Here is a 54642-nt window from a genome sequence, read left to right on the forward strand (position 1 = left end):
AAGCCCGCCTGCACGAACGCCTGGTCGGTCTGAGCACGTCCGGCCGACCCGTACGGGAAGTCGACCGAGGGTTCGTCTACGAGGTCGGCTAGGCGCAGTCGCTTTCGCCCTGCCAGAGGGTGGTCGGGCGGCAGTACGGCGACGAGCCGTTCACGCGCCAGTTCGCGGCTCTGCACACCGGCGGGCTCCTTGGTCCCGGGTAGGCCAAGAAAGGCGACATCGAGGTCACCGGCAACGATGCTGGCAACCAGGTCGTTGCTCGCACCTGTGCGGAGGCCGACGCGAACCTGGGGGTGCCCACGCCGCAGCTCGCGCAATGCCGCCGGCACGTCGACCGCTGCGACTGTGGGGATCACGCCTACGTTGAGGCGCCCCTGGATCCTCCCGATGGTGGCTGACGCCTCCGCAGCCGCACGTTCGGCGGACTCCAGGCACAGGCGAGCAGCCGGCAAGAACGCCTCACCCGCAGGCGTCAGTCGAACCCGTCGACTGGTACGCGCGAACAGCGCGACCCCGAGCTCGTCCTCGAGCCGCTTGACCTGATGGCTCAACGCGGACTGCACCACGTGGCATCGTTCGGCCGCCCGGGTGAAGTTCGAGGTCTCGGCCACCGCCAGGACGTACCTCATCTGCTGCAGCTCCATCGATCAATCGTATCTGTCGATCGATCCTGTGACAACAATGTGTTGGACTCATGGCTGACGGGAGCGAAGAGTGGTCCCCATGAAACCGACTGCCTTTGCCCACGGACGTGGTCGCATCGCGGCCCTCACCCTCCTCACCGCTCTCGCCCCGCTCGTGTGGGGCACCACCTACGCCGTCACCAGCGAGATGCTTCCGGCAGCGCACCCGCTCTTCGCCGGGGCCATGCGCGCCCTGCCTGCGGGCCTGATCGCCATCGCGATCGGCATGGCCCTCCCGCGGGGCTCATGGTGGTGGAAGAGCGCAACCCTCGGCGTGCTCAACATCGGACTCTTCTTCCCCATGCTGTTCATCTCCGCCGAGCGCCTCCCCGGCGGCGTGGCCGGCACCCTCGGCTCCGTCAGCCCTCTCATCGTCGCCCTCATCGCAGTGCCGCTGCTCGGTGACCGGTTGTCCGCCTGGCGTATCGGGTGGGGCGTAGCCGGTGTCGTCGGCGTGGGCCTCGTCGTTCTCGGCCCGGCCGCCCGGCTCGACACCGTCGGCATCGTCGCCGGCCTCATCGGCGCCAGCTCGATGGCCCTCGGCGTCACCCTCACCAAGCGCTGGGGTCGGCCCGCGGGCGTGGGGTCGGTGGCGTTGGTCGGGTGGCAGCTGACCGCCGGCGGACTCTTCCTGGTTCCGACCACCCTGATCATCGAGGGAGCACCTCCGGCGATCGACGCGACGGCCGGCGTCGGCTACCTGTGGCTCGGGCTGTTCGGCGGGCTGATCGCCTACATCGTCTTCTTCAGCGGCATCGGCAAGCTGCCCGTCACCTCGGTCGCGCCGCTGAGCCTGCTCTCTCCCATGATGGCCGCGACGGTCGGCGTGACCGTGCTCGGGGAGTCCCTGAGCCAGCCCCAGATCCTGGGGCTCGCGATCGCACTCGCCTCCGTCGTCGCCGGCCAGTTCACACCTCGCGCTCGCGGCCGTCGGCTGGACCAGGTCGCCGTTCAGATCGCCCCGCGCCCCGCGGCCCACGCCATGACCCCCACCCGATAGAAGGAGAACGCACCATGAAGATTCTGATCATCGGAGCCACCGGCAGTGCCGGCTCCCGCATCGTCACCGAGGCACTCCACCGCGGCCACGAGGTCACCGCCGCATCTCGCCAGCGAATGGATCCGACGGCAACCCTCCCGGACGCGCCGACCCTCTCCCTGAACGCCGCGGACCCACAGCAGGTCGCTCAGGCTGCCCGCGCGCACGACGTGGTCGTCGGCGCGACCCGGCCTGCGGCTGGACGCGAAGGTGACGTCATCGAGACGACCGCCGGGCTTGCCGAAGGGACCCGGCGCGCGGACCGCCGGCTGGTCGTCGTGGGCGGCGCTTCGCCGCTCATCGTTCCCGGGACGGGACAGCGGGCGCTCGATGACCCCCGTTGGGTCCCCGCCTCGATCCGCGATATCGCCACTGCGAGCTGCCGCCAGCTCGAAGCGCTTCAGCAGGCAACCGGTCTCGACTGGACCTACCTCGCTCCTGCTGCGATCTTTCAGCCCGGCCCTCGTATCGGCGAGTACCGCAGCGGGGGTGACCAGATCGTGATCGATGGCTTTGGGCGATCGACGATCTCCATGGAGGACTACGCCATCGCGATGCTTGACGAGATCGAGACGCCCACGACGCATCGCGCCGTCCTGTCCACCGGCTATTGATCTCGTGCCGGGCCGGGCCGACCACTCCAAGCGTCCTGCGAGATGACGAGAAGCATCACCACTCCGGTGACCACGGCCGCAGCGGGGGCCACCGTTCCCGTCCACGCCAGGCCGAGGACGAGCCCGACCACGCCGAGCACGGCCATCAGGAGCCCGAGCCGGGTGAACATGGGGGTGGCGAAGGCACGCGCGAACGGCAGGAAGTGCAGTCCGACGGCCAGGACGATGACGCAGGGAAGGACGTCGACGCGCTCCACCGCATCGAGAGCGAACCGCCCCAGCTGGATCCCGACCAACATGCCGGCGACGCTGAGGAAGTACACCCAGGCCGCACTAAGCGGCAGAGGCTCGAGCGGCGCGAACAGGCGACGCGTGATGAACACCGCCCAAACGAAGACTGCGAGCGCAGCGGCCCAAACGACCAGCGCTCCCATCGACACAGCGGCCGGCAGGTCACCACGGTTCGCGTGGACGAAGACGCTGCCGCCGACCGCACCGATCACGGCGCCCCAAACGCGGGGGTGGCCCAGGTGCTGGAGCCCACGACCGACGTCCCCCGGCGTACCGACCATCTGCGCACCTGCTCCTCTGCTTGCCGCGCGTCGCTCGGATGAGCGAAGCGGAGACGCCCGGATCGTACTGGATGAAACCTCCCGAGGGACCTGGAAGGCACATCTCTCGAGATGTCTCGGAGCCGCCATCACGGCTGGCCCTTGGCCGTGTCCGGGATGAGCTTGTCGGGGTCGGTGTAGTTCAGGTGGTCGAGTCGGCCGGTGACGTCCCAGTCGATACGGCGGGGGCGATGATTTGCGGATCGCCTAAGATCAGAGCCATGCAGGACCTCCGGACGGCGTCGCAGACACGCGGCGCGCACCTTGCGCTTGCAGCGGTTGCCGTGGCGCTGTTCGGACTCCTTTCGATGCACGGCTGGGGGTCCCACGCCGGCGCTCATTCCATGGCAGCAGTGCCCCAAGCCCCCAACGTGACGATGTCCGCGGGACACGGTGGTCCGCACGCACTGGCCGGGATTGCGGGAGACGACTCTGCGCCCGCCGAGTCCGGCGCCACCGCAGCAGACAGCCAGCCCCAGGCTCCCCACGGCGACGGCGGCGGGAGCTTCCTCGGTCTTTGTCTCGCGATCCTCACCGGCTTGATCTTGGGCTTCGCCCTGTTGCAGGCCAGGCGCAACATTCGGTTTCTCAGGCGCCTGAGCCCGATCTGGCCGACCCCGCTTCTCCACGGGCGAGACCGTGACCCGCCCGATCTGCTTCAACTCTGCGTGATCCGCTGCTGACAGGCCCGAGCTACGAGGCGCCCATCCCGGGTGACTCGGGCTTTCGCCTGCCCAGACCAGATCACACAGATGGAGCATCTTCATGCGCAAGACCCTGACGGCTGCCATTCTCGCGGCCGCGCTGATCACCCTCGCTTCCTGCGGCGGCAGCGACGACGGCGACACCTCCGCCGGACACAACGATGCTGACGTCATGTTCGCCCAGCAGATGATTCCGCACCACCAGCAGGCCATCGAGATGGCCGAGCTCGCTGAGACCCGAGCCGAGAGCCAGGAGGTCAAGGACCTGGCCGCCGACATCGAGGCGGCGCAAGGCCCGGAGATCGAGACCATGACGGGCTGGCTCGAGAGCTGGGGCGAGGACGTCCCTGACGAAGGCATGTCCGGCATGGATCATGGCGATATGTCGTTGGAGGACATGACCGGGATGATGTCGGAGGAAGACATGACCGCGCTGGGGAACGCATCCGCCGCCGAGTTCGACCAGATGTTTCTCACGATGATGATCGAGCACCACGAAGGCGCGATCGAGATGGCTCAGGCCGAGCAGGCCGACGGCGAGTTCCCGGACGCCACGGCTATGGCCGAGGACATCGAGACCGCCCAGGCTGAGGAGATCCAGACGATGCGGGCACTGCTCGAGTCCTGATCCTCGTCCACGTGTCGGGCAGGCCCCGCGCCTGCCCGACACCTTCCTCAAGACCGGAGCACCTTCATGAACCGAACCTCCCGCATTCCCCTGGCCATCGCGGTCGCAACTGCTCTGCTTTCAACTGCCTGCGCCGCCGATCAGGGGTCCAATCCGCGCGCCGCAACCGAGAGCGCCTCCGACGCCAGCTCAGTCGGCCACATCCACGGGCTCGGGATCGACCCCGCCGATGACAATCTCTACGTCGCCACTCACTTCGGCCTCTTCCACGTCCCCGACACCGGCCAGCCGACCCGCGTCGCCAACCGGTTTCAGGACACCATGGCGTTCACCGTCGTGGGTCCTGGCCACTTCCTCGGCAGCGGACACCCTGACCTGACCGAGGACCTGCCTTCTCACCTGGGCCTGATCGAGTCCACCGACGCCGGCGAGACCTGGGAACCGCTCGCGCTTCAGGGTGAGGCCGATTTCCACATCCTCGAGCCGGCCGGCGATGTCCTCTACGCCTACGACTCCACCACCAGCCGCCTGCTGCGCACCGAAGACCGGAAGCGGTTCGAGGAGATTCTCACGGGTGATCTCATCAGTGTCGCGGCCACCAAGGATCCTGGTCGGCTGTTCGCGACCACGGGCAAGGGACAGGTGATCAGTATCGATGCCTCCACCGGGCAGACACGCGAGCTCGGCGGACCGGTCACCGCCTATCTCGACACCACGGCGGAGGGCGGTCTCGCCGGCATCAGCCCGGATGGTGTTGTCCGGGCCAGTGGCGATGGGGGCAAGACTTGGCAGGAGACCGGCTCGATCGGCGGTCAGCCGGCGGCGTTCACGATCACCGCGCAGGGCTGGTACGCCGCCACCTCGGACGAAGCCTTCCACTCAACTGACCGTGGCGACACCTGGCAACAGGTCCTGTAGGAAGGCGAGACGATGAGCAAGCACCGAGCTGCATCTCACCGAAGCCAGAGACCTCATCGCGCCGGACCGGGGCGCGGCGCAGGGGGTCTCGCCGGCCTTGCCGGTCTCGCCGTTCTCGTCACGGGAACTGCGGTCACGCTTCCGCTCGTCTCGATGGCGCGCGACAGCGATGCCACCAAGGAGACTGAGCGCGCCCTTGTTGCATCGGCTACCGTCTCGCCCTCGGCTTCGCCGACCTCAGAGGCAGAGACTCCTGATGGTGAGGTCGCCGTAGCCGAGGAAGGCGTCTCCCGGCCCAGCAGGCCGCCCGCGGTGTCAAGATCGATACCCGAACGCGGACCCGGCAGGTTCAAGGTCGCAGCCGCTCCGCCCGGCCTGACCGAGGAGGCGACGACCTACCGGGTCGAGGTGGAAAAGGGACTGCCCTACTCGGCCAAAGAGGTCGCTCGCTTCATCGAGACGACCCTCGCCGACGACCGCGGTTGGGCGGCTGAGCACGAGCTCGCGCGCGTCGACGGCCACGCCGACCTGCGGATCGTCTTGGCCACACCCGAGACCGTCGACCAGCTGTGTGCTCCCCTGGACACCGATGGCAGGCTGTCGTGCCGCAACGGCAGCGATGTCGTTCTCAATGCCTGGCGGTGGAACTTCGGCGCCGACAGCTTTGGAAACGACCTGGTTGCCTACCGTCGCTACCTGGTGAACCACGAGACCGGCCATGCGCTCGGCTACCCCCACGCGGAATGTCCGGGCGAGGGTGCGACTGCTCCGGTGATGCTGCAACAGACCAAGGGGCTGGACGGCTGCACCGCCAACCCGTGGCCCGCACCGGTGGATCTGGTCGGCCACTGACCTGAGCACCGGGCTGGACGCATCCGGTCAGGCATCGGCCTCCAGTTCGGTCGGCCGCCTCGTCGACCTCGTCGCGGAAGCTCTCCACCTCCAGGTGGAGACCGCCGGGCCCCTCACCATCAGGACCCGACGGTCGACACCGTCCTGCACTGTCCGACTCAGGCGCAGGCGTGCACCGGCCAGCGACACAGTCGACTCACACGGCGTGCACGCATGAGCACTGGCATGCAGCGAGGGTCCCTTCAGCCGTATCGGCTGCCGTACGGACGAGCACGTCGGCTCCGCGGCCACGATCCGCAATCCCAGCGGTGACCCCGATGGAGGTCCCGAAGGACGTCCCGGCTGTCTCGCCGACCGGTACGGCCTCGGATGCCTTCTCTTCGCGCGTCCACAGCGCCGGTGCGGCGGTGGCGCCGATCGCGGCAAGCACGGCGAGGATGGTCCAGGTGGTGGTGAACCCGGCGTTGGTGGCAACCCATCCTGCGATCGGATAGGTGATCAGCCAGGCGAGGTGAGAGAGGGAGAACTGGGCAGCGAAGACTTCCGGGATGGCGTCGGGTTCGACCGAGCCCCGGAGCACTTGCCCGGTCGGGGTGACGATGAGCGCCATCCCGGCTCCGATCGTGAGCCAGGTGACCGCGGTGAGCGGCGGCATGACAAGACTCGCCGCGGCTGTCGCGAGAGCGACGAGGACCCCGACGACCAGAACGACAGCTCCGGTGAGCATGACCGCACGTTCGGCGACGCGGTCCAGGATTCTGGGGAGGACGAGCGCCGCGAGAAGGGTGCCGGATCCTGAGGCGGCGAGCATCCAGGCCACGTCGGACTGGGTTCCGCCGAGGACGTCGCGGACGTAGTTGACGGTGTTGACCACGACGATGGATCCGGCGGCCGCGACCACTAGATTCAGTGCCATCACGGCGCGCAGACTGGGCGTGGCAGTGAAGGTCCGGATCCCCGATACGACCCGATCCAGGGCGCTGGTGTGCTGGCTGGGGCGGGCGTTGGGGATACGGGTCGAGAGCACGAGTATCGCGGATACAGCGAACCCGAGCGAGGTGCCCAGGAACAGCAGGTTGAAGGACATGACCGCGAGAGCGACAGCTGCGAGCACGGGGCTCAGCAGGCTCTCCATGGTGTAGGCGACCTGCGAGGCAGAGAGTGCTCGCGTGTAGTCGGCCTCTTCGCTGACGATGTCAGGGATGACCGCCTGGAACGTGGGGGTGAATGCCGCAGATGCAGTCTGTAGAACACCGATCAGCACATAGATCTGCCAGACCTCGGTGACGAACGGCAGGGCAAGCACGACCAGGGCACGGACGACGTCGAGGACGGTGAGGAACAAGCGCCGAGGCAGCCGATCGACGTACGCCGCGGCCAACGGCGCAACCACCACGTAGGCGACCATCTTGATGGTCAATGCGGTTGCCAGCACCGCGCCGGCGCGAGCGCCGGCCAGGTCGTAGGCGAGCAGACCCAGCGCGACTGTCGCCAGACCGGTTCCGAACAGTGCGATCACCTGCGCGCTGAACAGGCGCCGGTAGTCGCGGATCGCGAACAACCCCATGGCTCTATCCCTTTCTCAGGCCAGGCCGCTTTCCGTGTCCTGGCGTCGTGGTTCGTTCGAAGAGAACTTGCCCCGCGGCGCTGTCCCGGGCCTGTCCGGCCACCGTCGGTTCTCGCGCGATCGGCGCCCAGCAGTGCGTCGAGCGATGCGTCCCGCTGTGTGACGGTGACTGCCAATGGCGCGATGGATCCGATACTCCCGGCCGTTCGCCACGCGAACGCTGACGACGCGGGCCAGGCCGGGGTACCGGAGCCTTGCGGTTGGTGCGGTCTCAGGCGGTAGCGAGCTTGTAGCCGGCCTTTTCGACGGCCTGCTTCACGGACGCATCGCTGATGTCGCTCTCGCTGGTGAGGGTGATCGCACCGGCTGCGAGGTCGACGTCGACGTCGAGGACGCCGGGGATCTGCTCGACGTGATCGGTGACTTTGCCGGCGCAGCCGCCGCAGGTCATGCCGGAGACGGTGTAGGTGGCGTTGGTTGCCATGAAGTGAACCTTTCTGGTGCGTTCCTGCCCGGGTTGGGCCGGTTGTTGTGGGTCCTGCCGACGAGGCAGGTCCTCCGGGAGCCCGATTCGTCTCGGGGAACCCAGAAGTGTGGGGTCAGGCGTTGACAGGCTCGGGCCGGGAAACCTCTGTGGCGGCGCCGGTGCCGCTTCGAGGATCGCTGTTGGTCGCACGGAAGCTGCGCAGCCGCAGGCTGTTGGAGACCACGAACACCGAGGAGAACGCCATGGCGGCACCGGCGAGCATCGGGTTGAGCAGTCCGGCAGCTGCCAGCGGGAGGGCGGCGACGTTGTAGGCGAAGGCCCAGAACAGGTTGCCCTTGATAGTGCCCAGGGTGCGTCGGGAAAGTCGGATCGCGTCAGCGGCTGCGCGGAGGTCTCCGCGGACCAGGGTGAGGTCAGAGGCCTCGATGGCGACGTCGGTGCCGGTGCCCATGGCCAGGCCGAGGTCGGCCTGGGCCAGTGCCGCGGCATCGTTGACACCGTCGCCGACCATGGCAACGGTCTTGCCCTCTTCCTGCAGTCGCTTGATCACATCGACCTTCTCCGACGGCATCACCTCGGCGATGACCGTGTCTGGGCCGGCCTCGATACCCACCGCGGTCGCGACCGCGGTGGCGACAGTGGCGTTGTCACCGGTGAGCAGCACCGGGGTCAGCCCGAGGCCGCGCAGCTGACTGATGGCCTCGGCAGACGTCGGCTTGATCGCGTCGGCCACGACCAGGACCCCGCGGGCTCGGCCGTCCCAACCGACTGCGACCGCGGTCTGGCCCTTCTCAGCGGCTTCAGTCATCGCTGCCTCCAGGGGCGGCGTCAGGTGCTGGGACCACTCGGCAAGCAGTCTCGGTCGTCCGACCAGGACGGCGTGCGAGACCTCCCCGTCGGTGATGATCCCCTGCACACCCAGGCCTTCGATGTTGGCGAAGCCCTCCACCGCCGGGAGGTCACCGACCTGAGCGGCCGCGCCCTTGGCGATGGCCTGGGCGATCGGGTGCTCGGAGGCGTCCTCCAGTGCGCCGGCGAAGCGCAGCAGCTCATCGGCGTCCTCGCCGTCGGCGATGACCGTACGAACCAGTGTCATCTGACCGGTGGTGACGGTGCCGGTCTTGTCCAGGACGATGGTGTCGACCTTTCGCGTGGACTCCAGCACCTCGGGGCCCTTGATCAGGATGCCGAGCTGGGCGCCACGGCCGGTGCCCACCATCAGCGCGGTCGGTGTGGCCAGCCCGAGCGCGCACGGGCAGGCGATGATCAGCACTGCCACGGCGGCGGTGAACGCGGCGGCGATGCCACCACCGGTTCCTGCCCAGAATCCGAAGGTCGCGACAGCCAGGCCGATCACGATCGGGACGAAGATCCCTGAGACTCGATCCGCCAGGCGCTGAGCCTGTGCCTTGCCGTTCTGGGCGTCCTCGACCAGCTTGGCCATCTGCGCCAGCTGCGTGTCGGCGCCGACTCGCGTGGCCTCGATCACGAGTCTGCCGCCCGCATTGACGGTCGCGCCGATCACAGAGTCTCCGGGGCCTACCTCGACCGGCACGGACTCGCCGGTCACCATGGAGGCGTCCACAGCTGAGGATCCTTCGATGATCCGGCCGTCGGTGGCGATCTTCTCCCCGGGCCGGACCACGAACCGGTCACCAGCTGCCAGCTGGTCGACGCTGATCCGTTCCTCGGTGGTTCCTGTGGGGCCGTCGCGGAGGATCGAGACCTCCTTCGCGCCGAGCTCGAGCAGTGCGCGCAGGGCAGCGCCGGCGCTGCGCTTGGAGCGCGCCTCGAAGTAGCGCCCCGCCAAGATGAACGTGGTCACCCCGGCCGCGGCCTCCAGGTAGATGTTTCCGGCCCCGTCGGTGCGGGCGATGGTGAGCTCGAAGGGGTGTGTCATCCCCGGGGCACCGGCCGAGCCGAAGAACAGCGCGTACACGGACCAACCCAGCGCAGCCAGCGTCCCCATGGAGATCAGCGTGTCCATGGTCGAGGCGGCGTGCTTGAGGTTGGTCCAGGCCGCCTTGTGGAACGGCAACGCACCCCACACCACGACCGGCGCAGCGAGCGTCAACGAGAGCCACTGCCAGTAGTCGAACTGCAGCGCCGGGATCATCGCCATCGCGATCACCGGCACGCTCAGGACCGCCGAGACGATCACCCGATTGCGCAGGGCGCGCACAGGGTCGTCCTCGACACCAGCCTCCGATGCCGGCGCCTGAGCCGACGTACCCTTCGACTCGGGGAGGCGCGCAGCGTAGCCGGCCTGCTCGACCGTCTGGACGAGCGCGGTCGGCTCGATGCCCTCCGCGTAGGTGACCTTGGCCTTCTCAGTGGCGTAGTTGACCGTCGCGGTCACGCCCTCGAGCTTGTTCAGCTTGCGCTCGATGCGGTTCGCGCACGAGGCGCAGGTCATGCCCCCGATCGCGAGCTCGATCTGGTTGCCAGGGGCACCGCTCTCGGGCGTGACGTCATTGAGCGCGCTCATCGTCTCTTCCTTCCTCACCGAATGCTTCTCGTACTGAATGGGTGTCGGTTGGTTCGGTCAGTGGCTGTGGCCGCCGTGACTTGCCGGACCGGAACCGCTGGGCTGTGCCGTGGACTCACCTGATCCGGCTTCCCCGGACACGGCCGCGGAGCTGGCCGCCTGGGCGGTGAACTCGGCGGTGCGGACCACGCCGTCGTGCTTGAAGTCCAGATACAGGCGATATGTGCCGGCAGAAGGCGCGGTGGCGAAGAAGGTGATGTCCGGGCCGGGCTTGGTGATGCCATCTCCCGGCTCACCTTCGGGGTGGACGTGCAGGTAGGCAAGGTCTCCCGAGCGCAGCGCCACCAAGTGTCCGTACGCGGCGAGGTAGGGCTCCAGGTCGGTCACCTCCTGCCCATCACGACTCACCGTCAGCGTCAGCTCCGAGGACTCACCGGGAACTAGCTGCCCCTTCAGCGTGACGGTGTATCCGTCGACCTCCGCGGTCTGACTGACCGGCGGGAGCTGCTCCGGCTGGTAGGTCCCCGGGACCGAGATGTCGCTGCCCAGCGTCATGGTCTCGCCGTGGGCCGTGGCCCGGAAGTCGGCGAAGACCCGCCACGCTCCGGGTGTGAGATCGAGCTCGGTCGTCCACGTGCCCGCCTCGGCGCCGGACGTGGCGAGAGTCGGATGCACATGCTGGAACCCGCTCATATCTCGCCGCACGGCAATGAAGTGGAGCTCCTTGTCATGGGTCGGCTCGTAGTCGGTGAGGGGCCGTCCGTCAGGCCCGGTTATCCGAAACTGCACCGGAGTGCGTCCGACCGCCAGGATCGTCGAGTCGAGGCCCAGCGTGTATCCGTGCTCCGAGATCATCAGCCCGCCGGGCTGCTGGCCAGCAGCGCCACCGTGACCGGTGTGACCGCCGTCGTTGCTGTCGTTGTTGTCGTGGCCAGCCTGTCCGTGGGCTGTGTTGGTGGTCATGTCATCTCCTGAGCGGTTGGCGTCCTTTGCGGTTTGGCCGATCGGCCCGGTGGCGTTGCCGACACCGAACGCGACGACGAGGACGGCAGCAAGGGCGGCGGTGAATCCGCCGAGCTTGAGAGAGGTCTTCACGTGGGGCTCCTTGGTCGGGGACCCATTCGGTCCTGGGTCTCACTTCTGGCTGTCGGTGCAGGCGAAGGCGTGGGGTCAGGAGCGGACCAAGCGGGCGATGGCGTCGGAGGCCTCTTTGACCTTCTCGTCGGCTTCCGCGCCACCCGCGGCCGCTGCCTGCGTGAGGCAGTGGTCGAGGTGCTCATCGAGGAGCGCGAGGGACACTGACTCCAGCGCCTTCGTCACGGCAGACACCTGCGTGAGGATGTCGATGCAGTACTTCTCGCCCTCGACCATCCGCTGCAGGCCCCGAACCTGGCCTTCGATACGCCGCAGCCGATTGAGGTAGTCGTCCTGGCGGTGCATATAGCCGCGCTCGCTCTGGTGCTCGTGACTTTCCATGGCCCCTTCTCTGCTGGTCCGGGCATCTGTTCGACGCCCCAAAACCATACCCCGGTATGGTATACCTTCTGACGCCCGAGGAACCATACCCCCCTAAGGTACGTACGTCTACCGCGGCAGACCGATCCGACAACGCAGAGGAGCACCGCATGGCCGACAGCTCGGCACCCGAAACCAGCAGTCAGACCAAGCCCACGACCATCAAGACGGTCGACAACGGACCACTTCAGATCAAGGGAGCAGCACAGCTCGTCGACCACGACGGCAACAGCTACGAGACCGGCAGAACGATGTTCCTGTGCCGCTGCGGCGAATCCAGGAACAAGCCATTCTGCGACGGCGCCCACGCCAAAGTCGGCTTCGTTGCCAGCCAGCGTGCGGCCACCGCTGAACAGGCCCAAGACGCCTAGGCCGGTCCGCGCCCCACCTCTGGACCGACAGGGGACTCCCTGTTGGTCCAGAGGCGCGACACCAGGGCCTTGGTCTACCCATCACCGGCCCACCCGTGCGGTCTACGTGGGGCCGCGTGCCGACCGCTTGGCCGGGCCCGCCAGCGCCTCGGGACAATGGACGCCACCGGCGCCCGAGCCGCGTCGCCGCGGGATGCACGGGCCGTTGCGATGGCCGGTGCCAAGACGAGCAGAGCCGTCGAGGCCACACAGATCCCTGTGATCAGCACGCCGACGGACGGGGTGAGCAGCGCCATCGCGCTTCCGGCCATGAGCGGGCCGAGGAACTGCCCGCCGAGGAGGAAGCTGTTGGCGACGCCGAGATACCCGGCACGCTCGTGTTGGCCGGCCCTCTGCGACGCGTACAACATCAGTGACTGTGCCAGCGCTGCGAAGCAGAAACCCTGAATGAACCGCAGCGGCACCAGGGCCGGCAGCCAGCCCACAGTTGCCTGGATGAGGACGGTCGCGGCGGTGACGCCGCTCGCGATGACCAGCGTGCGCAGCGGGAGACCGGTCTTGTCGTTGACTTTGCCCCACCACAGGGAGCCGACCAGGGTGCCGGCCCACATCACAGCGTGCAGTCCCCCCACCCACGGCCCGGCCTGCAGCGGCTCAGACACCAGTTCGGTGACGAAGTCGGCATAGATCGGGATCAGACCGTAGAGGCCGAAGAACGCGAGGAAGCCCCCGGCCAATGGGATCCAGCCGATCCGGGAGCACACGGATGTGAGAGCTGCCCGTGCCGGTTCTGCACCCGTGGACGGTCGCCGTGCATCGTGGGGGTTCCGCAGCCGGAGCGTGCAGACTGCCCCGAGCAGCAATGCCGTGACGGCGATCCCGATCAGCAGCGGCCGGAGATCGCCGGTGGCCACCAGCGTGCCACCGGCAACCGGACCAGCAAGGGCGCCAGCTGCGGTAGCACTGTAGGAGCGACCCAGTGCACGCCCACGGCTGCCCTCGGAGGCAGCCGATCCCACGTACGCCGCGGCCGCCTCGACCACTCCCCCGAGGGTGCCCTGCACTATCCGTGCGGCCAGCAGACCCAGCGGGCTGCCGGCGGCGGCCATCAGAGCCATCGCCAGACACAAGCCCACCAAGGCGCGGACCACCATCCACTTGGGGCCGATGCGATCACCCAAGCGACCCCACAACGGCGTGGTGATCGCCAGCGGGAGGGCGGGGGCCGCGATCGCGGCCCCCGCCCAGATCCCGACGGTGGCCTCGGAGGCGCCGAGCGATGCCATGTACAGCGGCATGATCGGCACCAGCGCCATCAGCCCGGCGGTGTTGACGAACTGGGAGATCCACAGCAGACCCATGTCCGTCCGCCGCATGGTCACGTACTCATTCATGCCCGAGTGGAGACGTCCAGTCGCTGGTCGGACACGCCGCCAAACGTGGAGACCATCTCGAGCCACTGGTCGTCATAGACCAGGTCGAGGTACCGCTCCCCCCGGTCCGGCAGCACAGTCAGGATGCGACTGCCAGCGGGTGTGGTTGGCAGGAACTGCGTAATGGCTGCGACCACCGCCCCAGAGGAGCCGCCACCGAGGACGCCCTCGGTGGCGACCAAGTGTCGACAGCCCAGCGCAGCTCGAGCATCGTCGATGTGAACCACATGGTCGATCTCCTCGCGGCTGAGTAGTTCGGGCACTCGGCTCGCTCCGTAGCCAGGGATCTCACGCGGACCAGCTGGCGTTCCGAAGATCACCGATCCGACCGCGTCCACGGCCACCACCTGCATCTGCGGGTACCGCTCCCGAAGCCGCCGGGCCACCCCAAGGATCGAACCCGTGGTGGACACGGCCGCCACCAGGTAGTCCACCGGGGCCTGCACCGCGTCGAGGACCTCCCGGCCGGTCGTCTCGTAGTAGGCGCGCCAGTTCAGGTCGTTGGCGTACTGGTTGACCCACACGCTGTCCGCACTGGCCTCGGCCAGTTCCTGAGCCCGGCGAACCCGGGTGTGCAGATAGCCGCCACTCTCGTCCCGCTCGGTCACCAGCTCCACCTCGGCGCCCACCGCCTCGAGGAGCCGAAGGTTGGTTGACGTGGTCTTAGGGTCCACCACCGCAGTGAAGGACAACCCAAAGAGTCCGGCCATCGTCGCCAGGGCGACCCCGAGATTTCCCGAGGTGCTCTCCACCAGCCGCATCCCGGGTCGCAGGTCGCCTGAGGCCAGTCCGGATTCGATGATGAAGCGCGCAGGACGGTCCTTCATGCTGCCAGCGGGGTTGAGCATCTCGAGCTTGGCGATCACTTCCCGATCCGGGTCCGGGAAGCAGCGACTCAACCGCAGCAAGGGGGTTTCGCCGACGCACGTGATCAGGGAATCGTGGATGTTTTCGGGCATGCCAAAGTTCCTTCGTTCATGAAGTCGAAAGGTGCGTTGAGGGCTAGGAAGGTGTCGTCAGACGACGCCGGCTCCTAGACCCGCTGCACACCGAGTTCACGAACGAGATGGGGGGGGGTCGACCGCGGTAGATCAGCGGGACCCTGTGACCGGATCAGCGCCGCGGAGCGAGGGGTCACCCACAAGCACCCCAACGCCGGGGTCAACGTCGAGACAGCGACCCCAAGACGCGACTGAGTGATCTCGCCGCACTCGTACTCGCCATGAGGGTGCTCGACCTCGAGGACGTCCACGTCACCGGCAGCGCCTGCATCACCGACCATCGAGTCCCCGACCATGGAGTCACCGACCATGGAGTCACCGACCATGGAGTCACCGACCATGGAGTCACCGTGATCGTGACGACCCGACTCTTGGTCACCCCCGTCGACACGGACGGACGACTGAGCGGGCGACTCAGCCACGGGCTCAGCGATGTCATGGTCGGCGCCTCCGTGGTGTCCGCTGTGTATGCCCAACAGATGCACCGCAAACACCATTGCGGCAACCAGGGCCACCACTCGGGGCCCGCTGCCAGAGAACAAGAAGCGACGAAAACTGGACGCGAACGCCGCGTCAGCCCGCGAGCCCATACGCCCCCTTGCGTCGTCATCCCCGATGATGGTCCGGCGCAGCCAAACTAACAGCCGACCCTGAAGAAACCCTGACGCCACGACGTGACCTGCGTCGCTGGCCGTTGCCTAGGGCGTAGGTCCTCTGGCCGGGAGCAGGAGATTCAGCGAGTGCAGAGCAGGAGGATGGGCGAACGACAAGCAAGAAACCCAGCCTCACCTGCCGTGTTGCGGCTGGTCAGAACCGGGTTTCCATCGGTGGAGCTGAGGGGATTCGAACCCCTGGCCTTCTCATTGCGAAGGCGTGTCATCCCATGGAATCGATGTTTTCCCCGCGTGAGGTGCCAATGCATGCGTTGCATTCCGACACCCCAATTTCGACGCCGGGGGGCACCTGGGGGGCACAAATCCAATCCACCCACCAAGTCCGTATCGCGGGGGCGGAGCGTCACCCGGTCCGGCATCTGGCCCCCTTGGCGGGGGTCTGGGGGCTCGCCCCCACGCTGCCTAACTACATCGATCCCGAAAGCATCGCGGGGAATGTCCCTGCCGGTAGCGGCGGCCCCCTCCCCCTCGTCGCCAGCGTCTTGCCGTGCCTGGCGGCCGACGTGGCGATGATCGCCGGTGGCACCGGATACGTACGTGACGATGCGGGTTCGGTCGTCGAGCTGCTGAATGTGTCGGCCTGGTCGACGTCAGGGTGCAGGGTCCTGGACGGCTAGCGGGTTGGGTCGATCTGGTCGACCGGTTGGAGAGTGAGCGCTTGGTCTACGGACTGGGCGCTCTTCTTCATTTGCGCGGCACGTAGGGGGACCGGCCGCCAGGCCGCACGCCCCCGGAGGCCGCGCACGCGGCCGAAGGACGCCTTGAGTCAGTAGAGAAAGTTCTCACGAAACCAGACCTGATGACCTTATGACCCGGGTCGCCGTCGGAGAGGCGATACTCAACCCGTGTCGAACATGCGGTCAGACGTGATGCTGTCGATGATGCGCGCCCTCTGGGAGCAGGTCACTGCCGATCTCCGTGGCGTGGCTGTGCAGCACCAAGGCTCGTCGGAGCAAGGCACGATTGAGGGCCGCTTCCTGTATGAGGGCGACGTTGGCGAGGTGCAAGCGGAGTGCGTTTCCCTGGCTGAGACCTACTGCATCGTTGACTTCCCGCCCGAGGTGTCCGTCCGGTTCCAGGCAATCCCTCACGCGACCCGCGATCTGCTGCCTGGCGAGCACTGGGTATTCCTTCGATGGGAGCCGGAACACTGACCGGAGTCTGGATCACACGGTCCGGACGACTCGATCGATCTGGCGCGCTGCCTCATCGGGTGCTATCTCGCTGGTGTCGATCCTGACGTCTGCGGACGCGAGTCCCGGAGTCTCGCGCCAAGCGTCGAGGCGTTCGTCTAGATCGTGGCTGCCGCGCGCTCGAAGTCGCTCCAGGGCGATGGGCTCCGGGCAGCTGAGTTCGACGACGGTCCAGGAGACGGGAGCCTCGATTCCCTGCACGGCATCTACCGCTTCGGGCTGCCCGAGATGGATGATCGGTACGCCTCGCCTGAGGGCGTCGAGCAACCCAGGCTCGTCGACTACGTACGTGGCTCCGTATCGCTGGTTCTCCCAGACGATCGCGCCTCGCTCCCTTAGCGCCTGGAGCGCTCCCGCGTCGGCCAGCCGATAGCCAACCGTCCGCCCTGGCCCAACCTTGAGCCGCTCGAAGTGGGCGTACTCCCTCGACACCTGCCGCAATGCGGCATCGATGGTGTCTTTCCCTGCTGCTGGCGGGCCGTACAGGATGACCCCGCGCCGCATCAGTTGGTCGCTTCCGCCAGTCCAGCTAGCAACTTCTCGGCCTGGTCTCGAAGCGGGTCGGCGCTGATCGAGTTGTCGATCACGTGATGCTCTCCGACCGGGCGGAAGCCGAGGTCGACCCCGGCGAGGTACTCGTCCCAGTGGGCGAGTTTGTGCGCGTCGCGGGCAACTCCCCGACGCCGGAGGTACGTCAACATGCTCCCGGCATCGCATGAAACCCACACCACTGAAACCGGCACACCGTCATCAGCGAACTGTCCACGCTCTCGGCGTAGCCACGCCTCATCCGAGAACTCTCGGATGAACGGCGCTGTGATGATCACACCCGCCCCGCACATGGTGTTCTCGTGGGCGGTGGCCATGAGTGCTTCGTACTCGCGCGGCCGGATCTTCGACAGGTAGGTCTCTGACTCGCGGTCGCTCGGCTGCGCGCCCATGGCCTCTAGCGCTGCCTCGACGACAGGACGGGTCGTCGTGTCCTTGTCGATGATCGGCCACCCTGTGAGGCGGGTAAAGATCCGTCCTAGCTCGGTCTTGCCGCTCCCGGCGTAGCCACCGATGAGGATGACGCGCGGCGCACGGGTCGACTGGGCCACTGCTTGCGGCCGCTCGTAGCGGACCACTCGTCGAGAGCGGGACACGTTCTCGATCAACCCCTCTTCAGCGAGGACCTTCAACGCCTCGCTCACGGTGAAGACGCTCGTCTCCCACTTGGCGGCAAGTTCACGCGTGGACGGCAAAGACTCCCCGTCGCGGAGGACGCCAGCCTCGATCTGCGTACGCACGTCGCGCGTAATGCGCTCCTGCTGCGTGCCTCGCCCGCCGTGGTCGCTCATGTCTGCCTCCGCGCCGATCAGATCGGCCGTTCTCGAATAACAACTGTCATGACAACTGTCCCACGCCACCGCCAGATCCGGCGAAATTGAGCGAGAAAGTCTGAGATAACAGTTGACATGCATGACCTAACAGTTGTTATATGGATGTGAGGCGGAACACAGACCCCGCCCACAACCCAAGGAGTAGAGCAATGGCGATTCAGCGGAGAATGAACCTCACCATCGAGCAGGTCTTCCCGGCAGGCGCGTTCATCGTGGGCGCGGTCGAGCCGGTGCAGGACTGGGACCTGGCCCCGCTCCCGGACGGGACCCGGCCGCAGAAGGTCGACAAGGAGACCGGCCTGCCGACCTGGACCGTCCCGGTCCTCGACGCCGACCCGGAAGCGGGCAAGAACGACAAGACGGTCAACGTCAAGATCCTCGCCAAGCACCAGCCGGTGCCCCCGGCCAACGACACCGGGCTGCCGTTCGTCCCGGTCGAGTTCACCAACCTCATCGGTGTCCCGTGGATCGACGACTCCGGCAACCGCCCCAAGCTGATGTGGTCGCTCACCGCCATGGGGATGGACGCTCCCGGCGCGGCTCGTAAGCCTGCCGGTGGTGCCGCTGCTGCTGCCTCGAAGGCGGCGTGATGACTGCCCCGAAGATCGGCCTGGCGCTGACCAGCCGTCGCTACGCGGTCACCGATGCCCCGGCTGGGGTCGACTCGAAGGGCCGGACCTTCACGGTCACGGTGCTGGAGATCGACTCCCACCCGGACGGTGCGCTGAGCGTCACGATCTCGGGGCGAGTCTTCGACGAGATCGGCCCGACCGGTCTCACCTCCTCGGCCCACTGGCTCCAGGGCGACCGATTCGCCCGGGGCATCGCCAACGGCATCCCCGCCCTGGCGACCGCCCCGGGCTGGGTCCGGGAACTGGTCGAGGCCACCACCAACACCCCTGGGGTAGCGGCATGAGCAGCGTCTACCTGGTCTGGATCGGCGACGGATCCGACCCCGCGCACTACGCCGGACTCAACGCCGACCACACCCTGTGCGGCAAGCCCAACGCCGGGCAGGCCTGGACCTGGGACTACCCCGACCTCTCCACCCCGGTGTGCCCGACCTGCCGCGCCAAAGCAGCCGGTCTGTGAGCACACCCCACATTCGCCCGCCAGTCGTCATGGATGGGAAGCCGTGGCGGCTGGCGGGTCTCGACCTCAACACCTCAACCGAACGAATCGAAGGGAGCATGTGATGAACGAGTCGATCCTCTACAGCCTCGGCGGCCTCGCCGTTGTCGCTGCGGTGGTCGCAGTCCTGGTCGCGATCAAACCGACCCGATCCCGGACACTGGCCGTCCTCGGCTGGCTGGCCTCGATCGGCCGCCGAGTCTGGTGGTGGCTGGTCCTGCGGGTCACCTGGAAGGCCGTCGCCCGAGAGGCAGGTCTCTCCAAGCGCCGCACCAAGCGCGTCAAGCGAATGGGTGTCGGTGAAGAGTCAATCGAGAAGTGGCGCGATCCTCGCCTCAAGAGAGTCAAGACCTCCGCGCACTCGGTGACCCTGCGGGTCAAGACTCGCCGGGGCCAGGCCCTGGCCGACCTCGAAGCCTTCGCCCCCAAACTCGCCGCCACCTACTCAGCGGACGCCTACCGGGTCTACCCGCCCAAGCGCCGCACCGGCTCCACGGTGATCTTCGAGCTCGTCATGCGAGACCTGATCAAGACCCCTTCGGTCGCCGCGATGCCGGAGCCCCGGATGCAGACCGAATCTGTCCGGCTCGGTCGCCGCCAGTCCGGCAGCCCGTTCCACCTGCAGATCGAGCAGCGCCACACCCTGGTGGTGGGTGCCTCCGGCGCGGGCAAGGGCTCCTTCCTGTGGGGCGTGGTCGGCTCCCTCGCTCCCGCTATCGCTGTCGATGCGGTCCGGGCCTATGGGATCGACCTCAAGGGCGGCATGGAGTTGACCATGGGTGCCCCGCTGTTCACCAAGATTGCCGTCAAGGGTGAGCAGGCGGTCGAGATGCTGCGCGAGTTCGTGAGCATCGCTGATGAGCGCACCGAAGACATGCGCGGCCGCTCCCGCAACCACAAGCCCGGCCCCGGTGACCCGCTCTACCTGCTCGTCATCGACGAACTTGCCTCCCTCACGGCGTACGCCGACCGGGACACGAAGCAGGAGGCCGAGCGGCTGTTGAAGCGGCTGCTCTCCATCGGCCGCGCCGTCGGCGTCGTCGTCGTGGCCTTCGTCCAAGACCCCCGTAAGGAGGTCATCGACATGCGCGGCCTCTTCACTCAGACCATCGCGCTACGGCTGCGCTCGGTGATGGAGACCAACATGGTCCTTGGTGACGGCATGGCACCCTTCGCTCCGGCGCACCGGATCTTGAAGGCTGCCCAGGGCACGGCCTGGATCATCGACGAGGACGGCTCCACCGACCGCATCCGCGCTGACTACTGGTCCGATGAACTGATCCGCCGCGTTGCCTCGCTCTACCCCGCCGATCCCACCGCCACACCTGGCGCGGTGGAGCCTCCCGCCCTTGGGGGTGTGGCATGAGTACCCCGGCATGGATGGAACACGCCGCGTGTGCCACTCGTGAGGCTCGCGGGCTGCCCTGGACAACCGACGCAATCGAGACGCCCACGGTCCTGGTCGACCTGATGCAGGAGACCTGCGCCGGTTGCCCGGTCCGCCTGGCCTGCGCTGCCTACGCTCGGACGGCGACGGGTGGCTGGTGGGCCGGGGTCGACCGTGCCCCTGAGCCTGCCGACCTGCTCGACCTGCTCGACGTGATGCCGCTGGATGGTGCGGCGTGACCGTCTCGACCATGGATGCACCGGGCATCCACAGTGACGCATCGTCCTCGACGGGCAGGATCTCCTACCCGTACGGGGAGGGTGCGCCGCTGGATCTGTCCGGACTCACCGCCGACCAAACCGCGGGGATCGTCTCCCGGTGGCGTGACGGCTCCTTCGACAAGTTCGCCGACACCCTCGCCAGCGTCGGGAACTGCGCCCACCCCATCCGGCTAACCGGCCACTCCGAGACCTTCGACCCCGCGACCGGGGATCTCGTCGGCACGTTCTCGTCCGCGAATGCCCCGCTCGGGGTGCTCTACCGTCCCTGCGGAAACCGCCGCGCCGATGTGTGCCCGTCTTGCTCGAGGACGTACGCCCGCGACACCTTCGCCATGATCAACGCCGGTCTCGTCGGCGGGAAGACGATCCCCGCCACGGTGGCAGACAACCCGCTGCTCTTCGCCACCTTCACCGCCCCCGGCTTCGGCAGCCCCTCCCACCGGCACCACAAGGACGACTCGCGCTGTCGCCCTCGCTCCCGCGACAAGGGCCAGCGCTGCCCCCACGGACGGCCGGTGTCCTGCATGGCGCGCCACGCCGAGGATGACGCGATCGTGGGCGCTCCGCTGTGTCATGAGTGCCACGACACCGACTCCGCGATCATCTGGCAGTGGTTCGCCCCCGAGTTGTGGCGGCGTACGACCATCGCGCTCCGCCGCGCCCTGGCCGACCACCTCGGCGTCAAGGAGAAGGATCTCCGCCACCTCGCCACGGTCCAGTTCGCCAAGGTCGCCGAATACCAAGCCCGGGGCCTCGTGCACTTCCACGCCCTCATCCGGCTCGACGGCGAAGACGGTCCCGGTTCGCCGGCCCCGATCGACGGCCACGACCTGGCGCAGCTCGTCGAGGCCTCCGCCGGCACCGTCACCTACGTCGCCCCGCCCATCGATGCCGACGACAACACCGAACGCATCTTGAAGTGGGGCAAGCAACTCGACGTCCGCGTGGTCCGTGACGGTCACCGCACCGACGACCCCGATGGAGTGCTGACGCCGGGGCAGGTCGCTGGGTATCTGGCGAAGTACGCCACCAAGGACGCCAACTCGATCCGCTCCGCCGAGGACCAGCGTCCCCACCTGGCCGCGATGGGCAGCCGCTGTCACCGACTGGCCATGCGCGCGATCGCTCACTACGGCGTCAACGAAGCCTCCAACCGGCTCCCCGGTCAGACCGAGAAGCCCCAGAAGTCGGCGGTCAACCCGTACGACCTGTTGGGCAAGTGGGCGCACATGCTCGGGTTCCGGGGCCACTTCTCCACCAAGTCCCGGCGCTACTCCATCACTCTCGGTCGGCTCCGACGCGCCCGTGCCCGATACGCCGAACTCCGCGCCGCTGCCGAGCACAACGAAGAAGCCCGCGCGGTCCTGCTCGACCTCGACGAACTAGAGGCCTGGGTCCTCGCTGATGAGGAAACGACCCTCGTCGTCGGCTCCTGGCGCTTCGAAGGCACCGGCTGGACCTCCCTGGGCGACGAAGCCCTCGCCCTCGCTGCTGCTGCCCGTGCCCGTGAGTACGACCAGTGGAAGGCCCAGACCAAGAACACCACCAACGAGAAGGGGAAGTGAGATGGATGAGAAGTTGCTGACCTCCGAAGAGGTCGCGGAGTGGATGCAGATTGCTCCCTCCACGCTGTGCCGCTGGCGACAGACCGGGAACGGACCCCGGGTCATCTGGCTGTCGCCGTCGACCCCCCGTTACCGGCCTAGCGATGTGCTGGCCTGGGTCGAGAAGGCTGCAGCATGAGCGTCACGAAGATGGCCAACGGTCGCTGGCGAGCCAAGTTGAAGAGCGGCCGTGTCGACGTCGGAAGCAAGGTCTTCGACACTCGTACCGCAGCCAAGGACTGGCTCTCGCGGGAGCGTGCTGCCCTCGCTGGTGGCGTGGATCCTCGTGCGGGCAAGCGTCGCGTTCGCGAACTGATCGCTGAGTGGCTGCCGATTCGGGAGAAGACCGTAGCCCCGAAGACCTACCGGGCCGATCAGGACGTCGAGCGACTCACACCGACGAACGTGCTCAACCTGCAGGTAGCCAGCGTCTCCGAGCGCGAGATCGCCCGCATTTTCGAGCGGCTTCTAAGTGACGACCTGGCGGAGTCCTCGGTGGTGCGCTACCGCGCGAGTCTGTCGGTCTTCTTCTCCTGGTGCGTGCGGGAGAAGTACATCGTGAGCAACCCCGTCAGCGGGGTGAAGGTTCCGAAGCAATCCGACGAGAAGGAAGAGATGAACCCGTTCACTGAGGCGGAGCTAGAAGAGTCGTACGAAGACTGGAGAGCACGGAACCCGCGCCTTGCGGACATCCTTCTCGTGCTCGGGTGGACCGGCCTTCGCTGGGGTGAAGCGCGCGCCATGACCGTGGCCGATCTCGTCGAGGTCCCGACCCCTGGTCTCCGCGTTCGTCGCTCCCGCACAGAGGGTCACGAGACCAAGTCCACCAAGGGGCGGCGCTCTCGTCGCGTCCCCCTGGCGAACCGCGTACTTCCGCTGGTGCAACAGATGACGACCGGCAAGAAGGCCAACGATCTTCTGTTCACCACCGACACCGGGGCGACCCTCCACCGAGGTGCCGTCACCCGAACCTTGAAGTGGGAGCAGACCGGCCAGGGGCGACGGCTTCACGACCTCCGCCACACGGCTGCTTGCCTGTGGTTGGCTCGCGGCGTCGACGTCGGGACGGTCAAGGAGTGGATGGGTCACGAGTCCATCGCGACCACGAACCTCTACCTGCACTTCCTCGGCACGGGTGCCGACGCGGCGGGCCTGGACCGGCTCAACGACACCGGCCACAGGGGTGCTCAGAAGCCTCCGGAGGGCACCAGGGGGGCACATGACGAGGAGACCGGCGAATGACAAGCAAGAAACCCGGTCTTCGCTGCGGTGAAGATGCAGGTCAGAACCGGGTTTCAGGTGGTGGAGCTGAGGGGATTCGAACCCCTGGCCTTCTCATTGCGAACGAGACGCGCTACCAACTGCGCCACAGCCCCAAGCGATGAGAAACGTTAGCACCTCGTCGCGGGTGTTACCGAATCAGGATGGCTTCAGGTGCCGGTGGCGCGGGCGCGCGCCGCCTCGGCGGCCTCGGCCGCGGCACGCTCGGCCTCCTCGGCCTGGCGGACGAGCTCGGAGTCGGCGGCGTTGCGACCCGAGCTCCACACGCCGGTGGCGTCCAGGTCGATGGTGCGCACGGTGCGGCGCGGCGCGGCCTCCTTGGAGACGTACGTCGGCAGCGGGGTCTCCACCGGCTTCCAGGAGCCCGCGGGGATGTGCTCGCCGGTGTCGTCGTGCTCGACGACGGCGACCAGGTCGCCGGTGTCCTGGTCGATGTCGAAGGTGACCCGAGGCGGGACGGCCGGCGCTGGCTCGGGGATGTCCTCGGGGAACGGGATCCGCGCCCAGACCTCCCGCTGGTGGCGGACGCTGACCCGGCAGGTGACCAGCCAGGCGGCGACCAGCGCGGCCGGGATCGTGATCCACACCGGCCCGAAGACACCGAAACCGGCGAGAGCGCCGACCAGGACCAGACCGAAGACGAGCACACCGAGCACGATGCTGCGGCGCTTGGCCGCTACGCGAGCAGCGCGGCGGCGTACGGCCATCGGGACGGGCCGCGGAGCAGGCTCCTCGGCGTCCTCGATCTCCGCCTCAGCCGCGGGCTCGGACTTCTTCGACGACTTTTCGGTCACCAGGTCGGTGGAGTCCTTGCTGGTGGCCTCTCGGCGTGCGAGGATCCTGCGGGACTTTGAGATCGCGACGCTTGCCCGGCTCTTCGTCCCGTCCTCGGCCGTCGCGTTCTGCTCGAGCGCTTTAGGCACCAAGTACACCGCCCACGCCACGGCGAGGGCGACGAAGATGAGTGCGCTCGGGTCCACGTCAAGAAGCGTAGGAGCCATTACCAGCCCGTAGGCGGACGTGCTGTGGTGTGTCGCGTGTGACTTGTGTGATTTCAGCGGGACACGCCGAAGTCAATGCCTCATTCGGGTGACAAACCTAGTCTGGCCAGCATTCCTTGGTGACATTCTTCGACCGTTATCGCGAAGATACGGTGATCTCTCCAGGCACCGTCGATATGCAGAAATCGGGGCGCATAGCCGATCTCGTTGATGCCCAGCTTCTCCACGACGCGCAGCGAGTTGGAGTTCTCCGGCCGGATGCAGATCTCGATCCGGTGCAGCTTGGCGGTGGTGAAACAGTGGTCGATGACCAGGGCCACCGCCAGCGGCATCACTCCTCGCCCGGCGAAGTTCTGGTCGATCCAGTAGCCGATCGAGGCGAACTGCGCCGAGCCGCGCACGATGTTGTTGACCGTGACCTGACCAGCGAAAACACCGTCGACCTCGATCGCGAACGGGTAGGTCACCCCGCGCTTGGCCTGCCGCCGAAGACGACGTACGAGGCTCGCGAAGGTCGTGGGCCGAGCAGTCGATCCCGGCGGCACGGTCGCGTCCCACTGGTGCAGCCAGACGGCCGAGCGGCGGCGCGCATCGGTCCACGCCTTGGCGTCGGTCCGGTCGAGCGGGCGTACGGTCACCGCGCCGTGGGAAAGTACGGCGGGCCAGCCGGGATCAGTCATCGAAGGTCCCGATCAGTGGTCGCTGCCGACCGACTGCTCCACGGCGTGGGGCAGCACCGGACGAAGGACGTCGATCGCGTCCTTCACACCGCCCTTGGACCCGGGAAGGTTCACCACCACGCACGCTCCGATCTGACCGGCCAGACCGCGGGACAGTAGCGCCGTCGGGATCCCCTTGGCCACTCCGGCCGCTCTGATGCCCTCGGCGATGCCGGGGATCTCGCGGTCGAGCAGCCGACGGGTGACCTCGGGGGTGCGGTCGGTGGGGGTCAGCCCGGTGCCGCCGGTGGTGAGGACGACCCGCGCCCCGCCCTCGGCGGCGCGGGCGATGGCCTCGCCGACCGGGTCGCCGTCGCGTACGACCTCGGGGGGACCGACCTCGAAGCCGAGCTCGTCCAGGAAGGCGACCAGGAGGGGTCCGGTGGTGTCCTCGTAGACACCGGCCGAGGCGCGGTTGGAGGCGACGACGACGGTCGCTTTCAGGCTCATCGCTGGAAGGTTCCTGACTTTCCGCCGGTCTTGGCCTCGACCCGGATATCGGTGATGACCGCTCGCTTGTCGACGGCCTTGATCATGTCGACCACGGTCAGGCCGGCGACTGCGACCGCGGTCATCGCCTCCATCTCGACACCGGTGCGGTCGGTGGTCTTCACGGTCGCGGTGATCTCGACGGCTTCGTCGGCGACGCTCAGCTCGACCTTGACGCCCGAGACCGCCAACGGGTGGCACAGCGGGATCAGGTCGGGGGTCTTCTTGGCGCCCATGATCCCGGCGATGCGAGCGACGGCGAGCGCGTCACCCTTGGGTACGCCGTCTCCGCGGAGCAGCTCGACGACCTCAGGTGAGACCACGACACGTCCGGACGCGGTGGCGGCGCGGGCGGTGACCGCCTTCTCGGAGACGTCGACCATCCGCGCGGCGCCGGTCTCGTCGACGTGAGTGAGCCGGGACTCGCTGGCGGCCATCAGAACTCCACATCCAGTTCGATCACGTCGACCTCGGCGGCCTTGTCCAGGGAGGTCGTCTCCGGCGGGACGACGATCAGGCAGTTCGCGCCGGCGAGGTCACCGATCAGGTGAGATCCCGGCCCGCCGATGGGCGAGACGGTGGCGTTGGAGGTGTCGTACCAGCCACGGCGATACTGCTCCTTGCCCTTCGGGGAACGCATCTCCTGGGTCAGGGTGACGCGGCGTACGGGTCGGGCCTCGGGGGTCATGCCCATCAGCCGGCGCAGCGCGGGGAGCACGAAGAGCTCGAAGGAGACGAACGAGGAGACGGGGTTTCCCGGGAGGCACATGACCGGCACGCGCTCGTCACCGATCCTGCCGAAACCCTGGGGCTTGCCCGGCTGCATGTCGACCGGGCCGAACCAGACGCCCTCCGGGGCCAGCGCCTCCTTGACCACGTCGTAGTCGCCCATCGAGACACCGCCGGAGGTGACCACGAGGTCGGCGCGGACGAGCTGGTCGGAGAGCGCGGTCATGAACGCCCGCGGCTCGTCCGGCACGATCCCGACACGGTAGGCGATCGCGCCGGCCCGGCGAGCCGCGCCCGCCAGGAGGAAGGAGTTGCCGTCGTAGATCGAGTCGTGACCCAGCGTCTCGCCGGGCTCGCGCAGCTCGGTTCCGGTCGAGAGCACGACGACGCGAGGCCGAGGACGCACCGCCACCTGGGCGCGGCCGACTGAGGCGATGAGCCCCAGATGGCGCGGGCCGAGCACCGTGCCCGCGGAGACGAGCAGGTCGCCCTTGGTGACGTCCTCCCCCGCGTAGCGGACGTGCTGGGCCTGCTTCGGCGCCTGCCGGATCTCGACCGTGGTGACGCCACGGTCGGTCCACTCGTAGGGCACGACCGTGTCGGCACCCGTCGGCAGTGGGGCGCCGGTCATGATCTTCGCCGCCGCACGCGGCGGGAGCGCCAGCAGCGAGGCCTGTCCGGCGCCGATCTCGCCGAGCACCGGTAACCGCACCGGGGCCCCTTCCGAGGCCGTCGCGACATCCGCGTACCGGACCGCGTAGCCGTCCATCGAGGAGTTGTCGAAGCCCGGCAGGGCGACCTCGGCGTGGATGTCCTCGGCCACCGCCAGTCCGAGGCAGTCCATCAGGGAATGCGGGTAGGCCGGCATCGGCTCGAGGTCGGCCAGGATTCGCTCGCGGTACTCGGCGGGGGTCACCCCACCAACACTAGTCGGAGAGGACCGTGGCGGGCGCGACCCGTTCGGCGTTGGCGCCGTCGAGCGAGACCGCGCCGATCACCTGGACGCCCTTGCCGAAGGTCCAGTCGCCGTTGATGGTCAGCGACGACGCCTTGCGCAACGACGGAGCGCCCTCGGGGAAGCGCTCATCGAAGTTCGCGACGTACTTGTAGTAGTCGCCGTCCAGGTCGATGAACGGCACCATGTCGGCAACTTGATCGAGCACGAAGTCGTCGCCGATGTCGTAGACGTCGGAGCGGAGGACCAGCAGGTCGTTGGTCGTCTTGACCGGTACGAACCGGTCGCGCGTGACCTCGATCAGCTGCGAGCCCTCGAAGACCTCGATCGCGGCCCCCATTGCGGTCTCGATCTGAACGACCTTCGGGGTCTTCGGGTCGGCCGGGTCGACAGTCTTCTCGTTGCGGATCAGCGGCAGGCCGAGGATGCCGTCGCGCTCGGACAGGACCTTCTTGAGCGCCTTGAGGTCGAACCAGATGTTGTTGGTCGAGCAGTACTTGTGGCGGCTGAGGTCCTGCAGCGCCACCTTGTCCTCGTCGCGAGTCTGCGCGGTCTCGCGCAGGATGAGCCGGCCGTCGGCCTTGCGGCGCGCGAAGTGACCGCCCTTGCGGTCGCTCGGGGTGCGGCGTACGGCCTCGATCGCGAAGGGCGCTCCGCTCTTCGCGAACCAGCCGGCGACCTTCTCGTCGGGGACGGCGCCGAGGTTGTCGGAGTTGGAGACGAAGACCCGCTCGTAGCCCTGCTCGATGAGCAGGTCGAGGAGCCCGGTGTCGAGCAGCGCGGTGTAGATGTCGCCGTGACCCGGCGGGCACCACTCGAGCTCGGGATCCTTGGGCCACTCGACCGGGGACAGGTCGTCGACGAGCAGACGCGGCTCGCGGTTCTGCAGGAACTCCAGCGGCAGACCCTCGACCGGCAGGTCCTGGTAGCGCTCGAGCGCGGCCAGGCTGTCCTCGGAGGTGCGGAAGGAGTTCATCAGCAGCAGCGGGAGGCGGACGTCGTACTTCTCGCGCATGTGCAGGATCTGGCGGGCGATCACATCCAGGAAGCTCAGACCCTTGCGCACGCACAGCAGCGACTTCGCGCGGTCCATGCCCATCGAGGTGCCGAGGCCGCCGTTGAGCTTGATCACCGCGGTGGTCGAGATGGCGGCGTGCGCCTCCTCGTCGGTGACCTCGGCGTCGCTGATCGACGGGATGTCGACCGGCTCGATGGTCTCCTCCGGGATCATCCCGGTCTCGCCGTGCTCGAGCTGGCGGTAGTAATGTGCGAATGTCTGCACCGCGACGTCGTCCACGCCGGCATCGCGCATCTTCGCCATTGCCTTGGCCAAACCTGGGCTACCCATAGAGGAAAGCCTAGGCTGTCGTTGTGTCGGGTTCACACACCCCTCCGGGTTCTGACGGTCCAGCCCCCGCTGACTTCGTGGGGCGCAAGACTGCCTTACGTGACCAGCTGCTCACCACTCGGGGCCGTATCGGGCTCCCCGGACTCGGTTCGCTCGCGCGTTCGCTGTCGCAGGTGGTCACCGAAATTCCAGAGGTACGCCGGGCCGCAACCGTGGCGCTCTACGTCTCGATCGGCACCGAACCGGGCACCGGGCCGCTTCTCGACGAGCTCGCTGATGCCGGGAAACGGGTCCTGCTGCCCTGTCTGCTGCCGGACAACGACCTGGACTGGGCCGCGTACGACGGCGAGCTCGTCCGGGCGCCTCGCGGGCTGCTGGAGCCCGGCGGGGAGCGGCTGGGCCTCTCCGCGATCGCCGGCGCGGACGTCGTACTGGTCCCGGGTCTGGCCGTCGACCCGCAGGGCCATCGGATGGGACGGGGCGGCGGCTCCTACGACCGCATCCTCGCTCGGGTGCCCTCCGGGACGCTCACCTGCGTACTCCTCTATCCATGGGAGATCGGCGTCTCGGTCCCCGTGGAACCGCACGACCAGGCCGTGGGAGCGGCCGCGAGCGCGGAGGGAATGCAGCGCTTCTCCTAGGCGTTCGCTAATATTGGCAGTCGCGCCTGTCGAGTGCCAGATTCTGTTCTAGGAGAAACGTGCCCACCTATCAGTACGCCTGCACCGAGTGCGGCCACGCCTTCGACCAGTTCCAGAGCTTCAGCGAGGCTTCGCTGACCGAGTGCCCCGAGTGCAGCGGCAAGCTGCGCAAGGTCTTCAGTGCCGCCGGGGTCGTCTTCAAGGGCTCCGGCTTCTACCGCACCGACTCCCGCTCGGGCTCGGGCTCGACGAACTCGAACACCTCGGACTCGAGCTCTTCGTCGACGTCCTCGCCCGCGCCCGCCGCGGCCTCCAGCTCCTCAGACTGACGCCGAGACGTCACGCGCGTCGGTCGAGTTGGCACTGCGGTGCCACCTCGAACGACGCAAGTGACGTCTCGCCAGGTGGTTATCCACAGGTTTGTTCACAGGGAGTTCGTGGCTGTGGATAGCGAGATGCGGGTGCCGAGGGGGCGGCTTAGCGTGCCTGCATGTTCACTCGAATCACGTCCTCCTCCCGCCGCGTACGCCGCGGGGTGCTCGCTCATCGCCGCCTGCTGGCGTTCCTGCTGACCGCCTCGGCGGTCGCGATCGGGTTGTCGGCCACCCGGCCGGACCCACCCGACACCTCGACGATGTCGGTCGCCTCCCGAGATCTTCCGGTCGGCACGGTCCTCACCGCCGCCGACCTGACCGACGTCGAGACCGACCCCGGCAGCGTTCCTGCAGACCTGGCCGCAACCCCGCTCGGTGAGCGGCTCGCGGCCCCGCTGCGGCGCGGCGAGCCCGTCACCGACGTACGCCTCGTGGGTCCGTCGTTGACCGACGGCCGGCCTGACTTGGTCGCCGTGCCCGTCCGGCTCCCCGACGCCGAGATGGCCGGGCTGCTCCATGTCGGTGACACCGTCGACCTCTACGCCACCGATCCCGCCACCACCGAGACCGCCCGGGTCACCACCGACACGCTGATCCTCAGCCTCCCGCAGGCCGCGGAGCCGAGCCGCGATGATTCCATGGCACAAGGAAAGACCGACGGGTTTGGCGTCACGAACGCTTCGGCGGGGCGTCTGGTCATCGTCGGAGTCGCCGCGAACAGCGTCGAGGACGTCACGTCCGCAGGGGTGGGCGGTTACCTCACCTTCGCTTATTGACGCCCACAGCACGCCACACCCGGGGTCTCCTTCACCTCACACAACGAGCAACAGGAGAAAGCAAGACATGAGCGGTTTCAAGAAGTTCCTGCTCCAGGGCGACCTGATCAAACTCGCGGTCGCCTTCATCATGGGTGCCGCGTTCGCCTCGGTGGTGACAGCCACCGTCACGGTGATCATGGACCTGATCGGGAGGATCGGCGGCACGCCGGACTTCTCCGACTGGACGCCCTACGGCATCCACCTGGGCGCCTGGTTCACCGCGGTGATCTCCTTCGTCATCCTGGCCGCGGTGGTCTACTTCATGATCGTGAAGCCCTACACCCACGCCAAGGAGCGCTTCTTCCCGGACCCCGAGCCGGGCGAGACCGAGATCGACATCCTCAAGCAGATCCGCGACCGCCTCAGCGCCCGCTGACCTCTTCGCACCCCAGGTGCCGTCTCACCCACCGTGGTGAGGCGGCACCTGCGATTTCAGCCATCGATCCGCCGCCGACTCCCCCGACTCCCCCGACTCCGTCGACGGCTCGCGCTCGTCCTTGGTCGTCTCGGGGAGTACGTCACCGAAGATCCGCGCCAGCCGCTGCTTGCGCTTCCACTCCGGCTCCTCGGGCTCCTCAGGCTCGTTCGGCTCAACGGGCTCAACGGGCTCGGACATCAGCACAGTCCGGCTCGCTCGCGGGCCGCCTTCGCATCCTCGGCGATCTGGGCGAGCTCCTCCTCGGAGGCACCGCTGCTCTGACCGGAAGCCGAGCCTGCCGAATCAGTGGAGTCGGGCTCGTCGCTGGACGCCGATCCGGCCGTCTCGCCGTCGGTGGCGCCGTCGGTTGCGCTGTCACCCTCCGCTGCGTCGTCCGACTTCTTGCTCTTCTTGCCGGAGGCCTCACCGGCGTCCAGCGCACCGGCAGCGATCTTCTTGGTGAGCGGCTTGTCGTTGGCGATCGCCTTGAAGACGTTCTTCGCCTTCTCCTCATCGAGGACAACAGTTGCCTTGGGATTCTGGGGATCCGCGACGACCGGAATGGTAAGGAACTTGATGTTCTCCATCCCGATGCTCTGGAAGCCGGCACCGATCTGGGCCATCGTGTCGAGGTTGTCCTTGAGGGCCTCGTCCATCGTCAGACCCTTGGTCGCAGCATTCAGGAAGCCGAGCACCTTCGTGGGGCTCGACAGGGTGTCCCCGGAGAGCAGCTTGGCTGCCATCGACCCGATAAAAGCCTGCTGGCGCTTGGACCTATCGAGGTCACCACCGTCGCCGAGGCCATGCCGCAGGCGCACATAGTTGAGGGCTTGCTTGCCCGTCAGCTTCTGCTCACCAGCGTCGAAGTGAGCGCCGGTGAACTTGTCGTCGACCTCTTCAGGAATGCAGACGTCGACTCCCTCGATGGCATCGACCATGCCCTTGAAGCTTGCGAAGTCCACTACCACGACATGGTTGACCGTGATGTCGCACTTCTTGCCGCACATCTCACTGGCAACAGACTCCAACTGGTCGATCGTGCACTTCGGACCGGCCGTCGCATACGCTGCGTTCCACCGCACATACTTGGCCGCTGCGGTCTCTTCGCCGTCTTCGGTCTTGCACGAGGGCCGGTCCACCATCGTGTCTCGCGGGATGGAGACGCCGTAGGCGAACTCCCGGTTGGCGGAGAGGTGCAGCAGGATGTTGGTGTCCGAGCCGCCACCGCTCTCACCGTCCAGGCCACAGCCCTTGCAGTCGCGGCTGTCCGAACCCATCACCAGGATGTTGATCGGTTCCTTCGGGCCGACGTCAGCGGCCTTCTCGCCGAGGCTGACGGTGTCGATGTTCGACCGGAGATGGCGATAGGTGTAGACGGTGAACAACCCGACGACCAGCGCCACCACGAGCAAGGTCGAGCTGAGCACCTGCCACACGCTGACCCGCGGCTTGTCGCGGTCCTCGTGCTCGTCGGCCGGATAGGGAATGTACGGCTCCGCGTAACCGTCCTGGGACGACCCGTCGTCGTAGTACTCGTCGTCATAACCCGTTGCGTACGCAGCATCCCGGCGCCCGGGGGCGGGGTAGGCCTCGTGGCGGGCCTCGTGCAGCTCGTCGCGTGAGACCGTGCGCCCCTGGGGGTGCTCGACCGGGGCCGGACGCGGCGCGACAGCGGTCGCGCCGGGGTCGTTCCAGTCGAACTCACGGGCGGCCGGCGGGGCGAGCTGCTGATCGGGAGTCTTGGGCATCGGCGGGGCCGGCTGGGGATCCTGGCGATACCACTCCGGCGCGGGCGCGATCGCGGTCTCCTCGACGGGCGGAACGGCGGCAGGCCGCGGAGGTACTCGGCGCGCGGGGCGCGAAGTCTCACGCAGCGGCGGGGCTATGGCCGTCGCGTCGGGGTCCCACTCCTGGGGGGCGGGAGGGGCAGGCATCGGCGACGGCCCAGGGGTCCCTCTGCCCATCGCCTGCAAGCGCTCGGCGCGCGTCGGCTCCCGCCGAACTGGTTCCGCGTGCAGTGGCTCGACGGCGGGAGGCTCGGGCTGAGCCGGCTCCTGACGGGCCGGACGCGCAGCCCGGCGGCCACCACCCGACGATCCCGATCCGGGCCCAGGAGGCGGCGGTGCCACGAAGTCAGACTGCGGGCGTGCAGCCCGCCGTCCACCGCCGGGTTCCGCAGACGGCTGGTCGATCGGTACGTCCGCCACCCGAGCACCCCGCCCGGCACGAGCCCCCCGAGACTCGTTGCTCTCAGGCTCGTCGGCGTCGTACATCCACTCGAATCCGGACACGCCCGAGCCTGCGTCCTCACCCCCACGGCGGGGAGGCATGGAGGGGCTAGGCATAGATCACCGTCACTCGTCGCTTGTTATGGGGGGATTCGGGTTGAGTCGACGGTGACTCAACCTACGCGAGAATCCCAAGTTTGACCTGAGACCGCTCCGAACCCCAAACCGTAGTATCACTCGTCACCATGGCAAGATATCTGCGAACGCCCCAGTAGCTCAGTGGATAGAGCAGCCGCCTCCTAAGCGAAAGGTCGCAAGTTCGACTCTTGCCTGGGGCACCAAACAAGCAGTGCAGACCGCTCCCAGCATGGTTGAGGGCGAGGTCTGGTGGTCTCGACAGGCTCGACCTCCGGAGGCACCTACGACGCGTCGACGACCTCGAACCGGATCCCAGCGGCCTGCAGACGCGCCAGCAGCGCATCCCCCATCGCGACCGCCGTGGTCACCGAACCGGAGGTCTCGGGGAGCGTGTCGAAAGCGAGGCACAGCGCCGACTCGGCGAGCATCTTCGCGGTCTCGGTGTAGCCCGGGTCGCCGCCGGACACCTTGGTGTGGACCTTCCGGTCGCCGCACTCGGCGACGAAATCGACGGTGAACCACGACTTCTCGCGTCGCCCCTCGGAGGGCCCGGTGCCCTGCTTCACCCGCTCGCCGAGCTTGGCCCGCAGCGGCGGCACCTGCATCGCGAGCGCGAGGCCACCGACACCGACGGCGCCGCCGACGGCGAACCTCAACGTCTTGGTCCCAGCGAAGTGTGAGTAGGTGAACGAAGGGCCGTACGCCTCCAGCGCCTGGCCGGAGCGGGCGACGATGAACGGGTCGATGGTCGGCAACGGCAGCAGCCAGTAGCCCAGCTCGCGATCACGGCCGAGAGCGGGCTTCGCCGGCCGAGACCTACGCCCCACCGGCCGCTCCTCGAGTGCCCGACGCTCGCGCGACGCCGCTGCCATCTGCCGCGGCCGCGACATCTGCCCCAACGCAGAGTGGAAGGTGCCGCCGGAGAAGGTGGCGTTGGAGCGTACGACGCCCTTCATCGTCAGCGGCTCGGTGATCTCGCCGCCGGCGGCCAGCTCGCGCACCGTGTAGAAGGCGCCGAGATCGTGCGGGATCGAGTCGAACCCGCAGGCGTGCACGATCCGGGCGCCGTTGGCGCGGGCGACCGCGTCGTAGTTCACGAACATCCTGTCGACGAACTCCGGCTCTCCGGTCAGGTCGACGTAGTCGGTGCCGGCCTCCGCACACGCCTTGACCAGGGGCTCACCGAACTCCAGGTAGGGCCCGACCGTGGTGATCACGACCCGCGCACGAGCAGCCAGCGCGACCAGCGAGGAGGAGTCGTTGACGTCGGCCTGGATGAGCTCGACGTCGGTAGAACCGAGCGAGTCCCGAACGGCCTCGAGCCGCGACAGGGAGCGGCCCGCGAGCGCCCACCGCAGGTCCTGGGGCGCGTGCTCAGCGAGATATTCGGCCACCAACCCGCCCGTGAATCCGGTCGCGCCGAACAGGACGATGTCGAGATCGCGAGGGTTCGTCATAACCGCTACCTTTCCAGAAGCAACGAAATCCGAGACGGCACGGGTCTGTGAGTGATCAAATGTTGCATCAAGAGGGATACGCTTAGGCGGTTTCTTTTGTGGATGAACATTTGAAATGAACGGCCAGGCACCATCCCCGACCACGAGATGAGCGAGACGAGCCTGTGGGTGACGCGGTGATCAGCGTTCTGCTGGCCGACGGTCACGACGTCGTGCGTGTCGGCGTGCGTACGGTCCTGCAGCCCGAATCCGGCATCGAGGTCGTCGGCGAGGCCCGCACCGCCGCCGAGGCACGGCCGCTGATCGCGACGCTCCGCCCTGACGTACTCATCCTCGACTCCTACCTGCCCGACTCCTCCGGCGTGGCGCTGTGCCGCGAGGCCCTGGCGATGAAGAGCGACATCCGCTGCCTGATCCTGGCCACCGACGGCGACGACGAGGTGATGAGCCAGGCGATCATGGCGGGCGCGGCCGGCTATGTGCTCAAGCAGATCGAGGCGTCGAGCCTGGTCTCGGGCATACGTCTGGTGGCCAGCGGCCACACCCTCTTCGACCCCGAGGCGGCAGCCAAGGTGGTGCACAACGTCGAGGAGCGCCGCCGGATGCACGAGGTGGTCGCCGAGCTGACCCCGCAGCAGCGGCGGATCCTGGTGCTGCTCGCCGAGGGCATCTCCAACCGGCAGATCGCCGATCGCCTGGTGCTCGCGGAGAAGACCGTGAAGAACCACATCACCGGCCTCCTCGCCAAGCTCGGCGTCAGCCACCGCACCCAGGCCGCGCTGATGGCGAGCCAGCTGCTCGAGGACGGGGTCGTGCCGCGGCCCGCGGCACCTGCCGATGACCTGAGGCAGCCCAAGGCCGCGGGACCGAACGGTGGACCGATGCCCCCGCACCCTCGCGGTCCGTCCCCCTCCCGCACCCCCGGCCGAACCCGCTGATCGTCGCTGCGATCCAGGTACCGTGGATGGCATGTGCCGCAACATCCGCCCGCTCCACAACTTCGAGCCGCCCGCCACCAACGACGAGGTCGCCGCTGCCGCCCTGCAGTTCGTACGCAAGGTGAGCGGCACCACCAAGCCCTCTGCCGCCAACCAGGAGGCCTTCGACCACGCCGTCGCCGAGATCGCCCACATCACCCGGCATCTCCTCGACGACCTGGTCACCAACGCCCCCAAGAAGAACCGTGAGGTCGAGGCCGCGAAGCGCAAGGCTCGCGCGGAGGGCAGGTACGCCTCGTGACGGGGTCGCAAGCCGAAAGTCCGTACCTCGAGTCGTGCGATGCGTGCGTGCATCGCAAGGCGGCATCGCGACGGCATACCGGGCGTCTTCCGAGCGATGCCAACGCTGCGAGGTGCGTGCGCAGCGTGCGACTCGCGGTGCGGAATTGAGGCGCGCGACCCCAGCCTTCGGGGCGACCACGCAGGATTCGTACGCCGCGGCGCTGGCCCTCCTCCAGGACCGTCCGCTCGTGGTGCTGACCGGGGCCGGAGTCTCGACCGACTCGGGCATCCCCGACTATCGCAGCCCGGGCAGTCCGGCGCGGCAGCCGATGACCTACCAGCAGTTCATCTCGGGACCGCAGGAACGGCAGCGCTACTGGGCGCGCAGCCACCTCGGTTGGCGGCGGATGGGCAGCGCGGCGCCGAACGCCGGACACCGGGCTCTGACCCGGATCGACCCCGAGCTGCTGATCACCCAGAACGTCGACGGACTGCACGAGCAGGCCTCCCCGGAGCTGGCCGGGAGCGGCCGGATCGTGACGCTGCACGGCCGGGTGGCCGACGTGATCTGTCTGTCCTGCCGCACGGTGAGTCCGCGCCCCGACCTCCAAGAGCGGATGGAGGCGCTCAACGCGGGTTGGGCAGAGGCGCACGCGGATGTGGAGTCCCGTCCGGACGGCGACGTCGCGCTCGAGGAGACCCAGGACTTCGTCGTGCCCGACTGCGAGATCTGCGGCGGCATCCTCAAGCCCGACGTCGTCTTCTTCGGGGAGAACGTCCCCAAGGACCGGGTGGCCAGGTGCATGGAGGCGGTCGACGCGCTCGCCGGGGAGGGCGTGCTGCTCGTCGCGGGATCGAGCCTGGCGGTGATGAGTGGCTACCGGTTCGTACGCCGGGCGGCGAAGGCCGCGATCCCGATCGTCATCGTCAACCGTGGCGCCACCAGGGGCGATGGGGAGGCTGCGTACAAGCTGGAGGTCGGAACCAGTGAGTTCCTCACCACCTTGGCACAGCGCAGATCCGGTGGCTCAGGCGGAGCGTGACCGGATCGGCAGACTGCCCATCCGGCCGGCTGCCTCGTCGACGGACAGTCTGGCTCCGATGAAGAAGTGGTAGACCGGGCCCTCGTCGATCAACAGGACCTTGGCGCTGTGGAAGTCACCACCGAGATCGGTGAGCACGATCTCCTCGCCCCGTTCGAGGTGACGGGTCAGGCCGGTGTCGGTGTGATGGACGGCGACTGGGCGGAACGTCTCGTCCAGCTCGCGACCGCGAGCGGACAGATGAACGACCTCCATAGAGCTCTCCCCTCCGGAGACCCCCGCAAGTCTCGACATGACAACCGCTGCTGCCCACGTCGATGAGCTGGCCAACAGCAGGCCCTGCACATCAAACATAAGCATCTAGGACCTAATCGGTCCAGGGTCACGTGCCAGAATCTGCCGACGTCAAGAGAATTTCACCCAGCGTTGCCGAAGCAGAAGGGTCAGAGGGCCTTGACGAAGATGTGGTCTGCAGCCTCGGGGATGATCTCCGCGGTCTCCCCGCCGGAGCCGAGCAGGACCCCGTCCGGGGTCGCCTTGATCGCCACGGTCTGGTCCGGGGTCGCACCTACCCGGCGAAGGGCGCTCATCAGCGACTCGTCCTTCTGCATCTCCTCGGAGATGCGTCGCACCAGGACGGTGGCGCGCTCGGTGCTCGCCGCGGCCGTGAGCGACTGGACACCGGCCATGAAGTCCTCGTCGGCGGGCTTGCCGCCGAGCTCGTCGAGACCGGGGATCGGGTTGCCGTAGGGCGACTCGGTCGGGTCGCCGAGCAGGTCGAGCAGGCGCCTCTCGACGGTCTCCGACATGACGTGCTCCCAGCGGCACGCCTCCTCGTGGACGAGCTCCCAGTCGAGGCCGATGACGTCGGTCAGGAGCCGCTCGGCGAGCCGGTGCTTGCGCATCACTCGCGTGGCCAGGCGATGGCCTTCGTCGGTGAGCTGCAGGTGGCGGTCGCCCTCGACGGTGAGCAGGCCGTCCCGCTCCATCCGGGCGACGGTCTGGGAGACCGTGGGGCCGGACTGGTGCAGTCGCTCGGCGATGCGGGCACGCAGTGGAACGATCCCCTCTTCGACCAGCTCATAGATGGTGCGAAGGTACATCTCGGTGGTGTCGATGAGATCGCTCATGCGGCCACCTCCGTAGCGCAAGCGCCATGATACGGACGTGGCCGCATGTTGTCTGGATGGTTCACTCGCTGACGCTCGCTCACGGGCTAATCCTACATCCTTGAATCAGTCAGAAAAACCGAACTAGCAGGGTGTGTCCCGAACGACGTCGACCTGCAGCAGAGACCCTGGTCGAGCCCCTTAGGAGCCCTGGCGTTCAAGGGCTTCGTTGTATCGAGACAGCATACCGCTGAGTTGGTCGATGTCGTCGGGACTCCAGTCGGCCAGCCGGTCGTTGAAACGTACGCGGCGCTCCCGCGCCACCCGGTCGAGCCCCTCGCGTGCCTTGGCGGTCACCGAGACCAGGCTGGCCCGGCCGTCCTCCGGATCAGGGTGACGCTCGAGCAGGCCGAGGTCGATGATCGTCTGCACCATCCGGCTGACCGCGCCCTTGTCGATGCCGAGGCCATCGACGAGCGCAGATGCGCGCACCGGTCCGTGCTCGGCCAACCAGGTCAGCAGCATGTAACCACCCGGCGGCAGATCGGGGTGAAGCATCCGTCCACGGGCACTCATCGCCCGCTTCCCCCGGCGCAGGAATACGCCGAGCTCGGACTCGAGGCGCACCAGCGCCTCGATCCGGTTGGCGTCGATGTGATCGTCCTCGACGGGCTCGTCAGCAGTCATCTCCGTACAGCTCCCTCGACCTCGGTCTCGGCCTCAGCGAGGGCCTTCTCGTCGGGGAGGTCGTCCACGGTCGTCTTCAGCGGGACCTCCCTGATGCCCACGATAGCGACCAGGGCGAGCAGCGCGCACGGGATGGCCACCAGGAACAGGTTGGCCGTGGCGACGGCGAAGGCGTGCTCGTAGAGCGCCTGCACCGCAACCGGGAGGCTCGCCGGGTCGGCGAGGCCGCCGGCCTGCAGACTCTGGAGCTCCTCGGGAGTGACCTTCCCGCTGGACACCAGCTCGGGGATCCCGTCGGTGATGACGTCATCGACCCTGTGGGAGAGCACGGCGCCGAGCGCGGCGATACCGATCGAGCCACCCATCGAGCGGAAGAAGGCGACGACCGAGGAGCCGGCACCCATGTCCCGGTTGTCGAGGTTGTTCTGCACCGCGAGCACCAGGTTCTGGTTGGTGGCGCCGACGCCGAGGCCGACCACGGCCATGAACGCGCCGACCAGGGCCAGGTTGGTGTGCTCGTCGATCGTGCTGAGCAGATAGAGACCGGTCGGAAGCATGATGCCGCCGAAGAGCAGGTAGCGCTTCCAGCGACCGGTGGCGCTGATGAGCCGGCCGGTGACCATTCCCGCCGAGGAGAGGCCGAGCACCATGCAGATCGACATCAGGCCGGCGTGGGTCGGCGTCATCCCGCGCGCGGTCTGGAAGTACTGCTGCAGGTAGACCGTCGCCCCGAACATTCCGGCGCCGACGAAGAACGATGCGATCGTGGCGAGCACCATCGTCCGGTCGCGGAAGAGCCGCAGCGGGATGATCGGCTCCTTCGCGAACCGGCCCTCGACCAGGACCGCGAGGGCGAGCACGACGACGCTTCCTCCGACGAGGGCGTACGACGCCAGCGAGGTCCAAGCGAAGGACTCCCCGCCCAGCGTGACCCAGATCAGCAGGGCCGAGACGCCGGCGACCAGCAGGAAGGCACCGAGGTAGTCGATGCTGACCTCGCGGCGTACGTGCGGGAGGTGCAGGGTCTTCTGGAGCAGGATGAAGGCGATCACCGCGAACGGCACGCCGACGTAGAAGACGCCGGGCCAGCCGAACGAGGAGTCGACGATCACGCCGCCGACGAGGGGGCCGATGACCGTGGCCAGGGCGAAGACCGCGCCGATGTAGCCGGAGTAGCGACCGCGCTCACGCGGGGAGGCGATCATCGCGATGATCACCTGGATCAGCGCGACGATGCCACCCATGCCGAGACCCGCGATGACGCGGCCGGTGATGATCACCGGCATCGACGGCGCCAGACCACAGATCGCCGAGCCGACGATGAACAGACCGAGCGCGACCTGGACCAGCATCTTCTTGTTGTAGAGGTCGGCGAGCTTTCCCCAGATCGGCGTCGTCGCGGTCATAGCCAGCATGCTCGAGACGACGATCCAGGTGTAGCCGCTCTGCGTGCCACCGAGGTCGGTGACGATCCGAGGCAGGGCATTGGCGACCGACGTACTGGACAGCATGGCGACGAAGAGCGCCATCAGCAGGCCCGAGAGGACCTCCATGATCTGGCGATGGGTCATCTCCGGCGCGGCGATGGCCTGGGAAGACTGCTGGGACTCTGACAAGGGCTGACTCGGCTTTCACTCACATTGGTTGAACATCGACAACCAATGTACTTCGATTTAGTTGCTAAAACCAACTTGTGGCTGCTGTCGATCGAGTCGTACGCCGGGCGGGTCGCAGCGCGAGGATTGCCCCACTCGTCCGCACCGCTCCCCATCCCGACGGAGCTTCCCCACGCTCCGGCATCCGGCGTCGATGAGATTCGAACCGTCGACGCGTCGCACAGGCCAGGTCGAGCGGTCCAAGCGGAGCCTGCCCTGGCCCAGGGCAGGCGAAGGTGCCCGGTAACGGGGCACCTGTGTCGACCAGTCGCTGCTTGCGCGGCTGTGCCCAGGCTTCGACCTGCTTCTTGAACCTCATCCCGATCGAGACCGGCAGCACACCGTCGAACGCGACGGTTCCGTCGCCGTTGTCCCAGACCCGCAGGGCGGTCTTCTGCTGGGCACGCCCTTCCTCGGCGAGGAGTGCTTTGGCCAAGGCTTCCTCGAACCGGCCCGGGTCGACCTCGACCAGGATCCGCTTACCGATGATCCGCAGTTCCTTGGTCGTCATCTGGGTCGCGTAGTCGACCAGCAGCTTCTCGGCCAGGACCGGGTCCTCGCTGGTGGCCGCTGGGTCGGCATCGACCTTGTCGAGCGCTTTGGTGATCACCTGGGCCTTCGCCTCGGAGACGACACCCTCGGCGAGGCCGGCGGCAACCAGCTCGTATCTGGCCGCCGAGGTGGCGAGTTTGATCTGGGCTCGGGCGGCGCCTTTGTCGACCAGCAGCTCGGCGCGCATCCGGGCGGAGGCGTCTTTGTCGCCGCTCTCGGCGGCGATGTCACCGGAGGCAGCGAGGACCCGCAGCGTCAACGCGGCCTGTTGGGCTTGGAGCTTCTCCACCTTGGCCAGGTAATCCTTCTTCTGGCTGGTGCGGGTCGGGTCCATCGCAAGCAGTTCCTCGAGGGAGGTCTCGATGGCAGCAAGAGCCGACGAGACGAGGTCTCCACGCCATACCCGGGCCGCCTCTTCGGCGAAAGGTTCCCGGCAGGGAGGTCTCGACAACTCGAGAAAACGGGGCGACCCGCAGACGGGCCTCTGTGGCCAACCCGGTGGATGAGTCCGGTACGTCTGCGGGTCGGGTGGCTGCTTTGGGATTGCCAGCCCCCATCCGTAGTTGGGGAAGCTGCTAGCGAGCAGCCACCTCACGCATCCAATCGTTCTTCATCTGATCGGATCACCTCCTTTCCCGTGTGCTTCAACGGTAGGCGCCGAGCCTCACCAGGATCAAAGGGTTTATTTCTCAGGTCTATTTCTCAGGCCGGCTCCTCGACCAGCGGGTGGCTGAACTGCGACTGGTAGAGCTCGGCGTACGCCCCCTTGGCCTCGAGCAGCTCGACGTGATTGCCCTGCTCGACGATCGCGCCGTCGCGCATGACCAGGATCAGGTCGGCGTCGCGGATCGTGGAGAGCCGGTGGGCGATCACGAAGGACGTACGGTCCGAGCGCAGCGCCGCCATGGCGTGCTGCAGGAGCAGCTCGGTGCGGGTGTCGACCGAGGAGGTCGCCTCGTCGAGGATCAGCAGCGACGGCTCGGCGAGGAAGGCCCGTGCGATGGTGACCAGCTGTCGCTCCCCCGCCGAGAGGTTGCCGCCCTGGTCGGTGACCAGGGTGTCGTAGCCGTCGGGCAGCGAGTGCACGAACCTGTCGACGTACGTCGCCCGGGCCGCTTCGAGAAGCTCCTCGTCGGTCGCGGACGGCCGGCCGTAGCGGATGTTGTCGCGGATCGTGCCCTCGAAGAGCCAGGTGTCCTGGAGGACCATGCCGGTGCGCTCGCGCAGGTCGGATCTGGGAATCAAGGCGATGTCGGCACCATCGAGGGTGATCCGGCCGGCATCGAGCTCGTAGAAGCGCATGATCAGGTTGACCAGGGTGGTCTTGCCGGCGCCGGTGGGACCGACGATCGCGACGGTCTGCCCGGGACGAGCAACCAGGGACAGGTCCTCGATCAGCGGCTTGTCCTTGTCATAGGAGAAGCTCACCTGCTCGAACCGGACCTCCCCGGCCCCGGGACCGGTCCGCGGAGCCCCGACCTCGGGTGACTGCTCCTCGGCGTCGAGGAGCTCGAAGACGCGCTCAGCCGAGGCGACGCCCGACTGGAGCAGGTTCATCATCGAGGCGAGGGTGGTGATGGGCTGGGTGAACTGCCGCGAGTACTGGATGAAGGCCTGCAGCTCGCCGAGGCTCAGCGAACCACTGGCGACGCGCAGCGACCCGACCACACAGACCACCACGAACATCAGGTTGCCGACGAACATCATCAGCGGCATCAGGATCCCGCTGATGAACTGGGCCTTGAACGACGCGGCGAAGAGCTTGTCGTTCTCCTCGGCGAAGGTCTTCTCGACCTCTTCCTGACGACCGAAGACCTTGACCAGGTCGTGGCCGGAGAAGGTCTCCTCGATGTGACCGTTGAGCTTGCCGGTGTGGCGCCACTGGGCCACGAACTGGCCCTGCGACCGCTTCATCACCGCGCTGGTCACCACCAGCGAGACCGGCACCGCGAGCAGCGCGATCAGGGCCAGCATCGGGCTGATCCAGAACATCATGAACAAGACCGTGACCAGCGTGAACAGCGCGGTCAGCACCTGGCTGAAGGTCTGCTGCAGCGTCTGGCTGATGTTGTCGATGTCGTTGGTGACGCGGCTGAGCAGCTCGCCGCGCGGCTGCTTGTCGAAGTAGGACAGCGGGACGTTGTGGACCTTCTTCTCGACGTCCTCGCGCATCCCCTTCACGGTGCCCTGGACGACCGAGTTGAGGATCCAGCCCTGAGCGAAGGAGAGCAGGGAGGCGACGAGGTAGACGACGAGCACCACGAGCAGCGCGCTGCGCAGCGCGTCGAAGTCGACGCCCTGCCCCGGCGTGACGTAGTCCATCCCGGAGAGCATGTCGGCGACCTTGTCGTCGCCCTGGGCACGCAGGCCCTCGACCGCCTCCTCCTGGGTGACGCCTGCCGGCAGCTCCCGGGAGAAGACACCACCGAAGATGATGTCGGTCGCCCTGCCCAGCAGCCACGGACCCAGCGACATCAGCGTGACGCTGACCGCGGCCAGGACGACGGTAGCGACGGCGTGGAGCTTGTAGGGCGCCATCCGGCGCAGCAGCCGCTTGGCCGAAGGCACGAAGGTCATCGCCTTGTCCCCCACCGCGCCGCCACCGCCCATCGGTCCGGGGCCGCCCTGCGGACGTACGATCCGCTCGGTCTTCTTCATCTGGCCGTTCGTCTGGTCGCTCATGCCGCGGCCTCCTCGAATGCTGACCGAGTTACCTCGGTGTGGATGCACATCCCTCGCGGAGTTCCACGAAGGAAGCAGTCGTTCACCGAGTTACCTCGGTGAGCATTCAGCCTCATGCCGCGGCCTCCTCTGCGCTGAGCTGGGAGGAGACGATCTCCTGGTAGGTCTCGTTGGCGGCGAGCAGCTCCTCGTGGGTGCCCTCACCGACGATGGCGCCGTCCTCGAGCACGAGGATCTTGTCGGCGTCGCGGATGGTGGAGACACGCTGGGCCACAAGGATGACGGTGGCGGTGCGGGTCTCCGGGGCGAGCGCGGCGCGGAGCCGGGCGTCGGTGGCGACGTCGAGCGCGGAGAAGGAGTCGTCGAAGAGATAGACGTCGGGCCTCCTCACCAGTGCCCGCGCGATCGCCAGACGTTGCCGCTGACCACCGGAGACGTTGGTGCCGCCCTGGTCGATCTCGGCGTCGAGACCGGTGCCGCCCTCGGGCGCCATCCGCTCCACGAAGTCGCGCGCCTGGGCGACCTCGAGGGCATGCCAGAGCTCCTCGTCGGTGGCGTCCGGCTTGCCGTTGAGCAGGTTGGAGCGGACGGTGCCGGTGAAGAGGAAGGCCTTCTGGGGCACCAGCCCGAGGCCGCTGCGCAGGGTCGCCGGGTCGAGGTCGCGTACGTCGATCCCACCGACGCGAACGACGCCGGCCGTGGCGTCGAAGAGCCGCGGGACGAGGCCCAGGAGCGTCGTCTTGCCGGCTCCGGTGGAGCCGATGATCGCGACGGTCTGCCCGGGCCTGGCCTCGAAGGTGAGGTCGTGGAGGACGGGATGGTCAGCACCGGGGTAGGTGAAGCCGGCTCCGACCATGTCGACGTACCCATGCCGGGAGATCTCGGTGACGCCTGCGGTCGGCGGCACCACGCTGCTCTCGGTGTCGAGGACCTCGGCGATGCGGTCGGCACAGACCGAGGCGCGCGGGACCTGCATGAGCATGAAGGTGCCCATCATGATCGACATCAGGATCTGCATCAGATACTGCAGGAAGGCCGTCAGCGGACCGACCTGCATCACCCCGTTGTCGACGCGGATGCCGCCGAACCAGATCACCGCGACGCTGGCGACGTTGATGACCAGCATCATCAGCGGGAACATCGTCGACATCCAGCGTCCGGCCCGCAGCGCGACGTCGGTGAGCTCGTCGTTGGCCTTCGCGAAACGCTCGGTCTCCTGCGGCTCACGTACGAACGCGCGGATCACCCGGATGCCGGTGATCTGCTCGCGCAGGATGCGGTTGACCGCGTCGATGCGCTCCTGCACCTTTCTGAAGTTGGGCACCATGCCGCGGACGACCACGGCCATGGAGATGAGCAGCGCGGGGATGACCACGGCCAGCAGCCAGGAGAGTCCGGCATCCACGTGGATGGCCATCACGACACCGCCGACCATCATCATCGGCACCATCACCGCGAGCGTGCAGGTCAGCACGGCGAGCATCTGGACTTGCTGGACGTCGTTCGTGGTCCGGGTGATCAGCGACGGGGCGCCGAAGCGGCCGACCTCGCGGGCACTGAAGGAGCCGACCTTGGCGAAGATCGCCGCCCGCAGGTCACGGCCGAAGCTCATCGAGCTGCGCGCGGCGAAGTAGACGCTGACGATCGAGCACAGGATCTGCACCAGCGCCACACCGAGCATGATCGCGCCGATGCGGATGATGTAGTCGGTGTCGCCCTCGGCCACGCCCTTGTCGATGATGTCCGCGTTCAGGCTGGGCAGCAGCATGAACGCCGAGGTCGAGAGAAGCTGCAGGATCGCGATGACGACCAAGAACCTCTTGTACGGGAGCAGGTAGTCCCGAAGCAGTCGGAGAAGCATTCAGGGGGTCTCTCTGGTCAAGATGCCGCCGAGCAACACGTCGATGACGTCTTCCTTGCTCAACGGCTGGTTTGCTCGGGTCATACCGGGGAGCCAGGCCCCGATCGTGAGGCTGCGCAGCACCAGCGCCGCCTTTCGCGGTGGCAGCCGAAGCTCGTTCTCGTGCGGCTCGAAGACGAGCCGTGCCAGGTTGTCGACGAGGGCCTTGTTGGCCTCGACCACGAACTTGGGTGGCCCATGACGAAGACGTACGCCTTCCCGGTCCGGCTCTTCGAACACCACGGAGCGCACCGCCATCATGATGAGCAGACCTCGCTGCGTCGTCTCCGCCAGCAGGTCGATGACGGCGCGGAGCTTGTCCTCGATATCGGGCTTCTCCTCGATGACCTCCGCGATGGATTGGCCGGGCCGGTCCGAATCGAAGGCGCTCTCCGCCACTGCCCGGTAGAGCTCCCGCTTGTCGCGGAAGTGTCTGAAGATCGTGCCTTCGGCGACTCCTGCCGCCTCGGCGATCAGTCTGGTGGTGGTCGCCGAGCCGTGCTCGATCAGCAGCGTCTCGGTCACCGCGATGATCTCGGCCCGCCGGTCGGCTGCGGGAATCGGCTTGGCCCGCGTACGTCGTTCGTCCACACTGACGAGCATAAATGAGTGAGCACTCACTCACAACTCGACTAATGGGTGAAGCCTGCCTCCAAACCCTGTTCGCCGGATGCCGACTAAGGCATGCTGGGGCGCACTGTCGGGCCGACTCGGGCCAGGGCAGCGGTGATCCCGACAATCTCGATCACCGAATCCGGAATGGAGACAGCATGCGTAGGTTGTTGACAGGCGCGGCCGCGATCGCGCTGGGGGCCACCGGCACCCTCGTCATGGCGAGCTCGGGCAACGCCACCTCCGACCAGGAGGTCCGCTATGTCGTGGCATATGCCGAGGGATCCTCGGCCGCCGACGCCCGTGCCGCGGTGAAGGCCGCCGGGGGCGAGATCGTCTCGGAGAACAGTGCCATCGGCGTCGCGACGGTCACCGCGGGCGAGGGCTTCGCGAAGGCGGCCAACGCCTCGAGCGCGCTCGTCGGCGCCGCTCAGGACCGCGCCGTGGGCGCCACCACCCCCGACGCGGCGAGCAAGGCCCGCAAGCAGGAGGTCTCGAAGGTCGAGACCGAGTTCCGCAGCGGCGCCAAGGGCACCGCGCCCAAGAAGCCGAAGCCCAAAGGGCCCGGAGAGCCGCTCTCGGGTCTGCAGTGGGACATGGAGCAGATCGACGCCGCAGCGGCCAACAAGAGCGAGCGCGGCAAGGGTGTCCGCGTCGGCATCATGGACACCGGTGTCGACGGGTCGCACCCCGACATCGCGCCCAACTTCGACGCAGAGCTGAGCCGCAACTTCACCACCGACATCCCGGTCGACGCCAACGGCGATTCGGTCGACGGCCCGTGCGAGGAGGAAGCGGACGGCTCCTGTGAGGACGCGGCCGACGTCGACGAGAACGGTCACGGCACCCACGTCGCCTCGACCATCGCCTCCCCGGTCAACGGCGTCGGTATCACCGGCGTCGCCCCGCAGGCCGACATCGTCAACCTTCGCGTCGGACAGGACTCCGGCTACTTCTTCCTGCAGCCGTCGGTCGACGCACTGACCTACGCCGGCAGCAACGGCATCGACGTCGTCAACATGAGCTACTACGTCGACCCGTGGCTGTTCAACTGCACCAGCCACCCGGCCGACTCCGCCGAGGACCGGGCCGAGCAGCTCACGATCATCACCGCGATGCAGCGTGGTCTCGACTACGCCCGCTCCCACGGCGTCACCCTCGTCGCGGCCGCCGGCAACCAGGCGATCGACTACACCAAGCCGCAGACCGACGCGAGCAGCCCCGACTTCGCCAGCGAGCCCGGCGAGGCGGCGTACGTCCGGGAGATGCTCGACCCGGAGTCGTGCATCTCGATGCCGACCGAGGGCAACGGCGTCATCGCGGTGAGCTCCACCGGTCCGTCCGAGCGCAAGTCCTACTACTCCAGCTACGGCGACGGCTTCGTCGACGTCGCGGCGCCTGGTGGCGATGCGTACGACACCGCCGATGGGACCCGCGACTTCGCCGCCACCATCCTGGCCGCCTACCCCTACGACCTGGCCGTGGCCGAGGGCGCGATCGACCCGGCGACCGGCGAGGTGCTGGTGCCGTGGGCGGTCTCGGACTGCTCCAGCGGCGAGTGCTCCTACTACCAGTACCTGCAGGGCACCTCGATGGCCTCTCCGCACGCCGCTGGCGTGGCCGCGCTGATCGTCGGCAAGTACGGCAAGCACGACCGCTCCGGCAAGACCCTCTCGCCCGCCAAGGTCGAGAAGATCCTGCGCAAGTCGGCCACCGCCAAGGCCTGCCCGGTCCCGGCGGACTTCACCTACGTACGCCACCTGCCCAACGGCAACACGGCGACCTCGACCCACACCTGTGAGGGTGGCGAGGCGCCGAACGGCTTCTACGGCAGCGGCATCGTCAACGCCAAGGCGGCGATCGGCAAGCGCTGACCGGGTTGCAGGTTTCCCGGTTAACCGGGTATTCCTACCGCCGCCAAAGGGCCCGGATGCTCATCTCGAGCATCCGGGCCCTTCCCGTCTCTCAGGGTCAGGGGGCGAGCCGCTCCGTACGCCAGCCGTCGCCCGCACGCACGTAGACGAGCCGGTCGTGCATCCGCCCCGGACGTCCCTGCCAGAACTCCACCCTCGCCGGCTCGACGCGGTAGCCGCCCCACTCCTCCGGCACCGGGACCGGCTGGCCCTCGAACTGCGCCTCGATCTGGTCGTACGCCGCCGCCAGCTCCTCGCGCCCGGAGACGACCCGGCTCTGGTGGGAGGCGTGGGCGCCGAGCTGGGAGCCACGCGGTCGCTGCGCGAAGTAGGCCTCGACGTCTGCCTGGGGAAGCTGGCGGGCGAGCCCGTCGATGCGTACCTGCCGTTCCAACGGATGCCAGGGGAAGAGCACCGCGCAGCGCGGGTCAGCGGCGAGGTCCTCGCCCTTGCGGGAGGCGGTGTTGGTGAAGAAGGTGAAGCCGTCTGCCGAGAAGCCCTTCAGCAGGACGGTCCGCGAGGAGGGCGCGCCGTCGGCCGAGACGGTCGAGACCACCATCGCGTTCGGCTCGACGATGCCGGCGTCGCGAGCCTCGGCGTACCACCTCTCGAACATCACGAACGGGTCGGTCGCGAGGTCGTCCTCGTGCAGCCCGCTGCGGGTGTAGTTCTCTCTCGCTGCCGCCAGCTCAGCCGCCAGATCCATGCCGTCGAGCCTATCTCGTTCGCGCGTGGGGCAGAATGCGGAGCGACACTAGGAGAATTGGAGAAGGCAGTGAGCCAGGTACAGCACGGTCTCGAGGGCGTCGTGGCCTTCGAGACCCAGATCGCAGAGCCCGACAAAGAGGGTTCGGCCCTCCGCTACCGCGGGGTCGACATCGAGGACATCGTCGGTCGGGTTCCGTTCGAGAACGTCTGGGGTCTGCTGATCGACGGCTCCTACGGCCCGGGCCTGCCGCCCGCCGAGGCCTACAACCTGCCGGTGCACACCGGCGACGTGCGCGTCGACGTCCAGGCCGCCATCCCGATGCTCGCGCCCGCCTTCGGGTTCGGGCAGACCTACGACATCTCCGACGAGCAGGCCCGCGAGGACCTCGCCCGCGTGGCCGTCATGGTCCTCTCGTACGCCGGCCAGTCGGCCCGCGACATCCATCTGCCGATCGTGCCGCAGCGCGAGGTCGACAAGGGCAAGACCCTTGCCGAGCGCTTCCTGATCCGCTGGCGCGGCGAGGCCGATCCCGCTCACGCGCACGCCATCGACGCCTACTGGTCCTCGGCCGCCGAGCACGGCATGAACGCCTCCACCTTCACCGCCCGGGTGATCACCTCCACCGGTGCCGACGTGGCCGCGGCCTTCTCCGGCGCGATCGGCGCGATGAGCGGCCCGCTGCACGGCGGCGCGCCCTCCCGCGTGCTCGGCATGATCGAGGACGTCGAGAAGACCGGCGACGCCTCGGCCTACGTGAAGGGCCTGCTCGACTCCGGCGAGCGGCTGATGGGCTTCGGCCACCGCGTCTACCGCGCCGAGGACCCGCGTGCACGGGTGCTGCGCCGCACCGCCCGCGAGCTCAACGCGCCCCGCTACGAGGTCGCCGAGGCCCTGGAGAAGGCTGCTCTCGAGGAGCTGCGGGCTCGCCGTCCCGACCGTGTCCTGGAGACCAACGTCGAGTTCTGGGCCGCGATCGTGCTCGACTTCGCCCAGATCCCGGCCAACATGTTCACCTCGATGTTCACCTGCGCCCGCACCGGCGGCTGGTCCGCCCACATCCTGGAGCAGAAGAAGACCGGCCGGTTGATCCGCCCGAGCGCCATCTACACCGGCCCCGCTCCCCGGCCCGCCGACGCGGTCGAGGGCTGGAACGCCGACTGGGCGGAGTGACCCGCCCGGGCCCGGGCGACACAGCGAAGCCCGGGCCTCGGCCTGTCCGGCCGCCCGGCACCCGACGTGGTCTGGCGTGCCGCGGGAGCGAGGGTTGATCGAGGCGCGCGATCGGCCTCAGGTCCGCCGGAACACCGTTTCGATCTCATCGAGCGCTCGCGCCAGCGCGTCCGTCATCCCGACGCTCTCGAATGCCTCAGCGGACAGCTCGCCGCCGGCCTCGACATCGTCCAGCACCAGCCGCACGGCACGCTGGACGAAGTCGGCCACGCTGTCGACTCCGCCGTCAGCGATGAGCTCGTTGATCGTCTCGAGGTCGGACGCCGACAGGTTGATCACGATCTCCTGAGCATCTGCCATGACGCAGATCCTACGCCGCCTTCAGGATGCCGTCGTCGCTGCGTACCGTGACGGGAACGTGGCCGGCTGCGGTGTGGAAGTCGAAGTCTCCGACGCCGAGGTGCTCACCGAGTGCCACCGCCGTGGCCACCGTGGCGTGACCGCGGAGGCGCCGAGGATGACGCCGGCACCGTTGCCGCCGCTCGGGACGGTGGTGAACGCGGAGTAGTGCAGGACCTCGGTCATGCTGTGATCATCCATCCGCTCATGGACTCGGCGAACGAATTTTCGTTCGCCCTGGTCAGAACCGCTTCGCCATGCAGCGGACGAGCTCGTCGTCCTTGTAGTAGCCGAACGGCTCGACACGGACGAAGCCCTGCGCCTCGTAGAGTCCGATCGCCTCGTGCTGGAGGCCACCGGTGGTGAGGACCATGGCCTCGAAGCCGGTCTCACGCGCCGAAGCCTCGACATGGGCGAGCATCCGCTTCGCCAGGCCCTGGCCCTGTGCCTCGGGGACGACGTACATCCGCTTGATCTCCGCGGTCACCTCGGTCCCCATGACTCGCTCGCCGGAGCGTCGCCAGGCGCCGGATGCGACCGGGACGTCGTCGAGGTAGGCGACGAAGAAGGCGCCCGCGGGTGGCTCGAACATCTCCGGCACCGTCGGGTCGTAGTCGGGCTCGCCATAGCGCTCGACGTAGAACTCCTGCACCCGGTCGACCAGCTTCTGTGCGTCCGGGTGGTCGTAGGAAGCCCGGCGAATCTCAAGAGTCACGTCGGTATTCTGGCCGATGCCCGCCTCTTGCGAGAATGGGTTTATGACGCTGCAGATCCCCGCCGACCTCCTGCCCGCCGACGGACGTTTCGGGTCCGGGCCGTCCAAGGTGCCCGCGGGCCGTTTGGAGGCGCTCGCCGCGACCGGGGTGTCGGTGATGGGGACCTCCCACCGGCAGCAGCCGGTCAAGGATCTCGTCCGCCGCGTCCAGTCCGGCCTCGCCGATCTCTTCTCGCTGCCCGAGGGCTACGAGGTCGTCATCGGCAACGGTGGGTCGGTGGCCTTCTTCGACCTGACCACGTACGCGCTGGTGCGTGAGCGCAGCCAGCACGCGGTCTTCGGCGCATTCGGCAAGAAGTTCCTCTCCGCGGCCACATCGGCGCCGTGGCTCGCCGACCCGTCGGTGATCTCGGCCGAACCTGGGGCGCTGGCGTTGCCGTCGTTCCAGGCCGACGTCGACGTCTATGCGTGGACGCACAACGAGACGTCGACGGGCGTGATGGCCCCTGTCGTACGCCCCACGGGGGCCGGGACGGACCAGCTCACCATCGTCGACGCCACCTCGGCCGCCGGCGGGCTGCCGCTCGACGTGACCCAGAGCGACGTCTACTACTTCGCGCCGCAGAAGTCGTTCGCCTCCGACGGCGGGCTCTGGCTCGCGCTGCTCTCCCCCGCTGCCATCGCGCGCGCAGAGGAGATCGCGGCCAGCGGCCGGCACATCCCGTCGTTCTTCTCGCTGACCGAGGCGATCAAGCAGTCCCGCAGCGCGCAGACCGTCAACACCCCGTCGGTCGCGACGCTCTTCCTGATGGCCGAGCATCTCGACTGGATGAACTCCTCCGGCGGGCTGGACGCGATGGTCGCCCGCACCACCGCCTCCTCCGACGCGCTCTACGCGTGGGCCGAGAAGGCGTCGTACGTCCGACCGTTCGTCAAGGACCCCGCCCATCGCTCTCTCGTCGTCGGCACCGTCGAGCTCGACGCCGGCATCGACAAGGACGAGCTGCGCCGCGTGCTCGCCGAGAACGGCGTCGTCGACCTCGACGCCTACCGCGGCGTCGGCACCAACCAGCTCCGGGTCGCGATGTACCCGTCGGTCGACGCTGCCGACGTCGAGGCTCTCACCGCCTGCATCGACTGGGTCGTCGACCGCCTCTGATCTCGCCGAGTCGGCTCGTCATGACGAGCCGACTCGGCATCAGCTGCGCTTGCGGAAGATGAAGTACGCCGCGACGGCAAGCGCGACCAGGGCGATCGGGCCGGTGGAACCGCCGTCGTTCCCGTCCCGGTCTCCACCGTCGCCCTCGTTCCCCTGCTCGGCCTCGTCCGGGTCAGCGCTCGGGCCGGCCTTCGGGGGCGGCTCGTCCCCGAGCACCTCGCCCACCAGCTCGGGGTCGACCCTGATCACCTCGGCCCGGAGACCCTCGCTGGTCACGACGACGTCGCCCTTCCGCGTGACACCGATGGCCTCGCCCTGCTCCTGGTCAGGTGTCCGGAACGAGCCGACCCGGTCCATCGAGGGCCAGTCGTAGATCGTGGCGGAGTAGTAGCCGCGTACGACCACATGCTCTCCGTCGGGGAAGAAGGCGCCGTCGGTGGCCATCGGGATGACCGGGGCGACCTCCTTCAACCGGTTGGGGCGGTCGGGGTCGAGGCCCCCCGGCGATGAGTGCAGCGGCACCTCATAGAGGCTTCCGCCGCCCCAGTCCTTCGTGGCGACGAAGAGCCGCCCGTCCGGATGGGCCAGGATGGACTCGGCGTTGTGCGGCCCGTCGGGATAGACGAGCTCGTAGACGGTCGGCGAGACCGTACGTTCGCCCCGCCCGACCCGCACCTTCGCGATCCTGATCGAGTCCCGGACGCTGTTGTTGTCCCCGATGTCCCCGACCCAGACCCGGTTGCCGCCCGCAGGCGCCAGCCCTTCGACGTCGACCGGGTCGTCGGCCCAGTGGGTCACCCCGACCGTGTCGCCGCGGGAGTCGACGGTGAAGACCCGTCCGCTGTCGCCGGAGTCGTTGGTGGTGGCGTACAGCCCGTTGCCGAGCGGCGTCAGCCCGCTGGCCTCGCTGATCGTCGGGTCGGAGAAGGCGAAGAGCACCTCGTCGCCGGCGGCATGCGCGGGCACGGACGAGATCAGCACCAGCCCGAGCGCGCCTGCGGCGACGACCGCCTTCATCACTTCGAGAGCAGCTCGCCGAGCTTCGGACGTACGCCCCACTCGGCCACGAGCTCGTCGTACTCCTTCTTCACCGAACCACCCTTGACCGGCGAGCCGGTGCGGATCGCACGGAGCATGGTGTTGCGCGGGGTGTGCTGGCTCTCCACGAACTGCACCACGTCAACCCGGTAGCCGGAGAGCCGCAGCAGGCTCGCGCGCAGAGCGTCGGTCAAGGTGTCGGCGAAGCGCTCGCGGAGGATGCCGTGTCGGGTGAGCATCGAGTAGGGCGCCGGGGTCGGGGCCTTGCGCAGCTGGGCGGCGATGTCGTGATGGCAGCACGGCGCGGCCAGCACCAGCGGCGCCTCCCACTCGACCGCACGAGCCAGGGCGTCGTCGGTGGCGGTGTCGCAGGCGTGCAGCGCGAGCACCACGTCGGGCTTCTCGGTGAGCTGTACGCCGTCGATCGTCCCGGCCACGAACTCGGCAGCACTGTACCCAAAATCGCGGGCCAGCTCAGCGGCGATCTTCGTGTTGTGCTCCCGCGACTGCTCCTTGACGTCGACACCGGTGACGACGACGGGCAGCTCGCGGACCTCGGTGAGGTAGCGCTGGGCCGCGAAGGTCAGGTAGCCGTTGCCGGCGCCCAAGTCGATGATCCGCAGCGGCTCCTCGGCGGTCGGCCTGCGGACCTTCCCGGACTTCATCGCGTCGCTCAGGGCGGCGTCGAGCTGGCGCAGGAACTCCTCGACCTGGCGGTACTTCGCCTGCCGCGACGGCTTCAGGTTGCCGTCCTTGTCCGAGAGGCCGAGGACCCGGAAGACCGGGTCGGACTCGGGGAGCAGGCGCTCCTTGGGCTGGTCATGGCCGTGTTCGGCCTCGACCGGTGCGGTCAGCTCGGTGGTCGAGACCAGTGCCGTGGTCGGCGTCTTGGCCTGGATCTGGGTCTGCTCGGTCGCGGT

General features: G+C 67.9%; 60 protein-coding genes and 2 tRNA genes (1 of these 62 only partly in view). 27 read left to right on the plus strand and 35 right to left on the minus strand.

Features of this window, described 5'->3' with window-relative positions; translation table 11 throughout:
* Nucleotides 1-644 (minus strand): LysR family transcriptional regulator (locus ABZZ22_RS09740; RefSeq protein ID WP_354929931.1); only part of this gene is annotated, 644 nt, incomplete at its 3' end.
* A gap of 79 nt (nucleotides 645-723) precedes the next feature.
* On the opposite strand from ABZZ22_RS09740, the gene ABZZ22_RS09745 reads away from it, so the two are divergent.
* Both ABZZ22_RS09745 and ABZZ22_RS09750 read left to right on the plus strand, forming a co-directional pair.
* Nucleotides 724-1683: an EamA family transporter gene (locus tag ABZZ22_RS09745; protein WP_354929934.1), complete on the plus strand. Its 960-nt coding sequence runs from the start codon at nucleotides 724-726 to the stop codon at nucleotides 1681-1683.
* 14 nt (nucleotides 1684-1697) lie between these two features.
* On the plus strand, nucleotides 1698-2336 hold the full coding sequence (locus ABZZ22_RS09750) for an NAD(P)H-binding protein (protein WP_354929937.1): 639 nt from the start codon (nucleotides 1698-1700) through the stop codon (nucleotides 2334-2336).
* Here ABZZ22_RS09750 and ABZZ22_RS09755 read toward each other — a convergent pair.
* Nucleotides 2330-2908 carry a hypothetical protein gene (locus ABZZ22_RS09755; protein WP_354929940.1) on the minus strand — a complete coding sequence of 193 codons (579 nt, stop codon included), beginning with the start codon at nucleotides 2906-2908 and terminating at the stop codon, nucleotides 2330-2332. The two genes, ABZZ22_RS09750 and ABZZ22_RS09755, sit on opposite strands and share 7 nt — an antisense overlap.
* A 128-nt stretch (nucleotides 2909-3036) precedes the next feature.
* Complete coding sequence (locus ABZZ22_RS09760; protein ID WP_354929942.1) at nucleotides 3037-3276, minus strand: hypothetical protein; 240 nt, start codon at nucleotides 3274-3276, stop codon at nucleotides 3037-3039.
* Nucleotides 3277-3712: 436 nt separating this feature from the next.
* On the opposite strand from ABZZ22_RS09760, the gene ABZZ22_RS09765 reads away from it, so the two are divergent.
* From ABZZ22_RS09765 to ABZZ22_RS09775, 3 genes are all read left to right on the plus strand, one after another.
* Nucleotides 3713-4279 (plus strand): DUF305 domain-containing protein, encoded by a 567-nt coding sequence (locus ABZZ22_RS09765; protein WP_354929945.1) that lies wholly within the window; start codon nucleotides 3713-3715, stop codon nucleotides 4277-4279.
* Between the two features lie 66 nt (nucleotides 4280-4345).
* Nucleotides 4346-5197 carry a F510_1955 family glycosylhydrolase gene (locus tag ABZZ22_RS09770; protein ID WP_354929948.1) on the plus strand — a complete coding sequence of 284 codons (852 nt, stop codon included), beginning with the start codon at nucleotides 4346-4348 and terminating at the stop codon, nucleotides 5195-5197.
* Between the two features lie 312 nt (nucleotides 5198-5509).
* Nucleotides 5510-6049, plus strand: a complete 540-nt coding sequence (locus tag ABZZ22_RS09775) for a DUF3152 domain-containing protein (protein ID WP_354929950.1) — start codon at nucleotides 5510-5512, stop codon at nucleotides 6047-6049.
* Between the two features lie 196 nt (nucleotides 6050-6245).
* Here the strand turns inward: ABZZ22_RS09775 and ABZZ22_RS09780 are convergent, their stop codons facing one another.
* From ABZZ22_RS09780 to ABZZ22_RS09800, 5 genes are all read right to left on the minus strand, one after another.
* Nucleotides 6246-7616, minus strand: a complete 1371-nt coding sequence (locus tag ABZZ22_RS09780) for an MFS transporter (RefSeq protein WP_354929953.1) — start codon at nucleotides 7614-7616, stop codon at nucleotides 6246-6248.
* A gap of 271 nt (nucleotides 7617-7887) precedes the next feature.
* Nucleotides 7888-8100, minus strand: coding sequence for a heavy metal-associated domain-containing protein (locus ABZZ22_RS09785; protein WP_354929956.1), 213 nt, complete (start codon nucleotides 8098-8100; stop codon nucleotides 7888-7890).
* Between the two features lie 115 nt (nucleotides 8101-8215).
* Complete coding sequence (locus ABZZ22_RS09790) at nucleotides 8216-10591, minus strand: heavy metal translocating P-type ATPase (protein WP_354929959.1); 2376 nt, start codon at nucleotides 10589-10591, stop codon at nucleotides 8216-8218.
* 57 nt (nucleotides 10592-10648) lie between these two features.
* Complete coding sequence (locus ABZZ22_RS09795) at nucleotides 10649-11686, minus strand: hypothetical protein (RefSeq protein ID WP_354929962.1); 1038 nt, start codon at nucleotides 11684-11686, stop codon at nucleotides 10649-10651.
* Nucleotides 11687-11761: 75 nt separating this feature from the next.
* Entirely contained in the window at nucleotides 11762-12067 is a 306-nt protein-coding gene (locus ABZZ22_RS09800) for a metal-sensitive transcriptional regulator (protein WP_354929965.1), read from the minus strand.
* Nucleotides 12068-12216: 149 nt separating this feature from the next.
* On the opposite strand from ABZZ22_RS09800, the gene ABZZ22_RS09805 reads away from it, so the two are divergent.
* The gene (locus ABZZ22_RS09805) at nucleotides 12217-12477 is read left to right on the plus strand and encodes a CDGSH iron-sulfur domain-containing protein (protein WP_354929968.1); all 261 of its coding nucleotides are present in this window, start codon (nucleotides 12217-12219) and stop codon (nucleotides 12475-12477) included.
* A gap of 74 nt (nucleotides 12478-12551) precedes the next feature.
* On the opposite strand, the gene ABZZ22_RS09810 is transcribed toward ABZZ22_RS09805, so the two are convergent.
* Together ABZZ22_RS09810 and sbnA are read right to left on the minus strand one after the other, a co-directional pair.
* A complete protein-coding gene (locus ABZZ22_RS09810; protein WP_354929971.1) occupies nucleotides 12552-13871 on the minus strand; it encodes an MFS transporter in 1320 nt (439 codons plus the stop codon).
* Nucleotides 13868-14869, minus strand: a complete 1002-nt coding sequence (sbnA, locus tag ABZZ22_RS09815; RefSeq protein WP_354929974.1) for a 2,3-diaminopropionate biosynthesis protein SbnA — start codon at nucleotides 14867-14869, stop codon at nucleotides 13868-13870. The genes ABZZ22_RS09810 and sbnA overlap by 4 nt, the downstream gene beginning before the upstream one ends.
* A gap of 1561 nt (nucleotides 14870-16430) precedes the next feature.
* On the opposite strand from sbnA, the gene ABZZ22_RS09820 reads away from it, so the two are divergent.
* Entirely contained in the window at nucleotides 16431-16739 is a 309-nt protein-coding gene (locus ABZZ22_RS09820; RefSeq protein ID WP_354929977.1) for a hypothetical protein, read from the plus strand.
* Nucleotides 16740-16751: 12 nt separating this feature from the next.
* Here the strand turns inward: ABZZ22_RS09820 and ABZZ22_RS09825 are convergent, their stop codons facing one another.
* Both ABZZ22_RS09825 and ABZZ22_RS09830 read right to left on the minus strand, forming a co-directional pair.
* Nucleotides 16752-17282 carry a hypothetical protein gene (locus tag ABZZ22_RS09825; protein WP_354929980.1) on the minus strand — a complete coding sequence of 177 codons (531 nt, stop codon included), beginning with the start codon at nucleotides 17280-17282 and terminating at the stop codon, nucleotides 16752-16754.
* Entirely contained in the window at nucleotides 17282-18118 is an 837-nt protein-coding gene (locus ABZZ22_RS09830; RefSeq protein WP_354929983.1) for a GntR family transcriptional regulator, read from the minus strand. The genes ABZZ22_RS09825 and ABZZ22_RS09830 overlap by 1 nt, the downstream gene beginning before the upstream one ends.
* A gap of 191 nt (nucleotides 18119-18309) precedes the next feature.
* Here ABZZ22_RS09830 and ABZZ22_RS09835 point away from each other — a divergent pair, with 191 nt between their 5' ends.
* From ABZZ22_RS09835 to ABZZ22_RS09870, 8 genes are all read left to right on the plus strand, one after another.
* Entirely contained in the window at nucleotides 18310-18750 is a 441-nt protein-coding gene (locus ABZZ22_RS09835) for a plasmid replication, integration and excision activator (protein WP_354929986.1), read from the plus strand.
* On the plus strand, nucleotides 18750-19076 hold the full coding sequence (locus tag ABZZ22_RS09840) for a hypothetical protein (RefSeq protein WP_354929989.1): 327 nt from the start codon (nucleotides 18750-18752) through the stop codon (nucleotides 19074-19076). The genes ABZZ22_RS09835 and ABZZ22_RS09840 overlap by 1 nt, the downstream gene beginning before the upstream one ends.
* Nucleotides 19073-19252 carry a hypothetical protein gene (locus ABZZ22_RS09845; RefSeq protein ID WP_354929992.1) on the plus strand — a complete coding sequence of 60 codons (180 nt, stop codon included), beginning with the start codon at nucleotides 19073-19075 and terminating at the stop codon, nucleotides 19250-19252. Before ABZZ22_RS09840 ends, ABZZ22_RS09845 begins: the two co-directional genes overlap by 4 nt.
* A 103-nt stretch (nucleotides 19253-19355) precedes the next feature.
* Nucleotides 19356-20657 carry an FtsK/SpoIIIE domain-containing protein gene (locus ABZZ22_RS09850; RefSeq protein ID WP_354929995.1) on the plus strand — a complete coding sequence of 434 codons (1302 nt, stop codon included), beginning with the start codon at nucleotides 19356-19358 and terminating at the stop codon, nucleotides 20655-20657.
* A complete protein-coding gene (locus ABZZ22_RS09855) occupies nucleotides 20654-20917 on the plus strand; it encodes a hypothetical protein (protein WP_354929998.1) in 264 nt (87 codons plus the stop codon). The genes ABZZ22_RS09850 and ABZZ22_RS09855 overlap by 4 nt, the downstream gene beginning before the upstream one ends.
* Nucleotides 20914-22524: a replication initiator gene (locus ABZZ22_RS09860; RefSeq protein ID WP_354930001.1), complete on the plus strand. Its 1611-nt coding sequence runs from the start codon at nucleotides 20914-20916 to the stop codon at nucleotides 22522-22524. Before ABZZ22_RS09855 ends, ABZZ22_RS09860 begins: the two co-directional genes overlap by 4 nt.
* Nucleotide 22525: 1 nt before the next feature.
* Complete coding sequence (locus ABZZ22_RS09865) at nucleotides 22526-22702, plus strand: DNA-binding protein (RefSeq protein WP_354930004.1); 177 nt, start codon at nucleotides 22526-22528, stop codon at nucleotides 22700-22702.
* Nucleotides 22699-23805, plus strand: coding sequence for a tyrosine-type recombinase/integrase (locus ABZZ22_RS09870; RefSeq protein ID WP_354930007.1), 1107 nt, complete (start codon nucleotides 22699-22701; stop codon nucleotides 23803-23805). The genes ABZZ22_RS09865 and ABZZ22_RS09870 overlap by 4 nt, the downstream gene beginning before the upstream one ends.
* Before the next feature lie 58 nt (nucleotides 23806-23863).
* On the opposite strand, the gene ABZZ22_RS09875 is transcribed toward ABZZ22_RS09870, so the two are convergent.
* From ABZZ22_RS09875 to ABZZ22_RS09905, 7 genes are all read right to left on the minus strand, one after another.
* A tRNA-Ala gene (locus ABZZ22_RS09875) sits at nucleotides 23864-23939 on the minus strand.
* A 54-nt stretch (nucleotides 23940-23993) separates the two neighbouring features.
* A complete protein-coding gene (locus ABZZ22_RS09880; RefSeq protein WP_354930010.1) occupies nucleotides 23994-24824 on the minus strand; it encodes a hypothetical protein in 831 nt (276 codons plus the stop codon).
* A 101-nt stretch (nucleotides 24825-24925) separates the two neighbouring features.
* The gene (locus ABZZ22_RS09885) at nucleotides 24926-25525 is read right to left on the minus strand and encodes a GNAT family protein (RefSeq protein WP_354930012.1); all 600 of its coding nucleotides are present in this window, start codon (nucleotides 25523-25525) and stop codon (nucleotides 24926-24928) included.
* Between the two features lie 12 nt (nucleotides 25526-25537).
* Complete coding sequence (locus ABZZ22_RS09890) at nucleotides 25538-26014, minus strand: MogA/MoaB family molybdenum cofactor biosynthesis protein (protein ID WP_354930015.1); 477 nt, start codon at nucleotides 26012-26014, stop codon at nucleotides 25538-25540.
* The gene (gene moaC / locus ABZZ22_RS09895; RefSeq protein ID WP_354930018.1) at nucleotides 26011-26490 is read right to left on the minus strand and encodes a cyclic pyranopterin monophosphate synthase MoaC; all 480 of its coding nucleotides are present in this window, start codon (nucleotides 26488-26490) and stop codon (nucleotides 26011-26013) included. The genes ABZZ22_RS09890 and moaC overlap by 4 nt, the downstream gene beginning before the upstream one ends.
* Nucleotides 26490-27698, minus strand: coding sequence for a gephyrin-like molybdotransferase Glp (gene glp, locus ABZZ22_RS09900; protein WP_354930021.1), 1209 nt, complete (start codon nucleotides 27696-27698; stop codon nucleotides 26490-26492). The genes moaC and glp overlap by 1 nt, the downstream gene beginning before the upstream one ends.
* A 10-nt stretch (nucleotides 27699-27708) precedes the next feature.
* Nucleotides 27709-29085 carry a UTP--glucose-1-phosphate uridylyltransferase gene (locus ABZZ22_RS09905; protein WP_354930024.1) on the minus strand — a complete coding sequence of 459 codons (1377 nt, stop codon included), beginning with the start codon at nucleotides 29083-29085 and terminating at the stop codon, nucleotides 27709-27711.
* Between the two features lie 77 nt (nucleotides 29086-29162).
* Between ABZZ22_RS09905 and ABZZ22_RS09910 the strand changes: the two genes are divergently transcribed.
* The 4 genes from ABZZ22_RS09910 (at nucleotide 29163) to ABZZ22_RS09925 (ending at nucleotide 31294) form a co-directional block, all read left to right on the plus strand.
* Nucleotides 29163-29726 (plus strand): 5-formyltetrahydrofolate cyclo-ligase, encoded by a 564-nt coding sequence (locus ABZZ22_RS09910; RefSeq protein ID WP_354930027.1) that lies wholly within the window; start codon nucleotides 29163-29165, stop codon nucleotides 29724-29726.
* A gap of 59 nt (nucleotides 29727-29785) precedes the next feature.
* The gene (locus ABZZ22_RS09915) at nucleotides 29786-30055 is read left to right on the plus strand and encodes an FmdB family zinc ribbon protein (RefSeq protein ID WP_354930030.1); all 270 of its coding nucleotides are present in this window, start codon (nucleotides 29786-29788) and stop codon (nucleotides 30053-30055) included.
* A 161-nt stretch (nucleotides 30056-30216) separates the two neighbouring features.
* Complete coding sequence (locus tag ABZZ22_RS09920; protein ID WP_354930033.1) at nucleotides 30217-30876, plus strand: SAF domain-containing protein; 660 nt, start codon at nucleotides 30217-30219, stop codon at nucleotides 30874-30876.
* A gap of 67 nt (nucleotides 30877-30943) precedes the next feature.
* Nucleotides 30944-31294, plus strand: coding sequence for an MscL family protein (locus ABZZ22_RS09925; protein ID WP_354930036.1), 351 nt, complete (start codon nucleotides 30944-30946; stop codon nucleotides 31292-31294).
* Between the two features lie 24 nt (nucleotides 31295-31318).
* Here the strand turns inward: ABZZ22_RS09925 and ABZZ22_RS09930 are convergent, their stop codons facing one another.
* Complete coding sequence (locus ABZZ22_RS09930) at nucleotides 31319-31534, minus strand: hypothetical protein (protein ID WP_354930039.1); 216 nt, start codon at nucleotides 31532-31534, stop codon at nucleotides 31319-31321.
* Nucleotides 31534-33270 carry an LCP family protein gene (locus ABZZ22_RS09935; RefSeq protein WP_354930042.1) on the minus strand — a complete coding sequence of 579 codons (1737 nt, stop codon included), beginning with the start codon at nucleotides 33268-33270 and terminating at the stop codon, nucleotides 31534-31536. Before ABZZ22_RS09935 ends, ABZZ22_RS09930 begins: the two co-directional genes overlap by 1 nt.
* Nucleotides 33271-33829: 559 nt before the next feature.
* On the opposite strand from ABZZ22_RS09935, the gene ABZZ22_RS09940 reads away from it, so the two are divergent.
* A tRNA-Arg gene (locus tag ABZZ22_RS09940) sits at nucleotides 33830-33905 on the plus strand.
* 78 nt (nucleotides 33906-33983) lie between these two features.
* On the opposite strand, the gene ABZZ22_RS09945 is transcribed toward ABZZ22_RS09940, so the two are convergent.
* Complete coding sequence (locus ABZZ22_RS09945; RefSeq protein WP_354930045.1) at nucleotides 33984-35159, minus strand: saccharopine dehydrogenase NADP-binding domain-containing protein; 1176 nt, start codon at nucleotides 35157-35159, stop codon at nucleotides 33984-33986.
* A gap of 176 nt (nucleotides 35160-35335) precedes the next feature.
* Between ABZZ22_RS09945 and ABZZ22_RS09950 the strand changes: the two genes are divergently transcribed.
* The 3 genes from ABZZ22_RS09950 (at nucleotide 35336) to ABZZ22_RS09960 (ending at nucleotide 37422) form a co-directional block, all read left to right on the plus strand.
* On the plus strand, nucleotides 35336-36097 hold the full coding sequence (locus tag ABZZ22_RS09950; RefSeq protein ID WP_354930048.1) for a response regulator transcription factor: 762 nt from the start codon (nucleotides 35336-35338) through the stop codon (nucleotides 36095-36097).
* A gap of 31 nt (nucleotides 36098-36128) precedes the next feature.
* Complete coding sequence (locus tag ABZZ22_RS09955) at nucleotides 36129-36398, plus strand: DUF2277 domain-containing protein (RefSeq protein WP_292650787.1); 270 nt, start codon at nucleotides 36129-36131, stop codon at nucleotides 36396-36398.
* A 145-nt stretch (nucleotides 36399-36543) separates the two neighbouring features.
* Nucleotides 36544-37422, plus strand: a complete 879-nt coding sequence (locus ABZZ22_RS09960) for a Sir2 family NAD-dependent protein deacetylase (protein ID WP_354930052.1) — start codon at nucleotides 36544-36546, stop codon at nucleotides 37420-37422.
* On the opposite strand, the gene ABZZ22_RS09965 is transcribed toward ABZZ22_RS09960, so the two are convergent.
* The 8 genes from ABZZ22_RS09965 to ABZZ22_RS10000 form a co-directional block, all read right to left on the minus strand.
* Nucleotides 37408-37677, minus strand: coding sequence for a hypothetical protein (locus tag ABZZ22_RS09965; protein WP_354930055.1), 270 nt, complete (start codon nucleotides 37675-37677; stop codon nucleotides 37408-37410). The genes ABZZ22_RS09960 and ABZZ22_RS09965 overlap by 15 nt on opposite strands.
* A 188-nt stretch (nucleotides 37678-37865) precedes the next feature.
* A complete protein-coding gene (locus ABZZ22_RS09970; protein WP_354930058.1) occupies nucleotides 37866-38552 on the minus strand; it encodes a metal-dependent transcriptional regulator in 687 nt (228 codons plus the stop codon).
* A 180-nt stretch (nucleotides 38553-38732) separates the two neighbouring features.
* On the minus strand, nucleotides 38733-39218 hold the full coding sequence (locus tag ABZZ22_RS09975; RefSeq protein WP_354930061.1) for a MarR family transcriptional regulator: 486 nt from the start codon (nucleotides 39216-39218) through the stop codon (nucleotides 38733-38735).
* Nucleotides 39215-40834 carry an MDR family MFS transporter gene (locus ABZZ22_RS09980; RefSeq protein WP_354930064.1) on the minus strand — a complete coding sequence of 540 codons (1620 nt, stop codon included), beginning with the start codon at nucleotides 40832-40834 and terminating at the stop codon, nucleotides 39215-39217. Before ABZZ22_RS09980 ends, ABZZ22_RS09975 begins: the two co-directional genes overlap by 4 nt.
* A 64-nt stretch (nucleotides 40835-40898) precedes the next feature.
* The gene (locus ABZZ22_RS09985) at nucleotides 40899-41759 is read right to left on the minus strand and encodes a hypothetical protein (protein WP_354930067.1); all 861 of its coding nucleotides are present in this window, start codon (nucleotides 41757-41759) and stop codon (nucleotides 40899-40901) included.
* A gap of 368 nt (nucleotides 41760-42127) precedes the next feature.
* Nucleotides 42128-44107, minus strand: coding sequence for an ABC transporter ATP-binding protein (locus tag ABZZ22_RS09990; RefSeq protein WP_354930070.1), 1980 nt, complete (start codon nucleotides 44105-44107; stop codon nucleotides 42128-42130).
* A gap of 112 nt (nucleotides 44108-44219) precedes the next feature.
* Nucleotides 44220-45968 carry an ABC transporter ATP-binding protein gene (locus ABZZ22_RS09995; RefSeq protein WP_354930073.1) on the minus strand — a complete coding sequence of 583 codons (1749 nt, stop codon included), beginning with the start codon at nucleotides 45966-45968 and terminating at the stop codon, nucleotides 44220-44222.
* A complete protein-coding gene (locus tag ABZZ22_RS10000) occupies nucleotides 45969-46598 on the minus strand; it encodes a helix-turn-helix domain-containing protein (protein WP_354930076.1) in 630 nt (209 codons plus the stop codon).
* Between the two features lie 179 nt (nucleotides 46599-46777).
* On the opposite strand from ABZZ22_RS10000, the gene ABZZ22_RS10005 reads away from it, so the two are divergent.
* Nucleotides 46778-48493, plus strand: coding sequence for a S8 family serine peptidase (locus ABZZ22_RS10005; protein ID WP_354930079.1), 1716 nt, complete (start codon nucleotides 46778-46780; stop codon nucleotides 48491-48493).
* Nucleotides 48494-48590: 97 nt separating this feature from the next.
* Here the strand turns inward: ABZZ22_RS10005 and pdxH are convergent, their stop codons facing one another.
* On the minus strand, nucleotides 48591-49238 hold the full coding sequence (pdxH, locus tag ABZZ22_RS10010) for a pyridoxamine 5'-phosphate oxidase (protein ID WP_354930082.1): 648 nt from the start codon (nucleotides 49236-49238) through the stop codon (nucleotides 48591-48593).
* A gap of 69 nt (nucleotides 49239-49307) precedes the next feature.
* Here pdxH and ABZZ22_RS10015 point away from each other — a divergent pair, with 69 nt between their 5' ends.
* Complete coding sequence (locus ABZZ22_RS10015) at nucleotides 49308-50411, plus strand: citrate synthase 2 (RefSeq protein WP_354930084.1); 1104 nt, start codon at nucleotides 49308-49310, stop codon at nucleotides 50409-50411.
* Nucleotides 50412-50528: 117 nt separating this feature from the next.
* Here ABZZ22_RS10015 and ABZZ22_RS10020 read toward each other — a convergent pair whose 3' ends face one another.
* A complete protein-coding gene (locus ABZZ22_RS10020; protein WP_354930087.1) occupies nucleotides 50529-50771 on the minus strand; it encodes a hypothetical protein in 243 nt (80 codons plus the stop codon).
* On the opposite strand from ABZZ22_RS10020, the gene ABZZ22_RS10025 reads away from it, so the two are divergent.
* On the plus strand, nucleotides 50770-50979 hold the full coding sequence (locus ABZZ22_RS10025; protein ID WP_354930090.1) for a hypothetical protein: 210 nt from the start codon (nucleotides 50770-50772) through the stop codon (nucleotides 50977-50979). The genes ABZZ22_RS10020 and ABZZ22_RS10025 overlap by 2 nt on opposite strands.
* A gap of 72 nt (nucleotides 50980-51051) precedes the next feature.
* Here ABZZ22_RS10025 and ABZZ22_RS10030 read toward each other — a convergent pair whose 3' ends face one another.
* A complete protein-coding gene (locus tag ABZZ22_RS10030) occupies nucleotides 51052-51525 on the minus strand; it encodes a GNAT family N-acetyltransferase (RefSeq protein WP_354930093.1) in 474 nt (157 codons plus the stop codon).
* Between the two features lie 43 nt (nucleotides 51526-51568).
* On the opposite strand from ABZZ22_RS10030, the gene serC reads away from it, so the two are divergent.
* Nucleotides 51569-52684: a phosphoserine transaminase gene (gene serC, locus ABZZ22_RS10035; RefSeq protein WP_354930096.1), complete on the plus strand. Its 1116-nt coding sequence runs from the start codon at nucleotides 51569-51571 to the stop codon at nucleotides 52682-52684.
* A gap of 39 nt (nucleotides 52685-52723) precedes the next feature.
* Here serC and ABZZ22_RS10040 read toward each other — a convergent pair whose 3' ends face one another.
* Both ABZZ22_RS10040 and ABZZ22_RS10045 read right to left on the minus strand, forming a co-directional pair.
* A complete protein-coding gene (locus ABZZ22_RS10040; protein ID WP_354930101.1) occupies nucleotides 52724-53701 on the minus strand; it encodes a hypothetical protein in 978 nt (325 codons plus the stop codon).
* Nucleotides 53701-54642 carry the 3' portion of an SAM-dependent methyltransferase gene (locus tag ABZZ22_RS10045; RefSeq protein ID WP_354930104.1) on the minus strand. The gene runs 282 nt beyond the window's last position, so only the last 942 of its 1224 coding nucleotides appear in the window; its start codon lies beyond the right edge, outside the window — the gene reads right to left on this strand; the stop codon is at nucleotides 53701-53703. Before ABZZ22_RS10045 ends, ABZZ22_RS10040 begins: the two co-directional genes overlap by 1 nt.

The organism is Nocardioides sp. NPDC006273, assembly GCF_040613495.1.
Taxonomy (GTDB): domain Bacteria; phylum Actinomycetota; class Actinomycetes; order Propionibacteriales; family Nocardioidaceae; genus Nocardioides.

Bases quoted from the DNA above. Each gene is read 5' to 3' on its own strand.
- ABZZ22_RS09975 (WP_354930061.1), bottom strand. From the start codon at position 39,218: ATGACTGCTGACGAGCCCGTCGAGGACGATCACATCGACGCCAACCGG.
- ABZZ22_RS09845 (WP_354929992.1), top strand. From the start codon at position 19,073: ATGAGCAGCGTCTACCTGGTCTGGATCGGCGACGGATCCGACCCCGCG.
- sbnA (WP_354929974.1), bottom strand. From the start codon at position 14,869: ATGCCCGAAAACATCCACGATTCCCTGATCACGTGCGTCGGCGAAACC.
- ABZZ22_RS09850 (WP_354929995.1), top strand. From the start codon at position 19,356: ATGAACGAGTCGATCCTCTACAGCCTCGGCGGCCTCGCCGTTGTCGCT.
- moaC (WP_354930018.1), bottom strand. From the start codon at position 26,490: ATGGCCGCCAGCGAGTCCCGGCTCACTCACGTCGACGAGACCGGCGCC.
- ABZZ22_RS09840 (WP_354929989.1), top strand. From the start codon at position 18,750: ATGACTGCCCCGAAGATCGGCCTGGCGCTGACCAGCCGTCGCTACGCG.
- ABZZ22_RS09945 (WP_354930045.1), bottom strand. From the start codon at position 35,159: ATGACGAACCCTCGCGATCTCGACATCGTCCTGTTCGGCGCGACCGGA.
- ABZZ22_RS09785 (WP_354929956.1), bottom strand. From the start codon at position 8,100: ATGGCAACCAACGCCACCTACACCGTCTCCGGCATGACCTGCGGCGGC.
- ABZZ22_RS09770 (WP_354929948.1), top strand. From the start codon at position 4,346: ATGAACCGAACCTCCCGCATTCCCCTGGCCATCGCGGTCGCAACTGCT.
- ABZZ22_RS09905 (WP_354930024.1), bottom strand. From the start codon at position 29,085: ATGGGTAGCCCAGGTTTGGCCAAGGCAATGGCGAAGATGCGCGATGCC.
- ABZZ22_RS10020 (WP_354930087.1), bottom strand. From the start codon at position 50,771: ATGGCAGATGCTCAGGAGATCGTGATCAACCTGTCGGCGTCCGACCTC.
- ABZZ22_RS09985 (WP_354930067.1), bottom strand. From the start codon at position 41,759: ATGGACCCGACCCGCACCAGCCAGAAGAAGGATTACCTGGCCAAGGTG.
- ABZZ22_RS09965 (WP_354930055.1), bottom strand. From the start codon at position 37,677: ATGGAGGTCGTTCATCTGTCCGCTCGCGGTCGCGAGCTGGACGAGACG.
- ABZZ22_RS09935 (WP_354930042.1), bottom strand. From the start codon at position 33,270: ATGCCTGCCCCTCCCGCCCCCCAGGAGTGGGACCCCGACGCGACGGCC.
- ABZZ22_RS09855 (WP_354929998.1), top strand. From the start codon at position 20,654: ATGAGTACCCCGGCATGGATGGAACACGCCGCGTGTGCCACTCGTGAG.
- ABZZ22_RS09835 (WP_354929986.1), top strand. From the start codon at position 18,310: ATGGCGATTCAGCGGAGAATGAACCTCACCATCGAGCAGGTCTTCCCG.
- ABZZ22_RS09865 (WP_354930004.1), top strand. From the start codon at position 22,526: ATGGATGAGAAGTTGCTGACCTCCGAAGAGGTCGCGGAGTGGATGCAG.
- ABZZ22_RS09805 (WP_354929968.1), top strand. From the start codon at position 12,217: ATGGCCGACAGCTCGGCACCCGAAACCAGCAGTCAGACCAAGCCCACG.
- ABZZ22_RS09780 (WP_354929953.1), bottom strand. From the start codon at position 7,616: ATGGGGTTGTTCGCGATCCGCGACTACCGGCGCCTGTTCAGCGCGCAG.
- ABZZ22_RS10005 (WP_354930079.1), top strand. From the start codon at position 46,778: ATGCGTAGGTTGTTGACAGGCGCGGCCGCGATCGCGCTGGGGGCCACC.
- ABZZ22_RS09930 (WP_354930039.1), bottom strand. From the start codon at position 31,534: ATGTCCGAGCCCGTTGAGCCCGTTGAGCCGAACGAGCCTGAGGAGCCC.
- ABZZ22_RS09755 (WP_354929940.1), bottom strand. From the start codon at position 2,908: ATGGTCGGTACGCCGGGGGACGTCGGTCGTGGGCTCCAGCACCTGGGC.
- ABZZ22_RS09955 (WP_292650787.1), top strand. From the start codon at position 36,129: ATGTGCCGCAACATCCGCCCGCTCCACAACTTCGAGCCGCCCGCCACC.
- ABZZ22_RS09990 (WP_354930070.1), bottom strand. From the start codon at position 44,107: ATGAGCGACCAGACGAACGGCCAGATGAAGAAGACCGAGCGGATCGTA.
- ABZZ22_RS09765 (WP_354929945.1), top strand. From the start codon at position 3,713: ATGCGCAAGACCCTGACGGCTGCCATTCTCGCGGCCGCGCTGATCACC.
- ABZZ22_RS09790 (WP_354929959.1), bottom strand. From the start codon at position 10,591: ATGAGCGCGCTCAATGACGTCACGCCCGAGAGCGGTGCCCCTGGCAAC.
- ABZZ22_RS10040 (WP_354930101.1), bottom strand. From the start codon at position 53,701: ATGAAGGCGGTCGTCGCCGCAGGCGCGCTCGGGCTGGTGCTGATCTCG.
- ABZZ22_RS09800 (WP_354929965.1), bottom strand. From the start codon at position 12,067: ATGGAAAGTCACGAGCACCAGAGCGAGCGCGGCTATATGCACCGCCAG.
- ABZZ22_RS09890 (WP_354930015.1), bottom strand. From the start codon at position 26,014: ATGAGCCTGAAAGCGACCGTCGTCGTCGCCTCCAACCGCGCCTCGGCC.
- ABZZ22_RS09885 (WP_354930012.1), bottom strand. From the start codon at position 25,525: ATGACTGATCCCGGCTGGCCCGCCGTACTTTCCCACGGCGCGGTGACC.
- ABZZ22_RS09750 (WP_354929937.1), top strand. From the start codon at position 1,698: ATGAAGATTCTGATCATCGGAGCCACCGGCAGTGCCGGCTCCCGCATC.
- ABZZ22_RS09925 (WP_354930036.1), top strand. From the start codon at position 30,944: ATGAGCGGTTTCAAGAAGTTCCTGCTCCAGGGCGACCTGATCAAACTC.
- pdxH (WP_354930082.1), bottom strand. From the start codon at position 49,238: ATGGATCTGGCGGCTGAGCTGGCGGCAGCGAGAGAGAACTACACCCGC.
- ABZZ22_RS09825 (WP_354929980.1), bottom strand. From the start codon at position 17,282: ATGCGGCGCGGGGTCATCCTGTACGGCCCGCCAGCAGCAGGGAAAGAC.
- serC (WP_354930096.1), top strand. From the start codon at position 51,569: ATGACGCTGCAGATCCCCGCCGACCTCCTGCCCGCCGACGGACGTTTC.
- ABZZ22_RS09920 (WP_354930033.1), top strand. From the start codon at position 30,217: ATGTTCACTCGAATCACGTCCTCCTCCCGCCGCGTACGCCGCGGGGTG.
- ABZZ22_RS10025 (WP_354930090.1), top strand. From the start codon at position 50,770: ATGACGCAGATCCTACGCCGCCTTCAGGATGCCGTCGTCGCTGCGTAC.
- ABZZ22_RS09995 (WP_354930073.1), bottom strand. From the start codon at position 45,968: ATGCTTCTCCGACTGCTTCGGGACTACCTGCTCCCGTACAAGAGGTTC.
- ABZZ22_RS09830 (WP_354929983.1), bottom strand. From the start codon at position 18,118: ATGAGCGACCACGGCGGGCGAGGCACGCAGCAGGAGCGCATTACGCGC.
- ABZZ22_RS09870 (WP_354930007.1), top strand. From the start codon at position 22,699: ATGAGCGTCACGAAGATGGCCAACGGTCGCTGGCGAGCCAAGTTGAAG.
- ABZZ22_RS09810 (WP_354929971.1), bottom strand. From the start codon at position 13,871: ATGAATGAGTACGTGACCATGCGGCGGACGGACATGGGTCTGCTGTGG.
- ABZZ22_RS09745 (WP_354929934.1), top strand. From the start codon at position 724: ATGAAACCGACTGCCTTTGCCCACGGACGTGGTCGCATCGCGGCCCTC.
- ABZZ22_RS09970 (WP_354930058.1), bottom strand. From the start codon at position 38,552: ATGAGCGATCTCATCGACACCACCGAGATGTACCTTCGCACCATCTAT.